This window comes from Kribbella lupini, from assembly GCF_039529595.1.
Taxonomy (GTDB): Bacteria; Actinomycetota; Actinomycetes; order Propionibacteriales; family Kribbellaceae; genus Kribbella; species Kribbella lupini.
In genome coordinates this window covers 780882-835945 of record NZ_BAAANC010000003.1, presented here as the reverse complement: position 1 = coordinate 835945, position 55064 = coordinate 780882, and the positions used below count along the sequence as shown (strand labels likewise).

Below are 55064 nucleotides of genomic sequence, written 5' to 3'. Positions count from 1 at the left end.
TCGGTCCTGCTCAGCGACCCGCACGCGATGGAGCGGTTCGACGAGCACGAGGTGATCATCCCGGTCGTCGTCGTCACCGAACTGGAGGGCAAACGGCATCACCCCGAACTCGGCTACTTCGCCCGCACCGCGCTGCGCATGCTGGACGAGTTCAGGATTCTGCACGGACGTCTGGACGCACCCCTGCCAGTGGGGGAGAAGGGTGGAACCCTCAGGGTCGAGCTGAACCACACCGACCCCGAGAGCCTGCCGGCCGGTTTCCGGCTCGGCGACAACGACAGCCGCATCCTCGCGGTGGCCTGCAACTTCAAGGCCGAGGGCCGCGACGTCACGCTGGTCTCCAAGGACCTGCCGATGCGGGTCAAGGCCTCGGCCTGCGGCCTGGTCGCGGAGGAGTACCGCGCCGAGCTCGCCCTGGAGTCCGGCTGGACCGGGATGAGCGAGCTCGAGGTCGAGACCGCCGACGTCGACAGCCTGTACGAGGACGGCGTCCTGGAACTGCCGCAGGCCGGTGAGTTCCCGACCCACACGGGTCTGGTGCTGCTGTCGGAGCGCGGCAGCGCGCTCGGCCGGGTGATGCCCGACAAGCGGGTCCGCCTGGTTCGCGGCGACCGCGAGGCGTTCGGCATCCGCGGCCGGTCCGCGGAGCAGCGGGTCGCGCTCGACCTCCTGCTCGACCCGGACGTCGGCATCATCTCGCTCGGTGGCCGGGCCGGCACCGGCAAGTCGGCGCTGGCACTGTGCGCCGGTCTGGAGGCGGTGATGGAACGGCGGCAGCACAAGCGGGTGGTCGTCTTCCGCCCGCTGTTCGCGGTCGGCGGCCAGGAGCTGGGCTACCTGCCCGGTTCGGAGTCGGAGAAGATGCAGCCGTGGGCGCAGGCCGTGTACGACACGCTGGGCGCGCTGACCAGTGCGGACGTGATCGACGAGGTGATGGACCGCGGCATGCTCGAGGTGTTGCCGTTGACCCACATCCGCGGCCGCTCGCTGCACGACGCGTTCGTGATCGTCGACGAGGCCCAGTCGCTGGAGCGCAACGTGCTGCTCACGGTGCTGTCCCGGATCGGCGCGAACTCGCGCGTCGTGCTCACCCACGACGTCGCACAGCGTGACAACCTGCGGGTCGGCCGGCACGACGGCGTCGTCGCGGTGGTCGAGAAGCTGAAGGGGCACCCGCTGTTCGCCCACGTCACGCTGACCCGGTCGGAGCGGTCGCCGATCGCCGCGCTGGTGACCGAGATGCTCGAGGACGTGCAGCTCTGAGGGGCGTTCGAACCGTCGTACGGCGGTAGTTCTGTAAAGCCAATTTAAAACTTCTGCGGTACCCGGTGCGGCCACACGCCATGTGGCCGCACCGTGTGTTGTGACCTGCTTGTGATCACGGTCTGTTTAGGTCAGAGTATGTTCCTGTTGCAGCCGACGGGGGTCGGGTATCTCGGAAGGACAGATGAAAGCGAAGCGCTCCGTCGCGGTCCTCGCGGTCACTGGAATCGCCGTCGTGTCGATCGTCGCGAGTATCGATCTCTTCAGCTCCCCCACGACGACCGCGGCCTCCGACCCGGTCTCCGGGCGGGCCGAGCTCGCCGCCCTGAACAGTGAGAAGAGCCGGGACGCGAAGAAGCCGTCCACCAAGCCGCAGAGCGCCGAGGAGCAGGCCGCGGAGGTGACCCGGCTGCGGAACCAGATCGAGGCCGTCGAGACCGCCCGCAAGGCCATGCAGGACCAGGCCCAGCTGCGCCGCAAGGCCAAGAACGCCGCCCTCGCCCGGTACCAGGCGCTGCAGAAGACGAACAACGACTCCCGCAAGGAGCGCGCCAGCCGCGACGCCGCCCGCAAGGAGCTCGAGGGCACGCCGAAGGAGATCGCGCTCAACCTGCTCGACAACCACGGCTGGAAGGAGAGCCAGTTCTCCTGCCTCGACAAGCTGTGGACCAAGGAGTCCCGCTGGAAGGTCGACGCGGACAACCCGACCTCCAGCGCCTACGGCATCCCGCAGGCCCTCCCCGGCCGCCGGATGGCCGAGTACGGCTCCGACTGGCGCACCAACCCGGTCACCCAGATCAAGTGGGGCCTCGACTACATCGAGGACGCCTACGGCTCGCCGTGCGAAGCCTGGGCCCACTCGAAGCTGAAGAACTGGTACTGAGCCGGCTGTAGGTTTCACCTGTGGGATTTGGCGAGGTGGCTCGTGCGGTGAGCGAGCGGGGTGAACTGGTGCTGCGGCGGCGTGCGGACGACGGGGCGCTGGAGCTGCGGGTGAACGGCGTGTTCGTGATGGACGACCGGGAGACCTCCAGCGAGGAGTTGCTGGCCGAGGTTGCCTTGGTGGGTTCGCCGTCGCGGGTGCTGGTGGGCGGGCTGGGGCTGGGCTACACCGTCCGGGCGTTGCTGGCTTCGGCTTCGGTGCGGGAGATCGTCGTGGCCGAGATCGAGCCGGCGCTGGTGGAGTGGATGCGCGACGGGTTGGTGCCTTCGGTGCTGGACGACCCGCGGGTGGTGGTTGCCGTCGGCGACGTTCGTGACGTGGTCGCCGGGCCTGCGTCGTACGACGCGATCCTGCTGGACGTCGACAACGGGCCCGACTTCCTCGTGTACGACGGGAACGCCGCGATCTACACCGACGGGTTCCTCGGCGTCTGCCGGTCGCGGTTGCGGCCCGGTGGCGTGCTGACGGTCTGGTCGTCGTCCGCGTCGGCCGCGCTGGAAGGGGCTATCGGCAACGTCTTCGGGGGGTGCGTCGTCTCGCCCGTCCCGGTGTCGCTGCAGGGACGGGACGAGACGTACTACGTCTACCAGGGGACCGTTCAGCCCTCGTAATCGACTGTCAGGCGCGGGCCCTTGTCGTCGTGCTCGAAGACGACGGTGCCGGTCAGGCCGGTGAGATCGCCGGTCGCGGCGACGATCTTGCCGCGCGACACGGTCTCGTCGGCGGTCGCGCCGTGCACCATCACGAACGAGCCGTCCCGGCCCGCGAGGGTGCCGGTGAAGCGCTCGACCGCGGTGTACGCCGCGGGGCCGGCCGGCGTACCGGCCATCAGCAGCTCGGCCGAGCTGGTGCCGACCAGCTCGCCGTCCGCGAAGGACTTCGTCACCGTCGCGCGGCCGAGCTCGACACCGTCGGCCTCGTCGTAGGTGGACTGGTCCCACTTGGTGATCTCGAACGACTGGGTGAACGGCATCGGTGCTCCTCGGTGCGCGTCGTGGAATGGCGTGTGGCGTTGTCCACAGACGTTCTACCAGCTCCGGCCGACAGGCCGGATCGACGTACTCTGCAGGTATGGGAGACAACGCGGAATTCAGGATCGAGCACGACACGATGGGCGAGGTCAAGGTGCCTCGGGACGCGTTGTGGCGGGCGCAGACCCAGCGTGCGGTGGAGAACTTCCCGATCTCCGGCCGGCCGCTGGCGCCGGCGCTCGTGCACGCGCTGGCCCAGATCAAGGCCTCGGCCGCGGTGGTGAACGCCGAGCTGGGGGTGGTGGACGCGAAGCTGGCCGAGGGGATCGTCGCGGCCGCCGACCGGGTCAGCGCGGGGGAGTACGACGCGGAGTTCCCGATCGACGTCTTCCAGACCGGTTCCGGTACGTCGACGAACATGAACGTCAACGAGGTGCTCGCGACGCTGGCGACCCGGGCGCTCGAGGCCGACGTGCACCCGAACGACCACGTGAACGCGAGCCAGTCGAGCAACGACACCTTCCCGTCGGCGATCCACGTCGCCGCCACGGCGGGCGTCGTCCAGGACCTGCTGCCGGCGCTGGACCACCTGGCCGAGTCGCTGGCCCGCAAGGGCGCCGAGTTCGCCGAGGTGGTGAAGTCCGGGCGGACCCACTTGATGGACGCGACACCGGTCACCCTCGGGCAGGAGTTCGACGGGTACGCCGCGCAGATCCGCCGCGGCGCCGACCGGGTGCGGGCCACGCTCCCGCGCGTCACCGAGCTGCCGCTCGGCGGTACGGCGGTCGGCACCGGGATCAACACGCCGCCCGGCTTCGCCGCGAAGGTGATCACCGAGCTGAACCGGCGCACCGGCCTGGAGCTGAGCGAGGCCGCCGACCACTTCGAGGCCCAGGGCGCGCGTGATGCCCTGGTCGAGTTGTCCGGCCAGCTGAAGACGATCGCGGTCAGCCTCACCAAGATCTGTAACGACCTGCGCTGGATGGGCTCCGGGCCGCGAGCCGGACTCGGCGAGATCGCGCTGCCGGACCTGCAGCCGGGCTCGAGCATCATGCCCGGCAAGGTGAACCCGGTGATCTGCGAGGCGACGCTGATGGTCGCCGCGCAGGTGATCGGCAACGACACCACGATCACCGTGGCCGGTGCCGGCGGCAACTTCGAGCTGAACGTGATGCTCCCGGTGATCGCCCGCAACCTGCTGGAGTCGATCGAGCTGCTGACCAACTCGTCGCGCCTGCTGGCCGACCGCTGCGTCGACGGCATCACCGCGAACGTCGAGCACGCCCGCGCCCTGGCCGAGTCGTCGCCGTCGATCGTCACCCCGCTGAACCGCTACATCGGGTACGAGAACGCCGCCGCGGTCGCGAAGAGCGCGCTGAAGCAGGGCAAGACGATCCGCGAGGTCGTGATCGAGAACGGCCACGTCGAGAACGGCGACCTCACCGAGGCCCAGCTCGACGCGGCCCTGGACGTCCTGTCGATGACCAGACCAGGCAAGCCGTGACGGCGGCCGCCGTACCGGAGCCGGAGACGTACTGGGCGCCGGGGACGACCATCGAGTGGGTGTACCAGGGGGCCGGGCTGCATCCCGACCTGCCGAACGTTCGGCCGATGACGGTGGTGCGGGACGACGCCGACGGGCTGGTCGCGTGGCTGGCGCCGGGGACGCCGTTGATCAAGCCGGTGCTGACCGACGGCCGCGAGCTGCGGCACGCGGGGCCGACCGGGATGTTCACCGAGCCGCGCGTGCTCAAGCTCGACATCTGGCACGGCACGGGCATCCTCAAGGTCGCGCCGACCGGCAAGCGGTGGTCGCTGTGGCACTTCTGGAACGAGGACGGCTCGTTCAGCGGCTGGTACGTGAACCTGGAGGCCGAGCACCGCCGGGACGCGTCCGCCCGCCGTACGACGACGACGGACTACGTGCTCGACCTGTGGATCACGCCCGACCGTGTGATCGAGTGGAAGGACGAGGACGAGCTGGAAGGTGCCGTCCAGGCCGGCCGCTACACGCCGGAGGAAGCCGACCGCATCACCAGGGACGCCCACGCCGCCGTCGAGGACATCAAGGCCTGGACGGCGCCGTTCTCCGACAACTGGCACGAGTGGACCGCCCCGCCGCACTGGCGACTCCCTGACGCTCCCACCGGCTACGAGGTCGCCCACATCACCGAGGAACTGTTGAGCTGAGGGGCCGACTTGCCTTGGGAGATGGTCCTCGGCAAGTCGGCCCCACCGCTTACGTTCTACGCCGCCGGCAGGTGACGGCCGAAGAAGGCGACCGCGCTCTCGAACTCGAACCGGGGGACCGCCTTGTGCGCTCCCGCATTGGCGTGCAGCGACTTCTCCGGCGAGGCGAACGCGTCGAACAGGGCGAGGCTCGACGCCCGCGGGATGTGCTCGTCGTCCCACTGCAGCAGGAACTCCAGCGGCACGGTGATCTGACCGGCGAGCTTCGCCAGCACCTCGTCGTACCAGAAGATGCCGAGGACTGCCGCGGTGATCCTCGGTTCGGCGGCCAGGAGCGGTACGCCGATCGCGGTGCCCATGTTGAGGCCGAAGTAGCCGACCGGTACGCCGGCCAGATCCGGTAGTTCCTGCAAGGCGTCGAGCGTCGCGATCCACTCGGGGACGGCGCGGTCGGCCAGGTGGAGGTTGTAGCGGACGACGATCGGCCCGACCGGTTCGCCGGTCGCCATCGCCTGCTGCATCGCGGCGATCTCCTGATCGTCGGTCGCCGTCCGCGGCCGGCCGCCGTGGCCCGGCGCGTCGATGCAGGCCACGGAGTAGCCGGACGCGACCAGGCGATGCGCGCGCCCAACCATCGGTGCGGCCTTGCTGTCCCGGCCGCCGCCGTGGCCGAGCAGGATCAGGGGAGTGGGGCCGGATGCGGTGACCGGCGACCAGAGGACGCCGGTGATGTCACCAAGGGCGAACGGACGCGTCAGTACGCCGTCCGCCGAGGTCTGTGCGGTGAACTGGAAATTCACAGGTGGTGCCTTTCGGGAGTGCCTACGGATTCCTGGCGCTCCCGGCGAGACCTACGTCAATCGCCCGACCGTGACGAAGCGGGGAGCACCCACGCGCAAAGCGTTCACAGGGCTCACCTCCTCGATCCGAACGGTCACCAGCGACACTAGCCCCGAGCTGTTCCATCGGCCACCGATTTAATCCCCGGCGATCCAGCCGGCCCGTACGCCGACTGCCGGCATCCGGACCCGAGTTCAACTCCGCGGGCGGACCGTCAGGGGGACCGGCTTGGCGGTTTCGGTGAAGAAGTCGTTGCCCTTGTCGTCGACCACGACGAAGGCCGGGAAGTCCTCGACCTCGATCTTCCAGACCGCTTCCATCCCGAGCTCGGCGTACTCGATCACGTCGACGGACTTGATGCAGTCCTGCGCGAGCCGGGCCGCGGGGCCGCCGATCGAGCCGAGGTAGAACCCGCCGTGCTCCTTGCAGGCAGCGGTGACCTTCGCCGACCGGTTGCCCTTGGCAAGCATCACGAACGATCCGCCGGCCGCCTGGAACTGGTCGACGTACGCGTCCATCCGCCCCGCCGTCGTCGGCCCGAACGACCCCGACGCGTAGCCCTCCGGCGTCTTGGCCGGCCCGGCGTAGTACACGGCGTGGTCCCGCAGGTACGACGGCATCGGCTCGCCCGCGTCCAGGCGCTCCTTGATCTTCGCGTGCGCGATGTCGCGCGCCACGACGAGCGGCCCGTTCAGCGACAACCGCGTCTTCACCGGCAGCTTCGACAGCTCGGCGCGGATCTCGCTCATCGGCCGGTTCAGGTCGATCCGTACGACGTCCGCGGTGTCGTCCAGGTGCTCGTCGGTGGTGTCCGGCAGGAACCGCGCCGGGTCCCGCTCGAGCTGCTCCAAGAACACGCCTTCCGGCGTGATCTTGGCCAGCGCCTGCCGGTCGGCCGAGCAGGAGACGGCGATCGCGACGGGGCAGGACGCGCCGTGCCGCGGCAGCCGGATCACCCGGACGTCGTGGCAGAAGTACTTGCCGCCGAACTGCGCGCCGATCCCGAACTGCTGGGTGAGCTCGAAGACCTTCTCCTCCAGCTCGACGTCGCGGAACCCGTGCCCGAGCGGCGATCCGGTCGTCGGCAGCGCGTCCAGGTAGTGCGCCGAGGCGTACTTCGCGGTCTTCAGCGCGTACTCGGCCGAGGTCCCGCCGACGACGATCGCCAGGTGGTACGGCGGGCAGGCCGCGGTCCCGAGCGAGCGGATCTTCTCGTCCAGGAACTTCATCATCCCGTCCGGGTTGAGCACCGCCTTGGTCTCCTGGAACAGGAACGACTTGTTCGCCGAGCCGCCGCCCTTGGCCATGAACAAGAACTTGTACGCCGGGTCCGTCGTGCCCGGCGTCGAGTACAGCTCGATCTGCGCGGGCAGGTTCGAGCCGGTGTTCTTCTCGTCCCACATGGTCAGCGGCGCCATCTGCGAGTAGCGCAGGTTGAGCTTGGTGTAGGCGTCGTACACGCCCCGGCTGATCCACTCCTCGTCGACCGCGCCGGTCAGCACACCTTCGGACTTCTTGCCCATCACGATCGCCGTACCGGTGTCCTGGCACATCGGCAGCACGCCGCCGGCCGAGATGTTCGCGTTCTTCAGCAGGTCGAGCGCGACGAACCGGTCGTTGCCGGACGCCTCCGGGTCGTCGATGATCCGGCGCAGCTGGCTGAGGTGCGCGGTGCGCAGGTAGTGCGAGATGTCGTGCATCGCCTCGGCGGTGAGCTGTTGCAGCACCGCCGGGTCGACCTGCAGGAAGGTGCGGTCGCCGGCGGTGAAGGTGCTGACTCCGTCGGTGGTGAGAAGCCGGTACTCCGTGTCGTCCTGGCCGAGCGGGAGCAGGTCGGAGTAGCTGAAATCGGCGGACACGCGGGCGTACCTCCTGGCAGGTGGTCTGAGATCCCACCAAGCCTAGAGCCGTCGGTCGTGCCCTGCAGCGCCGGGCTCGACCACGTGGGGCCGCGGGTGGGGCCGAAAGCACAGCTCAGGGGTCGGGTCAGGGTTGGATCGGGGATGTAACTCCTGTCCGCGCGAACTGGTCCGCGCGTAATCTTTTCCTGTGGCTGAGCAAGAGGGACCCCAGGACCGCCCGCAGGACACGCCGGCGCCGGTGCAGCCGACCGGGGACGAGTTGGCGTTGCGCCGCCGGGTGTCCGATCTGGAGCGTGAGAACGTCGCCGAGCTGCTCCGCGAGTCGGCCGGCGAGGGGCGCTTGAGCTACGCCGAGCTGGAGGACCGGCTCGAGGGCGTGTACGGCGCGAAGACGTACGGCGAGCTGGTGCAGCTGACCACCGACCTGCCGAACGGGCTGGTCCCGCCGCAGGCGCAGTCGGCGACACCGCAGTACGCCGCGCAGCCGTCGTACACCCCGCAGCACAACGGCGAGACCGTGCCGGTGATCAACGTCTTCCTGTCGGACTCGAAGAGGACCGGCGCCTGGATCGCGCCGCAGCGTCAGGAGGTCAACGCGGTCCTCGGCGACGTCACGCTCGACTTCACCGAGGCGCAGATGGCGCACGACGTGATGTACATCGACGTGAAGTCGATCCTGGCCGACGTGAAGATCCGCGTCCCGCAGAACGCGATCGTGCACCTGGACAGCAACCCGATCCTCGGCTCGGTCAGCGAGCAGGAGGCCGGCTTCGGCGGCGTCGTCGAGCCGAGCACCGCGCCCCCGAAGACCTTCCACATCCGCGGCACCGCGATCCTCGGCGAGATCAAGATCAAGCGCGGGCCGCGCCTCAGCAAGCGGCTACGCCTGCACTAATCGGCCGGAGTGAGCCGCCCAGCGGTCGCCGGTCCGGTGGATCTGGATCGGATGATCGAAGCACTCCGACACCAGCTCCGACGTCAGTACGTCGGACGCCAGGCCGGCGGCCTGAACCCGGCCGCCGCGGAGCAGGGCCGCGTGGGTGGTGGAGGACGGCAGCTCCTCCAGGTGGTGCGTCACCAGGACCGACGACAGCGTCGGCTGTGAACCGTGGACGACGTCGATCGTGTCCAGCAGCTGCTCGCGGGCCGCGACGTCCAGGCCGGTCGACGGCTCGTCCAGCAGGAGCAGGCGAGGATCGGCGACCATCGCCCGGGCGATCAGGGCGCGACCGCGTTCGCCCTGCGACAAAGTGGTCCACGGGTCGCGGGCACGGCCCGCGATGCCCAGCAGCTCGACCAACTCGTCCACCCGCGCCTGCTGCTCGGCGGTCGGCAGCCAGCGTGGCATCAGCTCGATCGTCCCGGTGATGCCGGTCAGGACGACCTGCTCGATGGTCAGCGGCGACCGCAACGGGTGCCGCGGATCCACGTGCCCGATCGACTCGCGCAGCTCCCGGATGTCGACCGTCCCCAGCCGGCGGCCGAGCACCTCGACGGTCCCGCGCGTCGGATGAGCCGTCGCGCCGGCCAGCTTGAGCAACGTGCTCTTCCCCGCGCCGTTCGCCCCGAGCAGCGCCCACCGCTCACCTTCCCGCACGGTCAGCGAAACGTCCTGCAGCAACGGTTTCCCGTCCCGCATCAGCGTCACGTCGCGGAGGTCGAGCACGGGCAACGGCAGGCGATCAGTGGGCACGCTCCCGACCGTACCAACCCCAACTCCTCAGACAAGCTGAGGGGTTCACCTGCTGGGACGTGAGCGTCAGGGCGTCAGCTTGTCGGCGTGGACGTCGCGGAGCCAGGTGGAGAGCTCGGTCAGGTTCTCGACGTTGTCCTGCGGGATGCCGATGGCGCCGGATCGGGTGCCGGAGGCATGGATCTGGACCGTGCGCAGGCCGGGGATGCCGGTCGGGTCGTTGATGCGGCTGATCTGGTGCCAGGGAATCAGCCCACGGTCCGAGCGGCCGAGCTGGACGCCGCGGGAGTCGACGGTGACTTCCGGACGCCCGGTCACGAGCTGCCAGGCCGTCAGGCCCACGCCGTACACGAAGGCCAGCAGCGCGGTGACGCGCAGGATGCCGAGGGTCCCGGAGACGTCGTCCTCGCGCAGGTGGTCGATGTTCGACCAAAGCGAGCTCAGCATCAGCAGCGCGAACAGCGCCAGCCGGAGCAGCAACCGCCTGCGCCGGGGCGGGAAGACCACGCGCCCGGCCGCAGCCAGCTCAGCCGACCAACCGGCCGCCGCTGCCCCCAGGTCAGCCGCCATGTCAGCTCCAGTACGACGTGTGCTCGGCCGCAGTGGGCGGGTCGGCGCCGTGCCGGGTGCAGGTGATGGCAGCGGCCTTCACCGCGTAGTCGACGACCGCGTGCAGCGCCTCCTCGTCCAGCCCTTCCAGCCGGGTCGCACCGAGCAGACCGCGCGCCTGCAGCCCGGCGATCAGCGCGGACATGAACGAGTCGCCGGCACCGACCGTGTCGACCACGTCGATCGCCGGCGCGGCCACCTCGACGCGGCCGGTCCGGGTGACGCCGATCGCGCCGTCGCCGCCGCGGGTGATCACCACGCACTTGGTCCGGTCCACCGACAGCAGCTCGGCGGCGATCTCGTCCGGCGTCGACCCGGCCCGCAGGAACTCGCAGTCCTCGTCGCTCAGCTTCACCAGGTCCGACATCCCGGCCAGCGCCCGTACGGCGGCCCAGGTGGACACGGGGTCGGGTGTGATCGTCGGGCGCGCGTTCGGGTCGAGGGTAACCGTGACGGGCTTGTCCGCCAGCTCGGACAGGAACTTCCGGATCGCGTCGGCGCCCGGTTCCAGCACGGTCGCGATCGAGCCGGTGTGCACGGCCGGGCAGCCCCGGTTGAGGGTCAGCGCCGGCGGCTCCCAGCTGATGTCGAACTGGTACTTCGCGACGCCCGCCGCGTCGAGCGTCGCCGTCGCCGTACTGGTCCGGAAGCCCGGCTCCACCGAGCCCGGCGCCAGCTGCACGCCGTTCCCGAACAGGTGCGCGCCGAGCTGATCGCCGTACGGGTCGGTTCCGAAGCGCGTCACCAACTCGGTCGACACCCCGAGACGAGCCAGGCCGACGGCCACGTTCGCGGGCGACCCGCCGGGCGTGGCCTTGCTGCCGTTCTTGCCGTTCCGGGGCTTGCCGTTGCTGACGATGTCGACAAGTGCCTCGCCGATGACGAGAACCGGTGCGGTCATCGGGCGTGCTCGAAGTCGATGGCGCTGTAGGCGCGCAGCTTCTCGAGCTGGTGCACGCTCTCGATGCTGCGGATCGTGCCGCTGCGGGAGCGCATCACCAGCGAGTGCGTGCGGGCGGTCGAGCCGCCGTACCGGACGCCGCGCAGCAGCTCGCCGTCGGTGATGCCGGTCGCGACGAAGAAGCAGTCGTCGCCGCCGACCAGGTCGTCGGTGCTCAGCACGCGGTCGAGGTCGTGCCCGGCGTCGAGCGCCTTCTGCCGCTCGGCGTCGTCGCGCGGCCAGAGCCGGCCCTGGATCAGACCGCCGAGGCACTTCATCGCGCAGGCCGCGATGATGCCCTCCGGCGTACCGCCGATGCCGATCAGCATGTCCAGACCGGTGTCCGGACGGGCCGCCTCGACCGCGCCGGCCACGTCGCCGTCGCTGATGAACTTGATCCGGGCGCCGGTGGCGCGGATCTCGGCGGCCAGCTCCTCGTGCCGCGGCCGGTCGAGCAGTACGACGGTGACGTCGTCGACGCTGGAGCCCTTCGCCTTGGCGACCCGGCGGATGTTCTCCGCGACCGGGAGCCGGATGTCGACGTGGTCGGCCGCCTCCGGGCCGACCACCAGCTTCTCCATGTAGAAGACCGCGGACGGGTCGTACATGGTGTTGCGCGGCGAGACCGCCATCACGGCGATGCCGTTGGCCATGCCCTTGGCGACCAGCGTCGTACCGTCGACCGGGTCGACGGCAACGTCGCACTCGGGCCCGTCGCCGGCGCCGACCTGCTCGCCGTTGTAGAGCATCGGGGCGTTGTCCTTCTCGCCCTCGCCGATCACCACGACGCCGTTCATCCCGACGGTGCCGATCAGCGTGCGCATCGCGTTCACCGCGGCGCCGTCGGCGCCGTTCTTGTCGCCCCGGCCGACCCACCGGCCGGCCGCCATCGCGGCGGCCTCGGTGACGCGGACCAGCTCCAGAGCCAGGTTCCGGTCGGGGGCGTGCTCGTCGACCTCGAGATGGGCGGGTGGTGTGCTGGGGTCGCTCATGCCACGGATCGTAGCCAACGCCCGATGGGGGTGATCGGGCGAGATCGGCCGCGCGAGACACTGGTGCCATGAGCCCGACAGGTCACGAGCCGACGCACCCCGCGACGAACGCGGAGGAGAACGCTTCCCAGCAGCCGATCGACGCCCCGGCCGACCCGGCGGACCGGCGTACGACGGAGGCCGGAGACCTGAGCCCGGCGGACCGCGAGCGTGCCCGGGCACGGGCCGAGGCGATCGCGTTCCGGACCCAGGACCGGGCGAACCGCGCCAAGGCCCGGACGCTGACCAACATGTTCTGGGCGTTGCTGGCGACGTTCGTCGTGGTCGCGTTCCTGATGATCGTGACCTGGCGGCCGAAGGAGGAGAAGGTTCGCGCGGTCGAGTACACCGCGCAGCTGGCGGACGCCCGCAAGGTCGCCTCCTGGATCCGCGGACCCGAACCGATGCCGGCCGGCTGGACGGCGACCAACGTCGAGTTCCGCGCGCCGGAGCAGAGCCCGATCACCTGGCACCTCGGCACGGTCACCACCGAGAAGAAGTACGTCGGCCTGGAGCAGTCCAACCAGACCAGCCCGCGGTACCAGAACGACGAGCTCGGCAAGACCGAGGACGACGGCACCTCGACGATCGGTGGCGTGGTCTGGCAGCGCAAGACGCTGCTCGACCGCAAGGACGAGCACGCGCTGGTGCTGATCGGTTCCGGCGTCACCACGATCGTGACGGGCAACGCCGGATACCCCGCGCTTGAAACGTTCGCTGCAACGCTGCGCTGACGCGGTGTGCTCAGGTGAGCACGAAAACCCTTGCAGGGTTGGAAGTTGTGCAGCTGTTGACAGGATGTTCGCCTTCGCGGTTCGATCGTGGATCGGGATTCGGCGAAGGAGCCTGGTGTGAACCTCACGGTCCAGGTCGGGGGTTGATGCCGCATGTTCGTCACCGGACTCGTGCTGGCTGCCGAAGGATCGCCACGGCTCGGCGTTCCCCGGCAGCTGCTGGCCTACCGCGGTGAAACGCTGCTCGGTGCCGCACTCGACACCGCGCGGGACTGCGGGTTCGACCAGCTCGTGGTGACGCTCGGTACGGCGGCCGACCAGATCCGCGACCGCATCGACCTGGACGGCGTCCGCGTTGTGGACACTCCTCACGCCGACACCGGAAGCTCGTCCATCGTGCCCGCGCTGGATGCGGTAGACCGCCGTACCGACGGGCTGGTGGTCCTGCGCGGCGACCAGCCGGGCGTGACCGCGGCCGCCGTCTGGTCGCTGGTCGCCGAGGCCGCCACGCCGATCGGCGTCACCCGGTACGACGACGGCCGCGGGTACCCGTGCTGGTTCGGCCGCGAGACCTTCGGCTCGCTCCGGTCCCTGCGCAGCGACCAGGACCTGTGGCCGCTGATCGAGACCGGGCCGCACCCGGTCACCGATGTGGATGCCCTGGGCAACGTTCCGCGGCCGGTCGACACCTGGGACGACTACCAGTCCCTGGTCGGTCACTACACCGCGGCCTCGGCCGAGCCGCTGATTCCGCCGGCCGCCGTCCCCACGCGTTCGCGGCGCCCGAGTCACACCCGCACGAACAACTAGCGGGGGTTGCGTCCTTCGCTGCTTCGGCCGGCGAGAGCGAGCCCGGCGAGGCGCCGTACGCGACGCTGAAGCTCGAGCCTGGTCAGTGGCTGCCGGACAGGCGCAGGCCGAGGACGCCCGCGACGATCAGCGCGATGCAGGCCAGGCGGACCGGGGTGAGCGGCTCGTGGAACAGGACGATGCCGAGCGTCACCACGCCGACCGAGCCGATCCCGGTCCACACCGCGTACGCCGTACCGACCGGGAGGCGGTCGAGGGTCTTGGCCAGCAGGACCACCGACGTGATGCCGAAGACCAGGACGGCGAGCGTCGGCCAGAGGCGGCTGAAGCCCTCGCTGGGTTTGAGGCTGAGGGCGAACGCGATCTCGAAGGCCGCCGCGGCCAGCAGGATGATCCACGCCATCACGCGGCCAGCGAGCCACGCAGGTGGCGAAGGGTGACGGTCGCGACCCGGCTGCCCAGCGCGGCGGCGGTCCGGAGATCGGTCTCCGGCGGGGCCTTCTCGGCGGACAGATCGGCGTCGGACTGCGCCATCGCACCGAGCCAGCTGCCGAGCCGGTTGAGGTCCTCGATGCTGGCGGTCGACTCGGCCCAGCCGGGGTAGATGTCGAGGCCGACCCAGATCATGCCGTGCTGAGCGGCCAGTACGGCGAAGTCGACCAGGCTGTTGAGCTTGTCGCCGGACATCGCCTTGGAGTTGGTGAAACCTGCGGCGATCTTGTCGCGCCAGCCGAGATTGTCGGCCCAGACATCGGCGCTGGCCTCGGCGAACGCCTTGAAGACGGCGCTCGGGCTGCCCATGTAGGTGGGCGCGCCGAAGATGATCGCGTCCGCGGCTTTGAGGCGAGCCCAGACGTCGTCGGTGAGCTCGTCGAGGGAGACGAGGTCGGCGGTCGCGCCTGGTACGGCGTCGGCGCCGGCTGCGACGGCTTCGGCCTGGCGTGCGGTGTGGCCGTAGCCGGAGTGGTACGCGATGGCGATCCGGGCGGTGCCGGAGGAGTCGGGCTGGGGCTGGGGTGCGCGTGTGGGCACGGGCTGGCCGGGCTGAAGTTCGGCGGCGCTGGGCTGGCCGGCGGGGACCTGCTCGGGCTCGTGGGCGGTGGGTGTTGCGGGCATGGGTGCTACCTCCTGGCGGATAATCGGACTACAGTCCGTCTTATGGACGACAGTAGCGGACCACGGTCCGTTTCACAACGAGATCTTCCGGTCCTCGGCGAACCACGCCCGGAACGCGCCGATGCACGCCGCAACCGGCTGAAGGTGCTGGAGGCCGCCGACCGCTTGTTCGCCGAGCAGGGTGTGACGAACGTGTCGCTCGACGCGATCGCCGCCGAGGCCGGCGTCGGCAAGGGCACCGTCTTCCGCCGCTTCGGCGACCGCGCGGGTTTGGCGGTCGCACTCCTCGACGAGCGCGAACGCGAACTGCAGGAGCGGATCCTCACCGGCCCGCCGCCGCTGGGCCCGGGCGCGCCGGCGGCCGACCGGCTGACCGCGTTCGTCGACGCCTACCTGGAGCTGCTCGACCGGCACGTCGAGCTGTTCATCGACAGCGAGAACGCCTCCGACGGCGCCCGCTACCGCATCGGTTCGTACTGGCTGTGGCACCGGCACGTGGTGGTGCTGGTGGAGGAAGCGCGGCCGGAGCTGGACGCCGCGTACGTCGCGCACGCCGTACTGGCCCCGCTGGCGGCAGACCTCCACCAGGCCTTACGCACCGAAGGATTCGACCTCGACCGAATGCGCGCCGGCCTGACGTCGGTCGTGCAACTGCTCTTCAGGCGCGCGTGAAGAACAGAACCTCAGGCCCAAGCCGATCGGCGATGCGAGCTTCCGCAGCACCCAGCAGGTCACCTGGACCTGCCGCGCGAACCTGCATCTGTCAGTCGGACTTCTTCTTGTCGTCCGTCGTCGTGTGGGCGGCCTGCGCCTCGGCCAGGCGGGTGCGGGCACCCTCGAGCCACTGGTGACACGTAGTCGCCAGTTCTTCGCCGCGCTCCCACAGCGCGAGGGACTCCTCGAGCGTCGTGCCGCCGGCTTCGAGTTTGCGGACGACCTCGACCAGTTCCTCGCGGGCCTGCTCGTAGGAGATGTCCGGTCGGGGGTCGCTCACTTGCTGGTCTCCTTGCTGGTGACTTCGACGTCGAATCGCCCGTCGGTCACGCGGGCGTGCAGGGTGTCGCCCGGGGTGACCTGGTCGAGCTGGCGGACTGCGGTGCCGTCGGCGAGCTGGAGCACGGAGTACCCGCGCTCGAGCGTCGCCTTCGGGGACAGGGCGCGCACGCTCGCCAGGCGATGCGCCAGGTCGTCGCTCGCCCGGTCCAGCCGGTGCAGCAGCGTACGGCGGTTGCGATCGACCAACGCGGCGATCTCCTCCGAGCGCCGCTGGAGATCGGTCGCGGGGGAGGCCAATGCGGGCCGGCTCCGGATCGCCGCGAGCGCGTGCGCCTCACGATCGAGCCAGCTCGTGATCGCTCGCAGCCCGCGATCACGAAGCAGCCGTACGCCGTCCAGCTCTTCCCGTACGTCGGGAACGATGCGCTTCGCCGCATCGGTCGGCGTCGACGCGCGCAGGTCGGCGACCAGGTCGAGCAGCGGCGAATCCGGCTCGTGCCCGATCGCGCTGACCACCGGCGTCTTCGCCTGGGAGACCGCGCGGATCAGGCCCTCGTCGGAGAACGGCAGCAGGTCCTCCAGCGAACCGCCGCCGCGCGCGATCACGATCACCTCGACCGACTCGTCCGCGTCGAGCTTGCGCAGCGCCGTCATCACCTCCCCGGCCGCGGCCGGCCCTTGCACCGAGGCGTGCTCGACCCGGAACGCGACGGCCGGCCAGCGGCGCTTCGCGTTCTCCAGGACGTCACGCTCGGCGGCCGAGTCGCGCCCGCAGATCAGCCCGATGGTGTGCGGCAGGAACGGCAACCGCTTCTTGCGGTGCGCCGCGAACAAGCCTTCCGCGCCAAGTAGTTGCTTGAGGCGCTCGATCCGCGCCAGCAGCTCGCCGATGCCGACGTGCCGGATCTCGCTGACCGCCAGCGCGAGCGTGCCACGCCGGGCGAAGAAGTTCGGCTTGGCGTTCACGACCACCCGCGAACCGTCGGTGACCGGCGGGTCGACAGCCTCGAAAACCCTGCGGTTGCAGGTGAAACGCAACGAGATGTCCGCGTCGGTGTCGCGCAGCGTGCCGAACACGGTCGTCGTCCCGCGCCCGATCGAGACGTCCGTCAGCTGCCCTTCGACCCAAACGGCGCCGAGCTGGTTGATCCAGCTCGCGATGCCGTTCGCGATCGTCCGCACAGCAGCCGGCGCGTCCGGCGAGGTCTCCAATGCCATTCCCAGACCCTACGGCCCACCGCCGACAATCCCACGCACCCCGTCCACAGGCAGCCCGTACGCCGTACCGTTCACGGATGCGCGACCGCCCGTACCTGCTGCTCGACGTCGACGGTCCCCTCAACCCGTACCGCGCGAAGACGATCCCGCCGGGCTACGCGCTGCACGACATCCACGAGGGCGAGAAGACGTGGACCTTGCTGCTCAGTCAGCAGCACGGCGTCGAGCTGAACGCCCTCGCCACGTCGTACGAGCTGGTCTGGGCCACCACCTGGGAACACGGCGCCAACCGCCTGATCGCACCCCGCCTGGGCCTGCCGGACCTCCCGGTGATCAGCTGGCCCGCCGACGCCCGCTCGGCGCCCCGCCGGAAGCCCAGCTCGTGGAAGACCCGGTACGTCGCCGAGTGGGTCGGCGCGCGACCGTTCGTCTGGATGGACGACGAGGTCAACCGGTTCGACCGGGCTCACCTGCGGGCGATCGGCGGCCTCGGGCGGCATCTGGTGCACCGCGTCGACGCGAGCCACGGACTCGGTGCGGAAGACTTCGCCGTACTACGTGCGTGGGTTGAGTAGACCGCGTACGACGTGCTCCAGCGCTCCGTCGGACAGCACGCCCGGGAGCGTCAACTGCTCGAGCATCAGCCCGCCGACCGCGCAGTAGAGCACCAGCGGATCGCCGGGAAGTCCATGTGCTTCGTGGAGTGCCATGTTCTCCTCCAGGTTCGCGCGCACCCGCTCGGTGAGGGCTTGCTGGAGAGCCGGCCGGCGGGTGGCTTCCAGGCGGAGCTCCAGCAGCGCCAGGTAGCCGGTCCGGTCGGCGTTCAGTCGGTGGCGGAGCAGTTGGAGCAGCGCGGTCAGGAACTCGGCTGACGGCGGCTGATCCAAGTCGGCCGGGTCCGGGCCCAGTCGATCGTGGATGCGAAGCCCGGCCTGGGTGAGCAGGTCGTCGCGGTTGGCGAAGTAGTTGGACGCCGTGCCGTTCGGTACGGCGGCCGCGGTGTCGACCGCACGGAAGGTCAGGCCGCGGGCTCCTTCGGCGGCCAGGACCTCGATCGCGGCGTCGATCAGCGCGGTACGGCGTTCAGGGTTGCTGCGCATTCCGGTTGTCTCCTTCGAACCACTATGCCTAGAGTACTACGACTGGAGTGGTAAGGAGCAGAACATGCGAGAACTGACCTATTTCGTGGCGTCCACGCTGGACGGATTCGTGGCGGACCCGTCAGGCGGCGACCCGACTGACGTGAGCCCAGGCGGGTTCTTCCTGTCGCAGGGGGGACCACTCGGAGCCGCTGCTCACGGCGTACCCGGAGACCGTGCCGGGCGCCGTACGGGAGCTGCTCGGGCTCGACGGCGAGAACAGGGTGTTCGACACCGTGCTGATGGGCCGGCGGACGTGGGAGCTCGGGCGAGACACCGGTGCGCCGGACCCTTACCCGCGCCTACGGAGCTACGTGTTCTCGCGGTCGATCACGCAAAGCCCTGTGCCGACGGTAAATTTCGTCTCCGGCGACCCGCTGGAGAAGGTCCGGGAACTCAAGCAGGAGGACGGTCTGGGCATCTGGCTGTGCGGCGGCGGGGTGCTTGCCGAGACGCTCTGGCCGGAGATCGACCGCCTAGTGGTGAAGGTGAATCCGGTCGTGATCGGTGCCGGCATCAAGCTTTTCCACAGCGATGAATTCGCCCTCCGGAAGCTGCGCCTGGCCGGGCACCATGTCTACGAGAGCGGCGTGGCCGTGCTGACCTACCGGAAGGAGTGAAAATGCCTTTGCGCAAACGGTTTTCGCATCCGCATCCTTTAGGACGTGAAGCACCTCCTAGGGGGAGCCGCCCGGACAGGGCGGGCGGCTCCCTTGCTTCGCCGGTGCGAGGTGAGCTGCGCCACGGCCGTCGGGCCCGCCGTGCCTCGCCCCGTACGATGGGGGACGTGACTGCCCAGCCTGAGACCAGTGGTTCGACAGCCGTGAAGACCAAGCGGGTGCTGCTCGCCGCGCCGCGGGGGTACTGCGCCGGCGTGGACCGGGCGGTGGTCGCGGTCGAGAAGGCACTGGATCTGTACGGTCCGCCGGTCTACGTGCGCAAGGAGATCGTGCACAACAAGCACGTCGTGCAGACCCTGCAGGCGCGCGGCGCGATCTTCGTCGACGAGACCGACGAGGTGCCCGAGGGCGAGACGGTGATCTTCTCCGCGCACGGCGTCGCCCCGGTGGTGCACCAGGAGGCGGCCGCGCGGCAGCTCAAGACGATCGACGCGACCTGCCCGCTGGTGACCAAGGTGCACCACGAGGCGAAGCGGTTCGCCGCGACCGACTACGACATCCTCCTGATCGGTCACGAGGGCCACGAAGAGGTCATCGGCACCAGCGGCGAGGCGCCGGAGCACATCCACTTGGTGGACGGTCCGGGCGACGTGCCGAACGTCGAGGTCCGCGACCCGGAGAAGGTCGTCTGGCTGTCCCAGACCACGCTCTCGGTCGACGAGACGATGGAGACCGTACGCCGGCTGCGCGAGCGCTTCCCGAAGCTGCAGGACCCGCCGAGCGACGACATCTGCTACGCCACCCAGAACCGCCAGGCCGCGGTGAAGAAGCTCGCCCCGGACGCGGACCTGATGATCGTCGTCGGCTCCCGCAACTCGTCGAACTCGGTCCGCCTGGTCGAGGTCGCCGTCGAGCACGGCGCCAAGGCCGGGTACCTGGTCGACTACGCCGACGAGATCGACGAGGCCTGGCTGGACGGCGTCGACGCGGTCGGCGTCACCAGCGGCGCCAGCGTCCCCGAGATCCTCGTCCGCGACGTCATCGACTGGCTGGCCGCCCGTGGCTACGGCGAGGTCCAGGAAATCAGCACCGCGGAGGAGACCCTCGTGTTCTCCCTTCCCCGCGAACTCCGCACCGACCTCAAAGCCGCCGGCATGGCGACGACAGGCACCTCCGACCACGCCTGAGCTCGCGTCGCACGTCCGACCACGGACCACGCCTGAGGTCGCGTCGCCAAGTCCGGCGTACTCCTGATCAGGCCTGATCAGGAGTACTTTCCGGTCCACGGCCGACTACGGCGTGGCGGAGCTGGTCGGGCCGTCGATCTTGACCTTCAGGGTCTTCTTCATCGGGACCTCACCGTTCGGTCCGCAGTAGGTGATCACGTAGCTGAACGTGTAGGTCCCCGGCTTGAGGTATGTGTGCGTCTGGGTCTGCCCGGTCGACGTTCCTGACACCCGCTCGTTCGCACCCTCACAGGTCAGTCCACCACCGAGCTTGCCGGTCGGTGGGTCGTAGCGGCCGTCGCCGAAGTCGTAGTCCCAGTTGAACGAGTTGTCCGGGAGACTGCTGCCGGTCGTCGCCGTCTTGCCGGAGAAGCTGTCGATCGGCGTCAGCAGCGAGCCGGTCCAGCGGTACGTCACCGTGAGTTTCAGCCCTTGCACCTTCGGGGTGAGCGACAGACTGATCTTCACCGGCCCGGGGGCTTCCGGTGTCTCGGTCTTCGGGGACGACGGCGAGGTCGGGGGTGGGGTGCCGGTCCCTTCGCCGGTGTCGGTCTCCTGATTGCCCGGCTCGAGGGTCTCAGCGGTGACGGCAATCGAGGACTTCGGGCCCGTCGGAGTGCTGGTCGGGGTCGAGGTGGGGACCATCGCGGTCGGGGTCGGGCCGTCGGGAGTTTCGGTGACCGGGGGAGCGGAGTCGATGCCGGTCAGGTTGCCTGCGGCCAGGGCGATCGTGGCGACCGCCGCCGTGGCCAGGCCGGCGACGAGGCCGGTGGTGCGGCGACGGCGTACGGTCTTGATCCGCGCGAACACGGCGTCGCTCGGCAGGCCGGTCGGTTCGGGGGCGTCCTTGACGAGGGCCTGGAACTTGGCCTTCAGCTCATCGGTCATAGGTCAGCCCTCCAGTCGGGCGGGGGCGGAGGTCAGGGGATCGGACTCGGCGAGCAGATGGTGCTCGCGGAGCTTGGCGAGACCGCGGGACACGGTGCTCTTCACCGTGCCGACCGAGCAGCCCATGATCTTCGCGACCTCGGCGTCGGGCAGGTCCTCGAAGAATCGCAGCGCCAGGGCCGCTCGAGTACGGCGGGGGAGCGTGGCCAGCGCGCGGAGCAGCCGGTCACGCTCGTCGATGGTGCCGAACTCCGACGGCGCGGCCGATTCGGGCAGCGTCTCGGTCGGGGTCTCGCCCTTCCACTTGCGGCGCCACCACTGCGTACTGGTGTTCACCATCACTGTGCGGGTGTAGCTCTCCAGGGCGTTGCCGCTGCGCAGCGACTTGCGGTGGAACCACACCTTGGTCAACGAGGTCTGCACCAGATCCTCGGCCAGGTGCCACTCACCGGTGAGCAGGTACCCGAACCGCTGCAGCGCGGTGAACCGCCCGTTCACGAACTCGGCGAACTCCTCGTCAAGCCCTGGATCCATCCCGGTGTCCCCTGCCCCAGCCTCGGTGCCGGCTGTCGGGCCGACCTTGTCAGCACTGTGACGACCGAGGCGGGTCAGAAGGTTGAGTTACGGCCGGAATTGCTCGAACCGGCGAAGAACGAAGGCCCAGCCGGTGTCGTAGTTCGCCCGCACCTGAGCGCCGTCCGGCACGCGTTCCCAGCCGGTGTGCGTCAACTCGACCAGCGTGCTGCCGGCCCAGCTCCCGCTCCCGCCGCCGCTGCTCCCGCCGCTCCCGCTCCCGGCGCTGACGCCGCTGCCCCCGGCGCCGCTCCCGCTCGCGCCGCTCCCGCCACTGTCGCTGCCGCCCCCGGCGCCGCTCCCGCTCGCGCCGCTCTCGCCGCCGCCGCTCCCGCTCGCGCCGCTCCCGCCACTGTCGCTGCCGCCCCCGGCGCCGCTCCCGCTCGCGCCGCTCTCGCCGCCGCCCTGGCTCCCGCCGCCTGCGCCGTCGTCAATCGCCGTGAAGCGGATCGTGACGTGGCCGGCCTGCTTCGGATCACTGCCCGGGTGCCAGCTGAAGCTGACCGTGTGCGGCGGATCCCAGTCGGACACCGTGCCCCACGAACCGACCGGCCCGCCGGCGTCGTACTCGACGATCTGCCCACCCACCGCACCCTCGAGCCGTACGTCGGTCGCCTGCTCGCCGCGCACCGAGTGCGTCGCGAGCGGCCACCACTTGCCCAGTTCCTCCGTGAACAACTTGAACGCCCGCTCCGGCGTCGTCGGCACCACCACGGTCTTCACCAGCGGCGCCAGACCTTGCTCGATGCTCATGACTTCCCCTCGCCTTCAGTACGCCGTACGTGCTCCGCGAACGCACCCAGCGCCTCGTCCCAGAACTGGTCCAACCACCGCCGCACGGCCTCCAGCCCTGCCGGATCGACCCGATAGATGTTCCGGGTCCCACGCGCCTCGTGCTCGACCAGCCCAACCCGACCAAGCACCTTCAGATGCTGCGAAATCGCCGGCCGACTCACCGGCACGCGCCCAGCCAACGCCCCCACCGAACTGGGTCCACCCCGCCGCAACGTCTCCAAGATCACCCGCCGCGTCGGATCCCCCAACGCATCCAGAACGGGCGAAGCCGCATCCAGTACTCCGTAAGTCCCCACGAACGGTAAGCTCCCACTAACCAATCAGCTAGTCAAGAGCCAACGCCGGCCGCCGGCCGTCCGCCATCGCTGATCAACGTGTCCGGCTGAGCGCGGCTGGGGTGATCCAGGCTTGGGGTGGGCGTGGGCGTCAGAGGGGGCGAGCGACGGATCTCCACCACTCACCAAGGTGCTCGGCTCGGGCTGGCGTGGGCGTGGGCACGCTGCAGGTGGGCCGCTGGGTTCGTGGTGTGGGAGTTGGTGAGTGGTGGGTGTCCGCTCTGCCCGCCGACCCGAGGCCGGCCGACGGCCATCACTGATCAACCTGGCCGGCTGAGCGGCGGCTGGGGATGATCCAGACGTGGAACAGGAAGTGCAGACGGCCAACTGAGGGCTTGATCAGTGGTGGGCGTCGGCAATCCCGCGCAACAAGAACCCGGGCCCCACCGCGGCAGCTGCGGGGGACCCGGGGGTCGGAGAAGCGCCGGACGGCGGCGCCTCAGGTCAGTTGAAGGGGTCGAGCGTGATGCTCGTCTGAGTCGGGTTGCCGTCGTGGACGAGGGACTCGTGGGCGCCGACGTCGTCGAAGGCGAAGCCGTAGGCCTTGCCGTCGGCCATTTGGGCGTGGACGAGGCGGGAGTAGTGGTTGGTGACGCCGTCCTGGTAGAAGTTCGCGTTGCTGGCGTCCGGCTGGTTGGGGTTGGTCAGCAGCGTCGAGCGGTTGAAGCCGGCGCAGAGGGTGCGGGAGATCGGGCCGCGGACGAGGTCGTTCGGGGCGTCGAGCAGGCCGGCGCAGCCGAAGATGCTGGCCGAGTTCGGCTTCTGGAACGACGTCACCACCTGGCCGGAGGTGTTGGTGAAGTTCATGGTGTTGCCCGACACCCGGCCGAAGTACTTGATGTTCGGCTGGTCGGTGAACGGTGTGACGGTCAGCGTCTCGTTGGTGTACTTCGACCAGACCCGGTTCACGTAGTCGTCCATCACCGAACCAGGCAGCGCGCCGGTCTCCACGCCGTACGACGGCGCGAGCGCCCGCAGTACCGATCCGTCGGGCGCGGTCTTGATCAGGTTCGACCAGCCGCCGGACTGGCCGCGCAGCGCGTTGAAGAACGCGTTGTACCCGCCGGGCTTCAGGTGCCCGGTCGTCTTCGTGCCGGCCGCGGACTGCACGCCGACGGCGTACGGCGCCGAGAACATGTCGACCTGGGTGCTGTTGATCCACACGCCGGAGTCGTTCAGCGTGTACTCGGTCCAGTTGAACAGGATGTTGGCGTTGGGGTCGCTCGGGTTCTGCACCGCGGGCTGGACCAGGCCGCCGGTGGTCAGTTTGAAGACCAGCTTCTGGCCGTACGAGAAGTACACCCGGCCGGAGAACTTCGGCATCTGGATCGTGATCGACTGGCGGTTGCCGGGCCCGGGGATCGAGGCGTCCGGCGCCGGGGTCGGCGGGTTGCCGCCGGCCGGCCAGGCGTGGAACGTTCCGTTCGCGTCGGCCCAGCCCTGCTGACCGGTCGCGAGGTTCGTGCCCAGGTTGTAGATGTAGACCGCGTCGCCGCGGCCCGAGTTGTTGGTGATCTTCAGCGGCACGGTCGCCGGCACCGCTTGGGCGGGGGCCGAGATGACGGCGGTGAGCCCGGCCGCGACGGTGGCCGCGGCGGCGAGCACTGCGAACAGCTTCGTTTTGATGCGCACAACTCCTCCTCAGGTCTGTCCCAGTGCGAGAGAAGGTGGGGGCACCGGCCGGTCCAACGGCAGTTGCGTTACCAGGGCGCAGCCGCGCCGGACCACGGTGGAAACACCGGTGCTCCCGGCCCATCCGATGAGGGACGGTAGACCATCGAATGGGGGGTGAGAGCGCTCTCATCGTTGGACAGCGTTCCAACGATGTCAATGCCGAACCGCAGACAGCTTTCGTTAATTCGGTACGGAGTGCTGGCCGACCGTCACTGTCCGTAGAGAGATCAGCCGGTTTGCGAGTCGAGGCCCGGCAGCGGTGGCGGAGTGTCGCGACGGGTGCGGTCGACGGGCGGCGTCGGGACCCAGCGGCGGGTCGGGTCGTCGGAGGGCGGCTCGTCGAGGGCGAGGAGCTCGGGGGCGGCCAGTGGGCGGACCGAGGCCTCGATGGTTTCCATCGCCTCGAGCTCGGCCTCGGTGACGTGCAGGTCGCGGAGTTTGCGGGCGGTCGTGAAGACGCGGCTCTCGAACGAGCCGACCGTCCGGTTGTACGCGTCGACCGCCGAGGTGAGCGAGCGGCCGACCCGGCCGAGATGGTCGCCCATCGTGCTGAGGCGTTCGTACAGTTCACGGCCGAGCTCGAACACCTGCTGCGCCGACTCGGTCAGCGCCGACTGGTTCCACGCGTACGCCGCGGCGCGCAGCGTCGCGATCAGCGTGGTCGGCGTCGCCAGGATGACGCGGCGCTCGGCGGCGTACTCGAGCAGGCTGGGCTCGACGTCGAGCGCGGCGGACAGGAACGACTCGCCGGGCACGAACAGGATCACGAACTCCGGTGTCGACGGCAGGCGGGACCAGTACGCTTTGGCGGAGAGCTGGTCGACGTGCGTCCGCAGGTGTCGCGCGTGCGCGCGCAGCCGCTCCTCGCGGAAGTCGGCGTCGTCGCTCTCGGCCGCCTCCAGGAACGCGGCCAGCGGGACCTTCGAGTCGACGACGAGATTCTTGCCCTCGGCAAGCCTCACGACGAGGTCCGGCCGGAGCAGCCCGTCGTCGGTGACGGTCGAGGTCTGCTCGGTGAAGTCGCAGTGCGCCACCATGCCGGCGAGCTCGACCGTACGACGAAGGTGCAGCTCGCCCCAGCGGCCGCGGACCTGCGGCTTCCGCAGTGCGGTCGACAGCGACGCCGTCTCCCGCCGGAGCGCCTCACCGCTCATGCGGACTTCGTTGACCTGCTGGTGGAGCTGGGACTGCCAGGCCGCGCGGCCCTTCTCCAGTTGGCTGAGCTCGACGTGCAGCCGGTCCAGCGCCTCCTTGACGACCGCCTGGCCGGACATCTGCTGCCCGACCGACGTCCGCTCCTGTACCAGCTCGACCACCCGGTCCTCGGCCGCGTCGCGCTCGGCGGTGATCCGCGCCAGCTCGGCGCCGTCGCGCCCGCGCGACCAGAGCACGCCGAAACCTGCCCCGAGCAACAACCCGATGACGAGGAACAGCAGCACCAACAACAGCGTCGTACCGGTCATGGCACAGACAGTGACACAGGCCTCCGACAATTTCCGTCAGGCGGGTCAGCAGTCCATCGCGGGGAAGCTGTAGCCCTGGGCCTTGAGCAGCGGGAGGACCTTGTCCAGGGCCGCGACGGTCTGCGCGCGGTCGCCGCCGCCGTCGTGCATCAGGACGATGTTGTGCCGGTGGGCGTGGGTCAGGATGTTGTGCGCGATCGCGTTCGTGCCCGGCCTGGCCCAGTCCCGCGGGTCGACGTCCCAGAGCACCTGCGCCATCCCGGCGGCCCTGATGTCGGCGCGCACCTTCGGGTTCGAGGCGCCGTACGGCGGCCGGAAGCACTTCGACTGCGGGCCGTCGAAGATCTCGTGGTGCCGCCGGGCGGCCGAGATCGCGGTCAGCTGCGGGTGATCGATCGAGTGGCTGCCGATGGTGTTGCCGTCGGCAAGGATCTGGTCACGCAGGCCCGGGTACAGGGCCTGGTTGCGGCCGAGCTGGAAGAACGTGGCGTGGGCGCCGTACTTCTTCAGCACCTGGAGGACCTTCGGCGTCCAGATCGGGTCCGGGCCGTCGTCGAAGCTGAAGAAGATCACCTTCTGGTTGCCGGCCACGAGAGCCGCGGTCGGGTCGGCGACCGGCGTGCCCGGCGTGTGGTCCGGGGTCTTCGGCGGAGTGCTCGTCGGAGTCGTGGTCGGCGTCGACGGCGGCGGTACGGAGCCCGCCGTACTGCCGGCCGCGGCCGTGGGGTTGGGAGGTGTGGAATGTCCCAGTGCGGCGGCGAAGAGCCCGCCGAGAACGAGTGCGGCGGCCGCGGCGGTGCCGATGACGGCAGCAAGCTTTCGGGACATGATGCTCCCTTGCAGATCAGGCGGATGGTCCCCAGTTCGCTCCCCCTCAGGAGCTGTCACACCATGGAGACGCGGCGGGCCTTGACCTGGTTGGCAACGCCGTGTTGCAAGGAGATCTCGGTCGCTTCCGTGTCAGCCAACAACGGTGTGGTCACGCTTGCCCGAATCGCTTGCCGGTCGGCCGCCGGGCCCGGTAGATCAACGGGACAGGGCGAGGGGAGAACGCGATGGACGCCAAGGTGGTCTTCGAGACCGAGCGGCTGGTGGTCCGTGACTGGTCCGAAGCCGACGGCGATCGGGTGTACGACATCTACCGGCGCTGGGAGGTGTCGCGCTGGCTGGGCGCGACGCCGCGGGCGATGACGGACCGGGACGCCGCGTCGCGGGTCATCGAGCGGTGGAACCTGCGCAACGCCGATCCCGTGCATGGGGTGTGGGCGGTGGAGGAGAAGGCCAACGGGACGGTCGCCGGAACGGTGCTGCTCGTGCCTTTGCCGGAGCCGTCGGACCCGGTGCCGTCGCGGGGTGAGGTCGAGGTGGGATGGCACTTCCATCCCGACGCGTGGGGGCGCGGGCTGGCGACCGAGGCGGCGCGGGGCGCGATCGGCCGTGGGTTCAAGGCCGGGTTGCCGGAGATCTACGCGGTGGTGCGACCGGACAACCAGGCGTCGCTCGCGGTCTGCCGGCGGCTGGGGATGCGGCCGCTCGGGCCGACCAAGCGCTGGTACGACGCGGAGCTGGAGTCCTTCGTGATCTGAGGCACGCGGCAGTACGGCGTACGGGCGTGAGCGGTACGTCGTACCGGCTGTGGATTGGGGTCAGGCGGGACGGACGCGTACGCTTGGCGCCCGTGGCACTCACCATCGGAATCGTCGGGCTCCCCAACGCGGGCAAGTCCACGCTCTTCAACGCGCTGACCAAGAACAACGTGCTCGCGGCGAACTACCCGTTCGCGACGATCGAGCCCAACGTCGGCGTGGTGGGGGTGCCGGACGCGCGGCTGGGCAAGCTGGCCGAGATCTTCGGGTCGGCCAAGCAGCTGCCGGCGACCGTGCAGTTCGTCGACATCGCCGGGATCGTGCGCGGCGCGTCGGAGGGCGAGGGGCTCGGGAACAAGTTCCTCAGCCACATCCGCGAGTCCGACGCGATCTGCCAGGTGACCCGGGTGTTTCGCGACGACGACGTCACCCACGTCGACGGCAAGGTCTCGCCGGCCGACGACATCTCCACGATCCAGACCGAGCTGATCCTGGCCGACCTGCAGACCGTCGAGAAGGCGATCCCGCGGCTGGAGAAGGAGTCCCGGCTGAAGAAGGAGAGCGTCGCCGTCCTCGAAGCGGTGCGCGAGGCGCAGAAGCACCTCGAGGCCGGTACGCCGATCATCGCGACGAACGTCGACCGCGACGCGATCCGCGAGCTGATGCTGATGACCGCCAAGCCGTACCTGTTCGTCTTCAACTGCGACGCCGACGAGCTCGCCGACGAGGCGCTCAAGCAGCAGATGCGCGACCTGGTCGCGCCGGCCGAGGCGATCTTCCTCGACGCCAAGTTCGAGGCCGAGCTGGTCGAGCTCGGCGACGAGGACGAGGCCCGCGAGATGCTCGCCGAGATGGGCGTCGAGGAGCCCGGCCTGGACGTCCTGGCCCGCGTCGGCTTCGAGACCCTCGGCCTGCAGACCTACCTGACGGCCGGCCCGAAGGAATCCCGCGCCTGGACCATCAAGAAGGGCGCCACCGCCCCCGAGGCCGCCGGCGTCATCCACACCGACTTCCAGCGCGGCTTCATCAAGGCCGAGATCGTCTCGTACGACGACCTGGTCGAGGCCGGCTCGATGGCGGCGGCGAAGTCCGCGGGCAAGGTCCGCATGGAGGGCAAGGACTACGTCATGGCCGACGGCGACGTGGTCGAGTTCCGCTTCAACGTCTAGGTCTCCGGTCCGTTCGTCCGAAGGACACAGATGGCTCGCGCGTACAGCCCCGGCCCGAAGGAGTTCGTCTTCGGGGCCGGTGACGGCAACGACCAGCGGGTCGTCGTCGCCGATCCTCAGGAAGCCTACGTGGCGTTCTCGGAGTTCTTCCGGGGCCAGAACGGCGGCACCTGCACCATCGACGACGAGCCGGCGGGCCAGCCGTTGGTACTGATGCCCGGTCAAGGGGTGATCGTCCGGCGTACGGGGGCGAACGTCGAGTACCTCAAGGTCGACCGGCCCAATCGGTACACGCCGAGCGCGATGCTGTTCTTCGAGAACGGGTACGCCGGGCTCGATCACTTCGGCCAGTGGCTCTCGAACCTCGCGGACCTCGACGCGTCACCGGAGGCGCGCGGTGCGACTCGCGCCGCCACGATCACGACCGAAGCCGCGGCGCTCGAGGAAGTCGGCCGGATCTGGGGAGATTCGGGCATCGTCGACCCGAGCGACCAGTGGTACGTCTTCTTCGACTCGCACGGCGCCGACGACGACCGAGCTGAACGAGCCGCGCTGCTCGTGCTGATCGAGTTCCTCGGGCTCGAACGAGTCGATGCTCCGGCCGAGGCTGCCGACGGCGAAGTCTGGGTGCGCAGGGAGCCGCGCCTCGACGCCGAGCTCGAACGGTGGTCATGAGAGACGTCGTGTTCGCCCGTGCGAACGGGTGGATCCCGAAGGTGGTCCGCGACCACGGCGTACTGCGGATCGAACTCGGTGCCGGGGCCGACGCCAATCACGACCCTCGGACTTTCACATTCCCGATCGAGGACGCGCATCTTGCGGTGATCCGGGGCGATCTGACGAGGCACCTGCTGCTGTGGAGTGCGGTCCTGCCGCTGTGCGACGCGGCCGGGACTCGGGGCGCGATGGACGAGGATGCTGCCGTTGCGCTCCTGGAGCCGATCCTGTTCTCCGCGCCCGCTGACATCGACGCGCTGTTCCGGCGTATCCGGTGGGACAGGCGCCGGCTCATCTCGTACGGCGCCGACATCGACCTGCTCGATCGGGGGCAGGTCTGGGCCGCGATGGGCTCGGCGACGGAGACGGCTGACTGGGCTCGCGTTCAGGAGTACGAGGCGAGCCGCCGACGCACCCAACGCGGCGTGACACTGGCTCCGCTGGACGCCGCGATTCTGAAGTTCACGGGCCAGTACCTCCATGGCGCGACGATCCCGAAACGTCGTCCCGAGGCGGTCGATCCGGCGCTGCTGCCCGGCGTACTGCGGGTGATCGCGACCGCGGAGCGTGCGTGCGCCGCGATGAGGATCAATCGTGATCCGCGCCGGGGTGGCCGTGCCACGGACAAGCGTGACTGGGACCGGATGGCGGCGGCGGTCGACGCGGCCGTGCGGAGCGCACACCCCGAGCTCGTCGACGACGCGGTGGCGACGGCGAGTTTCCTGATGTGCTCGGAGGCCGCGGGCCGCGCCAGGAACCTGCCGATCGAGGACGACGGCGTTGCCGGGAGTTCGAAGCTGATCTTCACCGACGACAAGGGCGGCGAGGAGACGTGGTTCCCGGGCGGTTCTGGCTTCGCCAGTACGGCGTTCTGGGAGTTCGTCCACGGTCGTTCCGCGGCGGACAACGAGGTGTTCACGATCGAGGACGAGGCGAAGGGGGAGGGACTCCAACTCCACTTCTACGCGGACTCGATCGCGCGGATCACGACGGTGGTGGCTGGTGAAGGCGGGGCGGATCCGGAGTACCGGGTCGAGTACAGCCTGGTGGACGGGATGGACGGATACCGGGCTCTGATCCGTGCCTTCGTCAGCGGCGGTTGCGCCGCGCTCGACCAGCACGGGCCGTGGCTGACGGATGTCGCCGAGTTCGAGCGTGCTCGCCGGGAGCGCGACGCCGCACAGCGCTGACGGGCGCTGGACGCGGCGCGACACATCTGAGCGCGATCCGCCCGGCTGTGAGAATGTCGGGCGTGGACGACTTGTATCCCTGCCCGTGCTGCGGACATCTGGCGTTCGCCGAGCTGCCTGGGTCGTACGAGATCTGTTCGATCTGCTTCTGGGAGGACGACCTCGTCCAACTCCGTTGGCCGGACTGGACCGGTGGCGCCAATCGACCGTCGCTCCGGGAGTCCCAGCTGAACGTGGTGCGGTTCGGCGCGATGGAGCAGCGTTTCGTCGGCAAGGTGCAGGCGCCCGCGGCGGACGACCGAGTCGACGACGGCTGGCGCCTGATCGACGACCGGGATCTGTTCGAGCCGCGCGGCGTCGAGGAACGGCCGTGGCCTGCCGACCGTACGGAGCTGTACTGGTGGCGCCCGACCTTCTGGCGACGCGACGGGATGTCGACAATCGAGCGGTGACGTCGATTCCTGCCTTCCGCTACCACCCGGATCCGATCGCCACCGGTTCTGCAGTTGCCGACGAAGGCGCTTGCGAGCTCTGCGGTGAAGTGACTGGCTACCGCTACGCCGGCCCCACCGTCGGTCGGCAGTCGGAGCGGTCTGCCTCGGGTGCATCGCCGACGGAACCGCCGCCGAGCGGCTCGCGCGACCTGACGGGCCGGCCGAGTTCAGCGATGGGCTGTGGAGACAGTCCGACAGCGTTCCGACCGCGGCACTGGAGGAGATCCTGCATCGCACGCCCGGGTACTTCTCCTGGCAGGAGTCGTACTGGCTCACGCATTGCGGCGACGGCGCTGCTTACCTCGGCCGGGTCGGCTGGGATCAGATCCAGCACGACGTCGATGCCCTGGAAGCCCTCCGGCTTGAAGCTCACGAGCTTGGGATAGACCCTGCCGCGGCACAGGACTGGATCAGCCGCCTCTCGCCGGAAGGCGACATGACGGCCTATCTCTTCGCGTGTCTGCACTGCGGCGTGCACCTGGCTACTCCGACGCGAACTGAGGATTCGTGTCGTCGTGGCGTGGTCGGGAAGCAGGTTGGCGGGAATCGTCAATGTGGGGCGGGGTTGGCGTTTGTCGACGTACGGCGACATTGTGGAGATGTCGGCGTACGTCGACATCGGCTGCCCGGACGGAGGCGCCGGGGCGTCGGCGTCGGACTGGTGGAGGGTAGGAGTTTTCGGTGGAGGACGCCGTGGTCGGCGGCCGGGAGGGCCCGGACCGGAGACGGCGCAACTTGGTGTTCGTGGGGCGGAAGGTGTGACCCGCTGATATTGGCTGGCGCTGGGGCGGTCACACTTGGTTGGCTAGAGGTGTATGCCCTGACGGTTTGTTAAGGAGACGGTATGAGCGACAAGTCCAGCAAGCCGGCGAAGGACGATCTGCAGGAGAAGTTCCGCGAGGCGCTCGCGAAGAAGAACGCGCACCACGAGTCGCACCCGGGGAGTGGGCCGCGGCACGAGGGTGTCGGCGAGGCGCACAACGACAAGCAGAAGCGCCAGTTCAGGCGCAAGTCCGGCAGCTGAATCACGCCGCCCATCCATCCGTTCCGAGCCCCGGGTTGCCGCCCGGGGCTCTAGCTTTTCCTGGGCCTGTATGACGTGCGCCCGCACGTGAAGAGGAGCCGCGACCCCGCCGTCCAGAGGGGTCGCGGCTCCGGGATCCGGGGGACGGCTGATGCCCCCATCGGCGTACCCCGGACCGGTCAGAGGGTGGTGCTGAGGTTGGCTTCGATCTCGCCGGAGCCGGAGCCGGAGCCCGAGCCGAAGGAGCTCGAGGCGGAGCGGGAGAGCGGGGTCACGGAGTCCTCCAGGGGCCACCTGCACCCGAGGTGGTCCGACGTGGGCGGGTCGGTGGGGTGCAGCATCCATTGAGGCTGACTTTTTTCACGTCGTAAACCGTTGAGGCCGAGCTGTGACGAGACCTGGAAATTTAGCGCTATAAATGACAATCGGTATCGACTACCACTTTTCGCGGGACTAAGACCATAGTGTGAAAGAAGTTCAGGTTTAGAGGAGTTCGGCAAGGAGACGGCCTGCTCGGTCGGCGCCGTCGGTGGTGACGGGCAGGTAGTCGACCGGGTCCGTGAGGGCCTTGGCGACGGCTTCGGCGAGGCGGTCGGGGCTCGCGGCTTCGGCGTACTCGAGACGGTGGCCGGCTCGGTAGCGGTCGAGGCGGGCGGCGACGTGGAAGTTCTGCTCGAAGTGGTGCTGCAGCGGGACGTAGACGAACGGGACGCGTTGCGCGGTGAGTTCCATGCAAGTGGTGAGGCCGCCTTGGGTGATGACCACGTCTGCCTTTCCGAGTTCCAGGTGGAGGTTGGGGAGATAGCCGTGCAGACGGACGCCGGGGACAACGCGCAACGAGGAAGGATCGATCCTGGGCCCGGTGACGATGTCGAAGGTGAGGCCGGGGACGAGACGTTGGATGGCCGGTACGGCGTCCAGAACCCTGTGCAGCAAGGAGGAACCGGCGCCGGAACCGCCGACGGTGACCAGGCAGCGCGGCGGCCCGGACAGCTGACGTGGCGCCGGGGCGAAGCCGGTGATGTAGCCGGTGAAGGTGTAGTTCTGCTCGGTCCACTCGCGGATCACCGGCAGACCCGGGCCGAAGCTGTCCCCGACGATGTCTTCCGGGTCGCCGACGAACAGCGAGTGGTCCCGGAGACGCCGGTAGCGGGCCCGTTGGGTGAGCATCTCGAGGTTGTAGTCGGTGGTGAGCCCAGCCTCGGAGACGTCCATGGGCAGCCAGCCGACGAAATCCGTGAGCCAGGCGTAGGCGAAGCGTTTGAGCTCCGGGTTCTCGTGCAGGAAGTAGTCGACCTCCCAGGCCTCGTCGCCGATCACCAGGTCGTAGTGGCGGTCCTCGACCACGTCGCTGAAGGTCAGGAAGTTGGCGACCAGGATCTCGTCCATCCGCCGCAGCGTCTGGAAGGCGTGCAGGTCGTGCTCGGCGAAGCCGGCCTCGAAGTCCACGTGGTCGGACTCGCTGAGCAGCCAGGACGACGCCGGATGCACGACCTCGCCCGCATCGGCGAGCACCCGCGTCACGGGATCCTGCGCGAGCCACTCGATCTCCAGATCACCACTCAAAGACCGCAACGACCGCGCGATCGCCAGGTCTCGTCGCGCGTGCCCGAGCCCGATGGGCGACGACAGGTAGAGCACCCGCCGGGGCCGGGACGCGGCGCGCTCCCACGTACGCCGTACCGCCCGAGGAATCAGCCGGGACGCGAAGTCCTTGAGCAGGTGGTTGACCACCACCGGATCGCGCGCGTGCGGCGCGTGCCCGCCGCCGACGACCGTGACCAAGGAGCCATCGGTCAGCGACGCGAGCCGCAAACCCTCGGCCGGCGGCCGGATCCCGTCCTCCGAGCCGTGCACGACCAGCACCGGGCAGCTCACCTCGGCGAACCGCAAGGGATCGAGATGACCCGAGCGCCCGTCCTCGGTGTCGACCAGCAGCTCAGGCGTGATCTCGTGCCCCCACCCGATGCCGTCCTCGATCTGCTTGGTCGAGTGCGGCTCCGGGAACATCCGGGCGAAGAAGAACTCCAGGAAGTCGTCGTACCCGCCCTCGAGCCAGTAGTGCCGGTTGTACTTGGCCCAGCCCTCGGTCGACTCGTGCCGCTCGTCCCAGGTCCAGCGGGTGCGGTCCTCCAGCATAGGCGTCAGCCTGGTCGCCGAGCCGATGCAGACCACGCCGAGCACCCGCGACGGCTGCTGGAGCGCGACCTCCAGCGCCCACGGGCAGCCGCGGGAGAACCCCACGAGCACGCACGACGCCACACCGGCCGCGTCCAGCACCGCGATCGTGTCCGCGACCATCTCGGCATCGGCGTACGCCGATGCGCCCGTCGGGCGGTCCGAGGACCCGGAGCCGCGCCCGTCGAAGGTGATCACCCGGAAGTGCCGCGCGAGGTACGGGACCTGCGCCTTCCAGACCCGCGAGGGCACCAGCGACCAGGTCGGCAGCAGCACGAGCGCCGGGCCGTCGCCCTCGCCGTACACCCGGTAGTGAATGTTCACGCCGTCGCGGGCGACCGAACCCTCCCGGTCGGCCGCCCGCGCGGGTCGTTGCGCCATGTCGCTCACTGTGTCAGGGGCGGACTTCGTAGACCAGGTTGAACGGCGTCTGCGCCGCGACCCGGAACCGGGTGAAACCGGCCGCCGTCGTCACATCACGGATCCGCGCCGGACCGGCCTGGGTGCCGAGCCCCAGCCCGACCTCCTGGGACAGCGATGCCGGCGTGCACAGCAGCGTCGAGAACCCGTAGTACGCGCGGCCGACCGGGTTCAGGTTGTCCTCGACCTTGTCGCCGGCCATCGGCTCGACGACCATCCACGTGCCGTCCGGCGCGAGCGACTCCCGCACCCGGCGCGCGGCGCCGACCGGGTCGCCCATGTCGTGCAGGGCGTCGAAAGTCGTCACCAGGTCGTAGTTCTCACCGCCGTACGACGTGGAGCCGGCGACCTCGAACCTGACGTCGGCACCCGCGTCCGTCGCGCGCTCACGAGCCGTCGCGATCGACTCGGGGTGGTAGTCGGACCCGGTGAAGCTCGACCGTGGGAAGGCCTGCGCCATCAGGATCGTCGAGGCGCCGTGGCCGCAGCCGATGTCGGCGACCTTCGCGCCGTTGGTCAGCTTGTCGACGACGCCGTCGAGCGCCGGCAGCCAGCTGTCGACCAGGTTGGCGTGGTAGCTGGGCCGGAAGAACCGCTCGCAGCCGTCGTGGACGTCGGTGTCGTGCTCGTGCCAGCCGATGCCCGCGCCGCTGCGGGCCGCGTCGACCATCCGGTTGGTGTCCTGGACGGTGCCGAGCGCGATCTGGAAGAAGCCGGGCAGGAACGCCGGGCTGTTCTCGTCGGTCAGCGCCACGGTCTGCTCGGGCGGCAGCGTGTAGAGGCCGGTGGACGGGTCGTAGGTGACGAATCCGCCGGCTGCCTGGGCGTTCAGCCACTCGCGCACGTAGCGCTCGTGGGTGCCGGTGCGGTCGGCCAGCTCGGCCGGCGTGAGGCCGCCGGCGCCGGCCATCGTCTGGTAGAGGCCGAGCTTGTCGCCCAGCACGACGAGCGCCGCGTTGAGCGTCGCGCCGACCTCGCCGACGGCCTGGAACACGAACTGCATCAGCTTGTCGCCGTCGACGGTGACGGGTTGGTCGATGGTGGTCATGGGTCCCCTCCCTGGGATCGCTTACCCGGGTGACGCTAGGAGCGGACAGTCATTCATCGCATCAGGTGGGGCACCTGGTCCTAGACTCCAGAGATGCTGATCGGGCGGGAGGCCGAACGGCGGGCGATCGAGCGGTTGGTCGCGGGGGCGAGGGTGGGATCCAGCGGGGTGCTGCTGATCACGGGAGAACCGGGGATCGGCAAGACCACCCTTCTCGACCAGGCGGCCGCACCGTCCGCCGGCCTTCGCCTGCTCCGGGCCCGGGGGACGGAGACCGAGCACGAAGTGCCGTTCGGTGGGTTGCTGCAGTTGCTTCGCCCGGCTTTGGGTGAGTTGGACAGGATTCCCCCACCGCAGAAGGCCGCTCTGGAAGCTGCCCTCGCGCTGACCACGCCAGGTGATTCCACAGGGCGGTTCGCCGTCGGCGCCGCGACGCTCAGCCTGCTGTGCCGGTACGCCGAACAAGCGCCGCTCGCGGTCCTCGTCGACGACGCGCAGTGGATCGACCGACCGTCCGCGGAAGCCTTGGTGTTCGCGGCCCGGCGGTTGGTGGCGGACCCGATCGTGCTCCTGATCGCCGCTCGGGAGGGTGAGTCGCACCCGTTGGCCGAGGCGGACCTTCCCGTACTGCGGCTCGACGGCCTCGGGTTGGACGACGCCCGCGAGCTGGTCGGACGCCGTACGGCGGACGTCGCGCAGGTGCACCGGATGGTCGGCGGCAACCCGCTCGCGCTGCTCGAGCTGAATCCCCAGAGCCTGCACCGGATCCGGCCGGGAGCGCCGGTGCCCGTACCGCGGCTGCTGGCGGAAGCGTTCTCGGCGCAGGCGGATCGGCTGAGCCCCGAGGCCCGGATCGCCTTGCTGGTGGCGGCTTCCGACGACGGAGAGCTCCAGTTGGTCGCCGCCGTCTGCGACAAGCTGAAGGTCGACATCGCCGTACTGGCCGAGGCCGAGGACGCGGGCCTGATCCGGATCGGCGACGGACGGGTGGAGTTTCGGCATCCGTTGGTGCGCTCGTCCGTGTACGCCGGGGCCGCGGCCGCCACTCGTCGATCCGTCCACCAGGCGATCGCCGGCGTACTGGCCGACTCGGACCGCCAGGTCTGGCACCTGTCCGAAGCCGCGCTGGGATCGGATGACGAGGTCGCGCGCAGGCTGGAGATCGTCGCCGGGCACGCGGTCGAGCGCGGCGCCCACGCGGTCGCGGCGACAGCGCTCGAACGGGCCGCGCGGCTCACGGACGACGCGGCGGAGCAAGCGCGCCGGCTGGTCGCCGCGGGCGAGGCCGCCTGGTTCGCCGGGTTGCCCGAGCGAGCCGAGGAGCTGCTGGTCGAAGCCCTGGGCCGGAATCCCGCGCAAGCGGCGGCCTCGGCGGGCAGCGCAAACTCTGCCGCATCCCGCCGCAGCGCGAGTTCCGCGGCGTCCCGCCGCAGCGCGAGCTCTGCCGTTCCTCGCCGCGTGGCGGGTGACGCCGTCGCGATCCACGCCCAGGAGCTGCGCGGCGACATCGCCGTACGCTGCGGATCACCCGGCCAGGCCCGCGACATCCTGCTCGCCGCCGCTGACGCGGCCGACGACCTGCCGACCCGGATCAGGTTGCTGGGTGACATCGTCAACGCCTGCTTCTACCTCGGTGACACCAACACCGCGCTGCGCGTCGCCGAGGAGCTCGACGCGATCCTGCCGAGCATCGACCAGCCCGAGAGCCGCCTGCTCGGTCTGCTCGCGAGCGGCGTCGCGCGGGTGTTCGCGGGCAGCGGTGGCAGCGAGCAGATCCGTACGGCGGTCACGCTGTCCAGCACGGTGAAGCTGGACCGGCGTCACCAGGTGTGGGTGGTGCTGGCGCCGATGTTCCTGCGCGAACGCGAAGGCGGTCGCGACATGATCCAGCAGGTCCTGCGCGACAGCCGCGACGGAGTCGCCCTCGGCATGCTGCCCGGCGTCCTGTTCCACCTGGCCCGCGATCAGGCGACCACCGATCGCTGGGCCGACGCGGCGGCGTCGTACGACGAAGGGATCCGGCTGTCGCGCGAGACCGGCCAGACGACCGAGCTGGCGATCAACCTCGCGGGACAGGCGTGGCTGTCCGCGCGTCGCGGGCGGGTCGACGAGTGCCGGGCCCAGGCGGCCGAGGCGATCGGGATCTGCACGGCGCGCGAGATCCGGCTCGGGCTCGCTTGGTCGTCGTACGCGCTGGGCGATCTCGAGCTCGGCCTCGGTGACGTGGCGGCGGCGCTCGCGGCGTACGACCGGTTGGTCGGCATCCTCACGACCGGCGGGATGCACGACCCCGACCTGTCGCCCGCGCCCGAGCTGGTCGAGGTGTACCTACGACTCGGCCGGCCGGAAGACGCCGCGCGGACGGCTCGGGACTTCGCCGAGCAGGCCACCCGCAAGGGCCTGCCGTGGTCGCTGGCTCGCGCCGCGCGAGCGCAGGGGCTGGTGAACGACGACGAGCACGCCTTCGAGACCGCGCTCCGGCTGCACGAGCGGACGCTCGACCTCTTCGAGACGGCTCGCACGCACTTGGCGTACGGATCCTGGCTTCGGCGCGTACGACGGCGCGTGGACGCGCGGGTGCAGCTGCGAGCGGCCGTCGGGATCTTCGACCACCTGGGGGCCGGGACCTGGGCCGATCAGGCGGCGGGGGAGTTGAAGGCGACCGGCGAGACGGCCCGACGGCGCGAGCACAGCAGCGCCGACGACCTCACGCCGCAGGAACGCCAGGTCGCGCAACTCCTCGCCGACGGCCACAGCACGCGCGAGGCCGCGGCGAAGCTCTTCCTCAGTCCGAAGACAGTCGAGTACCACCTGCGCAAGGTCTACACGAAGCTCGGCATCCACAGCCGCGCCGAGCTGGCCGAGCAACTCACCGAGACGTGAGCAGCTGCTCCAGCCGGTCGAGCTCCGGCTCCCAGCCTTGCAGGTGGTTGGCCGCGTCGTCCGGACCGGTGAAACCCGTGTGCAGCAACAGCATCCGTGTTCCCTCGTCGGCCTTGCTCAGCTCGACCCGCACGGTCGACGGCTCGTCGGCGTCCTCGTCCCACTTCCACGTGAACGCGAGCAGGTGCGGCGGGTCGACCTCCAGGTAGCTGCCGCGGACGACGTACGGTCCCATCTCGACGACGTACGCGCCTCCGACCCGGACGTCGGCGTCGACCTTCAGCTCCAGCGCCGGGTTCGGGCAGTACCACTGCGCGAGCAGCTCGGCCCGCGTCCACGCGGCGTACACGTCCTCGAGCCCGGCCTTCAGCACGCGCTCGATCCGGATGTCACTCACCATCGCCGTTCCCCTCCAGAAGGTCCGCCAGCCGGTCGACCGTGCGGTTCCAGTACGTCGTGAGGTCGCCGAGCCAGACCTCCACCTCGGACAACGCCTCCGGCCGGATCGCGCAGACCACCGTCCGGCCGACCTTGCGCCGGGTCACCAGCCCGGCGTCGACCAGGACGTGCACGTGCTTGGTGATCGCCGGCGGACTGATCGCGTGCGGCGTCGCCAGCTCGCCCATCGTCGCCTCACCGCGACTGAGCCGGGTCACGATCGCCAGCCGGGTCGGGTCGGCGAGCGCCGCGAAGGTCGTGGTCAGCACCCGAACACTTCACCATCTGGTGAAGTGTTGAGTCAACCCCCGCGCACGTACGGTGGTGAGGTGACGTCGCCCTTCACCGAAACCAGTGGCCAGGCTCGTCTGCGGGGGTTCGCGGAGATGGCGGCGGAAGGGCCGCTGCAGTACGTGACGCTCTTCACCGGCGTACCGGTCTGGCTGGTGACCGGGTACGCCGAGGCGCGGCAGCTGCTCGCGCACCCGGACGTCGTCCGGTCGTCGCTCGACGGGCCGCACCGCGACCAGGTCTGGGACGACCTGGTCAACTCGATGGAACGGCACATGCTGAGCGCCAATCCGCCGGACCACACCCGGATGCGCAAGCTCGTGTCGGCCGCTTTCACCCGGCGGCGGATCGAGCGGCTGGAGCCGCGGATCCGCGAGATCGCCGGCGAGCTGCTCGACGAGATGGCGGCCGCCGACGGGCCGATCGACCTGGTCGGCGCCTACAGCTACCCGTTGCCGATCACGGTCATCTCCGAGCTGCTCGGCATCCCCGCGATCCGCCGCGACGACTTCCGCCGTTGGTCGTCGGTCGTCGTGAACGCGGCCGTGCACACGCCCGAGGAGTACATCGAGGCCGCGCTCGCGATGGTCGAGTTCATCCGGGAGATGATCGAGGACCGCCGGGTGGCCGCACCGTCCGACGACCTGCTGTCCGCGCTGATCGCGGCCCGCGACGGCGGCGACCGGCTGACCACGGACGAGCTGACCTCGATGGTCTACCTGCTGCTCGCCGCCGGCCACGAGACCACGGTCAGCCTGATCAGCAACGGCGTGCACGCGCTGCTCACCCACCCCGACCAACTCGCGCTGCTCAAGGCCGAACCCGAACGTCTCCCGGCCGCCGTCGAGGAACTCATCCGGTACGACGGTCCGCTGCAGGCCGCGATCCCGTACGTCGCTCGCGCGCCGATCGAGATCGCCGGGCGGACGATCCTGCCCGGCGCGGTGATCGTGTTCGCGCTGGTCGCGGCCAACCGCGACGACGCGAAGTTCGGCGCCGGCGGCGAGCTCGACATCAGGCGGACGGACAACCAGCACCTCGGCTTCGGTCACGGCATCCACCACTGCCTGGGCGCGCCGCTGGCCAGGCTCGAGGGCCGGGTCGCGCTCGGCATGCTGTTCGACCGTTTCCCGGGCCTGCGGCTGACCGAACCTGACGGTGATCCGCGCCGCACCCCGGGCCTGCTGATGAACGGAATCGCGGAGCTTTCCGTCCGGCTGTGAACACTGGGTGAATTCCGTCCCAGGCGCCCCGAACCGCAGCGTCGGGATTGGGAGGACCTTGACACCGGATGGCATGCTCGGGGTCGTGACAGAGTTGATGGACGCCGCCCGGGAGCTGCTCAGCATCGCGATGGCGTCGCATTGGCTGCTGCTGGTGCTGTTTCTCGCTGCCGCGATCGACGCCGTGTTCCCGGTGATCCCGAGCGAGGGGCTGGTCGTCACCGCCGGGATGGCGGCCGCGGCCGGCCACCAGAACCTGCTGCTCGTGATCGTGCTGGCGATGGTCGGCTCGGTGATCGGCGAGTGCGTCTGCTACTTCATGGGTCGCGGCTCCGGTCCCGCGCTGCGGCGCTGGATGCGCCGGCGCGAGGCCCGGCAGGCGATGTACGACAAGGTCAGCCGAGCGCTGCACACGCGCGGCGGGCTGATCCTGATGACCGTGCGCTACATCCCTGGCGCGCGGATGGTCGCGACGCTGACGGCGGGCGCGACGGCGTACTCGTTCCGCAAGTTCGTGCTGTTCACCGCGGCCGGCGTGACCGTGGCCTACACCTACGTCGCCCTGCTCGGGTACCTGGGCGGCGACGCCTTCGCGCACGACTCGCTGAAGGCGCTCGCGTTCAGCCTGGGCCTGGCCTTCACGATCGGGCTGGTGCTCGAGACGACCCGGCGGATCGTCGGTCGCCGCAAGGCGGCCAGGGTCGCGGCCGAGTAACGACTGACCGGACGGTTTCGGGCCGGTCGCGTGTCCCGGGCCAACTCAATCGTTTGTTCGTGCGTCTCTAGAGGTATGACGGGGGTACGAGGCACACCGGTCCAGGTCGTGGTCGAGGCATGCTGAGGCGGCAACGACTGGTCGCAGCGACGGCGCTCGTGGCGGCGCTGGCCACCGGATGCGCGGACACCGCGCCGGAAGGCTCGTCGGGTCCGCCCGGCAAACCACCGTCCAGTACGCCGACGCCGAGCGAGCCGGACCCTTCGGCCACGCTGACGCCGGGCGTGAAGCCGCCGGCCGCGGCGCCCGTGACCAGGTCCTTCCCGGCCAAGCTGCCGAACGGCAAGCCGCCGTTGTTCGTCGTCGTCTCCTTCGACGGCGCCGGCGACCTCGCGCTGTGGTCGCACTGGCGCACGGTCGCCAAGCAGGTCGACGCACGGATGACGTTCTTCCTGTCCGGCCCGTACCTGTACCCCGAGGCGCGCAGGACCGACTACAAGCCGCCGTACCAGAAGCCCGGTGCCTCCGACATCGGCTGGGCCGACGCGCCCAAGGCGATCGCGCGGGCGACCGTGCTGCGGCAGGCGATCGCCGAGGGCCACGAGATCGGCACCCACGCGAACGGGCACTTCTGCGGCAAGAACGGGATCGACCGCTGGTCGGCCACGCAGTGGAAGGCCGAGCTCGACGCGTTCGACACGATGGTCGAGACCGGGCCGACGCTGGCCGCGGGCAGGACGTTGGCGGCGCCGTTCGACCCGACGACGGTGAAGGGCATGCGGACGCCGTGCCTGGAGGGCAACCGGCCGGCGTACCGGCAGGTGATGCGGCAGCGCGGGATGCTGTACGACGCCTCCGAGCCGGGCTACATCGCGTGGCCGAAGAAGGAGGACGGCGTCTGGGACTTCCCGCTGCAGTCCGTCGATCTGGCCGGGACGCGCAAGAGCACGCTGACGATGGACTACAACCTCTGGTACGCGCAGACCAAGGCCCGCAAGGCGCCGATCGCGCACGCGCCGAAGCTGAAGGCCCAGGTGCTGGCGACGTACCGGCAGGCGCTGGCGCGGTCGCGCGCCGGGAACAACCCGCCGCTGTTCCTCGGCAACCACTTCAACCGGTGGAACAACAGCGTCTACTCCGACGCGCTGACCACGTTCGTCCAGGAGACGTGCACGCAGCCGGACGTGAAGTGCGTCAGCAACGTCGAGCTGATCGCCTGGCTGACCAAGTACGGCGTACCGAAAGGCTGAGCGTCACAGCCTGAGGTAGCCGAACGCGGTCTGCCAGGTGCCGCCGGCCTTGATCCGCTCGACGATCAGCCGCTGCAGCGCGGTGTCCTGCGGGAACTCGTCGAGCTTGCCGAGGTCGTGGCTGCGGAAGGTGAAGAAGATCGCGCTGCCCTGGGAGTCGTGCGGTTCGCCGTACGGCGTGAAGCGGCGGCCGAAGCGCACCATGTTCGAGTCCTGCGGCAGGTGGTCGAGCAGGTACGGGTCGATCAGCCAGGAGCCGAGCGTCGCCGTCTTCACCGGCTGGTCCGGGAAGTGCTCGGCGAAGAACGCCCGTGCCTGGTCGAAGCTGTCGTCGACGGACTCGGGCGTCAGCGGGCCGGTCTCCGGGATGTGCACGCCGATCACCCACTCGCCGGGCTCGACGCCGGGCACCGGGTGCTCGTCGGGGACCCGGTGGATCATGAACTGCAGCCGGCCGAGCGCGTACAGCATGCCGGTCCAGTACGTGCTCACCCACCAGTGCGTCTCGAGGCCGAACTTGCCGTGCGTCCGCCGGTTCACCTTCAGCTGCTGACCGAGGTCGGCCAGCGTGGCCCAGCTGATCTCGTCGCTGACCCCGAGCTCCTGGTGGTAGCGGCGGATGTCCGGCAGGGTCTCCAGGTACGCCGCGAGCGACACCATCGGATCCTTGGGCACCTCCAGCTCCGCCTCGGCCGGTGCCTGGCCGATCGTCTTGCGCAGGTACGCGGCGAACTCGGCCACCGGCACCGGGTCGACGTCGAGCTTCTCGGCGTCGGCCTGGTCCTCGGCACTGAAACCCAGCAGGCGGTACTCCTCAGCGGTCGTCACGGATCAAGGATGTCAGATCCTCACCGTTCTTCGCCGCTGCCGGTCAACGTTCTTCGGCCAGGCCCGGGACCTATCGTGGGGAGGTGGTTGCCTACCTGCGATTTCCGCCGCCGGCCGGCCAAGTGGGGCTGGTCGAGCACTACTGGATGGTCGAGGGCGGCGGAGCGGCGGACCAGATCCTGGTCCCCAACGGCCGTCCGGCGCTGGCGGTCGCGCTGGGGACGCCGGGGCGGCGGCACGATCCGGTGACCGGCAGTTCGTGGGTGAACGACGGGTCGTTGTTCGGGGTGATGACAAGACCGCACGTCCTCGGTCAGTCGGGTCCGTCGAGCTACGCCGGCGCCGAGCTGAAGCCGTGGGGGATCGCGGCGCTGACCTCACGGCGGCTGGTCGATCAGGTGCTGCCGCTCGACGCCTGGCTCGGACCTGGGACCACCGAAGGGCTGGCGGCTCGCTTGCGGGGCTGCGAGTTCGGTCCGTCGCGGGCTGCGGCGCTGGCCGACTGGTTGGCTCCCCGGCTGCGGCCGGTCGACGTCGCCGTCGCCGAGCGCGCAGTGCGGTTGATCGAGGAGTCCCGCGGAACGTTGCCGGTCGCGGAGCTCGCGCGGGCGCTGGACGTTCCGTACAGCACGCTGCACCGGCGGTTCCGCGAGCTGGTCGGGGTCGGGCCGAAGCAGTTCGGGGAGATCGTCCGGTTCTTCCACTTCACCGGCGGGCTGCTCGACGGGCCGGCGGACGGGACCGCGATGCTGGCCGCGCTGCACGGCTACTACGACCAGGCGCACGCCGCGCGGGACTTCAAGCGGTACACGGGGGTCAGCGCCTCGTCGTTCCGGGCGGTGAGCAACGGAATCGCCGCGCTGATGCATGAGAGATCCGTCCAAGACCTGTCCGCCGGGGAGCAGGCACGCTGACGGCATGGGACGAATCGTTCACGTGGAGCTGACCTCGGCCGATCCCGAGCGGGCGGTGGACTTCTACCGCGCGGCCTTCGGCTGGGAGAGCGCAGCCTCGCCGTACGTCGACGGGTACTTGCTGACAGCAACCGGTTCGGGCGACGGGATCGACGGCGCGATCATGAGCCGGGAGCATCAGTCGCAGGCGGCGATCGTGTGGTTGCAGGTCGAAGATCTGGAAGCAACCCGTACGGCGGTCGTTGCGGCCGGCGGGTCGGTGGTGGGGGAGCCGCAGGAGATCCCGGGGCAGGGGTCGGTCGGCTACGTGCGCGACCCCGAAGGAACACTGCTCGGACTGCGCCAACCTGTCTGAGGCCGGCGCAGTCCGCCTGGATCAGTTCGCGTACTTGGAGTCGACGTACACGAGCGCGTCGCCGACCGGGCGTTCGGCGCCGGCCGGGTGGTTGACGAGGGTGCCGTTGACGGCCATCGACGTGGAGCCGCCGCCGTCGAGGTTCATCGCGTCGCGGAGGCCGAGGGCCTTGGCGAGGGCGGCGGACTCGGCCATCGTGGTGCCGACGCTGGTGGTCTGGCGGCCGTCGACGGTGACGAAGACGATCTTGCCGTCCTTGGTGGTGCCGGCCAGCGTGCGCGGGTTGCGGTCGTTGAAGCTGCCGCCGGTGGGCTGCTCGACGACCTTGCCGTCGCGGACCAGCAGGCCGCGCCCGGTCACGCCGTACAGGCTGTTCTTCAGCGCGACCTTCTTGCCGTTCTCCTCCTTCACGGCCAGCGCGGTGGTGACGCACCCGCCGGCAAGGGCCTGGAACAGGCTGATCGTGTCCTGGCCGGTGGCCTGGATCGAGGTCTGGCCAGCGGCGAGCGCCGTACCGCGGGTGGTGGCGGTGCGGACGACGCAGCCCTTTCGGTCGAGCACGACCTCGACACCGGCGCCAGCCGGCGTCGCGGCGGCGAACTCGGGCGTGAACAGCGACACGTCACCCGGTACGGCGCAGTCGGTCTGCGCGGTCAGCGTCGCGCAGGCAGCGGGGACGACCGGCGGGTGGTTGACGAACTCCAGCGGCAGCGTGGCCGCGGTCTTCTTGTTCGTCACCGTGCCGGTCCAGCTCAGGTGGCCGATCAGCGCCTTGCTGGTCTTGGCGTCGATGAGGAAGTTCGTCTCGGCCGGGTCGGCCAGCGGCTCGCTCAGCAGCTTGCCGCCGAACAGGCCGAGGCCGACCTGCTCGCCCGGGTACAGCTGGCTCGCGGTGAAGGTGAAGAACGACGCGTTCACGCCGGCCAGCGCGCCGGCGCCGGTGACCAGGGCGGTGGTCGGCTCGGTCTTGGCCAGGTCCGGGCCGTACGTCGCCTTGACGTAACCCTTCGCCGTGGCCGGGTCGATCGTGAGCACCTTGATCGAGTACGGGCCCCGCGTGGTCGTGTTGATCTGGTCAGCCGGCGCCGGCTCGGTGCCGCGCACGATGCTGGTCAGCGTGACGCCGTCGGTCAGCGTCTGGGCGCTGCGGGTCTCGGTGAGGTCCTGGTCGCCCAGCGGGAGAGTGAGGCTGCCCGCGGCGTTGGCGCCGGCCGGGACGAGGCCGAGACCGGCGAGCGCCAGCAGGACGGCTCCGGCCACCGCGGCGCGCGGTCGTCGTACGGAAGAAGTCATGCCTGGACCCAACGCGACCGGACGGAAACTTTCGCGCGATCTAGTTAACAGGTAAGCAACTTCCGGATGATGCTTTCGGTCAGGTCAGCCCGCGGCGGTGTCGATGTGCCGGGCCAGCACCAGGTCGTCGTCGGTGATCCCGCCGGCGTCGTGGCTGGAGACGCGGAAGGTGATCGTGGTGTAGCGGATGTCGATGTCCGGGTGGTGGTTCATCGACTCGGCCAGCTGCGCGACCGTCGCGACCAGCCGGATCCCGTCCAGGAAGGTCTCCTTCTTGACGCTGCGGACGAGGGCGTTGTCGGCGACCTTCCACTCCGGGAGGTGGTCGCGGATCGCCTGGTCGATCTGGTCGTCGGTCAGCAGCTCAGCCATGGCGCACACTCTAGCGCTGCACGCGCGGAACCTTTGCCGAGGTGAGCAGGGCGAGCAGGGCCAGTACGGCGGACGTCGTGATGATGGCGCCGAAGACCCAGCCGGTGGGGTGGTCGGCGTTGACGGCGAGCAGGGTGCCGAAGAGGGCGAAGACGGCGGCGATGCTGATCGTGCCGGCCATCTGGGCGCTGCTGCTGTTGCGGCCGGAGTTGGTGGCGTCGGACAGGTCGAGGGTGAGGACGGAGACGCTGGAGGAGTTGAGGCCCATGCCGATGCCGGCGATCGACCAGCTGATCAGGCCGAGCCAGGTGTGGTTGGTCCAGGCAAGCAACGACGTCCCGGCGATGCCGACGGTCATCAGGGCCAGGCCGGTACGGAGGACAGTGAGGCGGTCGAATCCGTGGTCACGGCCCTGCAGCCACGAGCCGAGCGCCCAGCTGACGCCGGTGATCGACAAGGTGACGCCGGCGCGGGACGGGCTGAAGTCGTGCAGAACCGTGAGCAGCAAGGGAAGGTAGGCGCCTGCTCCGGCGAAGGCGGCGCCGCCGAGACCTCGGACGGCGACGACCGCGGGGAAGCCGCGGCGGGCGGTGAAGGTCCCGGCCGGCATGATGCGTACGGCGGCGACGCCGAGGACCACGAGGCTGATCGGGACAGCGATCCAGGCGATCGCCGGATGGGTCTCGAGCTGGTCGCCGGCCCAGGTCAGCGCGAAGAGTGCGACCGACGCAGTGAGTGCCCAAGGCAACAAGGTGCGCTGGGCCGCCAGGGCATCGACATCCTTGGCGGTGGGCTGCTCGGTGGTGGCCGGCATCCGGAGCGCCGGGCGCAGGCAGAGCCAGGTCGGGACCAGCAGCAGCAACGCGCCGAGGAACACCCAGCGCCAGCCGACCTGCTCGGTGACCAGGCCGGTCACCACCGGGCCGACCACCGACGGCAGGATCCACATCGCCGCGAACAGCGAGAACATCCGCGGCCGCAGGACGGCGGGCAGCGCTCGCGCGACCAGGACCATCAGCGCGACGTCCAGCAGCCCTTCGGCGAAGCCGCTCAGCAGCCGGCCGCCGATCACCATCGGCATCGACTGCGCCGTACCGACCAGCAGTTGCGCGGCCACGAAGGTGATCGCGCCCGCCCGCAAAGCGGCGACCGGTCCTCGCCGGTCCGCCCACAGGCCGGCGAGCGCGAGCGACACCAGGTACGACGCGTTGGGGGCGGCGTTGGCCAGGCCGAAGCTGCCGAGCGCGTCGAACTCCCGGACCATCGTCGGCAGCGCCGTACCGACCGCGCGGTTCTCGAACGCGGCCAGGGTGACCAGGCCGACGACGCCGAGCACGAGCGCGAGGTGCTCGCGGCCGAACAGGCGGGGCGGGGCGTGGACTGCTTGTTCCTGGGACATGCGGCTCATCCTCAAGGTTCAAGCTCGCTTGAAGTCAACTGCCGCGGCGGGCGTCGGGGAGACGGAAGATCAGGACCAGGACGCGCAGCACGAGCACGGCGCAGATCACCAGCAGGTTGTAGCCGAACAGCTGGAACAGCGTCATCGTGGCGGTGACCTGCGGGCCGCCCGGCGTACCGAGCAGGAGGACGGCCATCACACCGGCCGTGGCGCCGAGGATCGCGAGCAGGGCCTGGTGCAGCATCGACGTGAAGTGCCGCCGGTCGCGCTCGTCGGCGAAGAGCCGGACGTTGAGGCCGAGCCGGCCGGACTCGGCCGCGGCGGCGATCCGGTCGATCCGGCGCGGGAGGCGCCGCAGCATCGGCAGGAGCGTGGCGAGCTCCTCGGTCGCCGTACGGCGTAAGGCGTCCGGGGCGAGCCGGTCGGTCACGTGCGCGGAGGCGAACTGCCGGGACGCGGCGATCAGGTCGAAGCCGGGCGACAGCCGCGAGATGGTGCCCTCGATCGTCGCGAGCGCGCGGAAGACCGCGGCGACCTCGGGCGGGACGCCGAGACCGTGCGCGGTGATGATCCGGAACAGGTCGTTGAACATCGCCGGGCCGAGCGCGGCGCCGGCCCCGAGGTGGCGGGCCATGAACTGGCCGACCGCGCGTTCCAGGGCCTGCTCGTCGACGACGTCGGGGCGGTCGACGATCTCGAGCAACGCGTCGGTCGCGGTGACCGGGTCGCCGTGGTCGACACCGAGCAGGAAGCGCTGCAGGGCCTCGCGGGTGGACGGATCGAGCCGGCCGACCGAGCCGAGGTCGAGCATGCCGAGCCGGCCGTCGGTGAGCAGCAGGAAGTTGCCCGGGTGCGGATCGGCGTGGAAGACGCCGTCGATCGCGACCTGGCTCAGCAGGCAGTCGAAGAGGATCCGCGCGAGCCGCGCGCCGTCCTGCCCGCGCTCGGCCAGGACGGCGGCCGCGTTGCCGAGGCCGACGCCGTCGAGGTGTTGCATGGTGAGGACGCGGCGGGTGGACAGACGCGGGTAGAGCTCCGGTACGACGACGTCGGCGTTGGCCGCGACGGACCGGCCGGCGGCGACGGTGGTCATGTTGCCGGCCTCGACGGTGAAGTCGAGCTCCTCCAGCATCGCGTCGGCGAACCCCTCGGCCAGCGCGCGGACGCCCATCGCGCGGCCCCAGTCGGTGTTGCGCTCGAGCATCCGGGCCAGGCGGCGGACGATGTCGAGGTCGCGCTGGACCAGGGCGGTGATGCCTGGCCGCTGCACCTTCACGACGACCGGCGTACCGGTGTCCGCGAGGCGGGCCGCGTAGACCTGGGCGACCGAGGCGGCGGCGAGTGGTTCGGTGCCGAAGTCCTGGAAGATCTGCTGCGGATGGGCGCCGAGCTCGTCGGTGAGCGCCTGCTCGATCTCGGGCCAGGGGGCGGGGGAGACCTGGTCCTGCAAGCGGCTGAGCTCGGTGGCGACCGACGCGGGGATGACGTCGCTGCGGGTGGAGAGGACCTGGCCGAGCTTGACGAACGTGACACCGGCTTCGTCCAGGGCCAGACGGAGCGAACGGGCCAGGTCGGCCTGGCCGGCGGCGTCCTCGCGGCCGGGACGGCGGCGGCCGCGGAGGTACGGGCCGAGCCCACGGCGTACGGCGATCCGGAGGATCTGCAGGTACCGACGGGTGCGGGCGATCCGGCCGCCGACGTCGCGGCGCAGGTCGCGCACGCGGGGGAGCGAGCCGGTCGGGACGAGGGCTTCGGACAGGACGAGGAAGATCAGGCCGGTCAGCATCGAGCAGAGCGCCGTGAGACCGAGGTACGCCGCGGCGGCACCGTTGGAACCGGTCCAGGGCAGTGGACCGACCAGGGCGTTCATCACCGGGCTGAAGATCAACAGGGTGAGCAGGGCGCCGATCGCCATCCGCACCAGCCCGAACCGCACCCCGAGCAACCGCTGCGACACCGGCACGAAGATCACCATGAAGATGACGAGATTGACCAGCCCGATCACCAGAACGTCCATGCCGAGCACCCTAGAAGACCCAACGTGGCGAATGTCTCACCCACACAGGTGAGCCGGTTCCCCCACAGGAGTGAACCGACCCTGGTCCGGAGTCGCCACCCCAGCCCCGACCTGATCCGAGAACGGGGACCGTGACCAGCAAAGCGGGACCGTGAACACGAAATAACGTGTTCACGGTCCCGCGATGGTGTTCACGGTCCCGAAAGGTGGTTCAGGTGCGGCGGCGGATCTTGTTGCCGAGCCAGACGATCGGGTCGTACTTGCGGTCGGCGACGCGTTCCTTCATCGGGATGAGGGCGTTGTCGGTGATCTTGATGTGCTCGGGGCACACCTCGGTGCAGCACTTGGTGATGTTGCAGAAGCCGAGACCGTGCTGGTCCTGCGCCTCGTGCTGCCGGTCGGCCGCGTCCAGCGGGTGCATGTCCAGCTCGGCGATCCGCATCAGGAAGCGCGGGCCCGAGAAGGACTCCTTGTTCTCCTCGTGGTCGCGGATCACGTGGCAGGTGTCCTGGCACAGGAAGCACTCGATGCACTTGCGGAACTCTTGCGACCGCTCGACGTCGACCTGCTGCATCCGGTACTCACCGGGCTTGAGGTCGGCCGGCGGTGTGAAGGCCGGGATCTCCCGCGCCTTCTGATAGTTGAACGACACGTCGGTGACCAGGTCGCGGATCACCGGGAAGGTGCGCATCGGCGTGACCGTGACGGTCTCGCCCTCCTCGAACGTGTTCATCCGGCACATGCACATCAGCTTCGGCATGCCGTTGATCTCGGCCGAGCACGAGCCGCACTTGCCGGCCTTGCAGTTCCACCGGACCGCGAGATCCGGCGTCTGCGTGGCCTGCAGACGGTGGATGACGTCGAGCACGACCTCACCCTCGTTGACGTCGACCTCGTAGTCCTCCAGGCCACCGCCTTCAGCATCTCCGCGCCAGACCCGGAACTTGCCCTTGTAGGTCATGCCGGCAGTTCCTCCTCGGTCATGTACTTCTTCAGCTCGTCCAGCTCGAACAGTTCGAGCAGGTCGTCCCGCATCGGGATCTGGTCCTTCTTCGACACGTCGACGCTGCCGTCGGCGTTCAGCCGGCAGACCAGTAGCAGCTTGCGCCACTCGGCGTTCATGCCCGGGAAGTCGTCGCGGGTGTGACCGCCGCGGGACTCCTCACGCTCCAGCGCCGCCTTCGCGACGCACTCCGACACCGTCAGCATGTTGCGCAGGTCCAGCGCGAGGTGCCAGCCGGGGTTGAACTGCCGGTGCCCCTCGACGGTCATCTTCGCGATCCGGCCGCGGAACTCGGCCAGCCGCGACAGCGCCTGCTCCATCTCCTCGGCCTTGCGGATGATGCCGACCAGGTCGTTCATCGACTGCTGCAGTTCCTGGTGGATGGTGTACGGGTTCTCGCCACCCTCCAGCTCGAACGGCGCCAGCGCCTCGGCCGCCGCCGCGTCGATGTCGGCCTCGGCGATCCGCGGCCGGTTGTCCCCGAGCGAGTCGAGGTACATCGCGGCGCCCATCCCGGCCCGCCGACCGAACACCAGCAGGTCGGACAGCGAGTTGCCACCCAGCCGGTTCGAGCCGTGCATGCCTCCGGCAACCTCACCGGCCGCGAACAGGCCCGGTACGACGGACGACGCGGTGTCCGGGTCGACCTCGACGCCACCCATCACGTAGTGGCAGGTCGGACCGACCTCCATCGGCTCGGCGGTGATGTCGACGTCGGCCAGTTCCTTGAACTGGTGGTGCATCGACGGCAGCCGCCGGGTGATCTCCTCGGCCGGCAGCCGGGTCGACACGTCCAGGAAGACCCCGCCGTGCGGCGTACCGCGACCGGCCTTGACCTCGGAGTTGATCGCCCGGGCGACCTCGTCGCGGGGCAGCAGCTCCGGTGGGCGCCGGTTGTTGTCGGCGTCCTTGTACCAGCGGTCGGCCTCTTCCTCGGTGTCCGCGTACTGCGCCCGGAACACGTCCGGCACGTAGTCGAACATGAACCGCTTGCCCTCGGAGTTGCGCAGCACCCCGCCGTCACCACGGACCGACTCGGTGACCAGGATGCCCTTCACCGACGGCGGCCAGACCATGCCGGTCGGGTGGAACTGGATGAACTCCATGTTGATCAGCGTCGCACCGGCCCGCATCGCCAGGGCGTGCCCGTCACCGGTGTACTCCCAGGAGTTCGAGGTGACCTTGAACGACTTGCCGACACCACCGGTGGCCAGGATGACGGCCGGTGCGTCGAACAGGATGAACCGGCCCGACTCACGCCAGTAGCCGAAGGCACCGGAAATCGCGTCGCCGTCCTTCAGCAGCTCGGTGACCGTGCACTCGGCGTACACCTTGAGGTTGGCCTCGTAGTCGCCGGTGGCCTGGAAGTCCTCCTGCTGCAGGGAGACGATCTTCTGCTGCAGGGTGCGGATCAGCTCCAGCCCGGTGCGGTCGCCGACGTGCGCGAGCCGCGGGTAGGAGTGGCCGCCGAAGTTGCGCTGGCTGATCCGGCCGTCCGGCGTCCGGTCGAACAGCGCGCCGTAGGTCTCCAGTTCCCAGACCCGGTCAGGGGCTTCCTGCGCGTGCAGCTCGGCCATCCGCCAGTTGTTCAGGAACTTCCCGCCGCGCATCGTGTCGCGGTAGTGGACCTGCCAGTTGTCGTTGGAGTTCGCGTTGCCCATCGCCGCCGCGCAGCCGCCCTCGGCCATCACGGTGTGCGCCTTGCCGAACAGGGACTTGCACACGATCGCGGTGCGCTTGCCCTGCTCGCGGGCCTCGATCGCCGCGCGCAGACCGGCGCCGCCGGCCCCGATCACGACGACGTCGTACTGGTGTCGTTCCAGCTCAGTCATAAGTTGTCAGACGTCCGAATCTCAGTTGATGAAGCGCAGGTCGGAGAACCAGCCGGCCGACAGCGCCATGATGTAGAAGTCGGTGAGGATCACGGTGAACAACGAGATCATCGCGAACGTGCCGTGCTTGGGGTTCAGCTTCGACACGAAGGTCCAGTACCGGTAGCGCAGCGGGTGCTTGGAGAAGTTCTTCAGCCGGCCGCCGACGATGTGGCGGCAGGCGTGGCAGGACAACGTGTAGAGCCACAGGAAGACCAGGTTGACCCAGATGATCAGCGTGCCCAGCCCGATCCCGAAGCCGCCGCCCTCGCCGTGGAAGGCGAGCACACCGTCGTACACGTTGAGGATTCCGAAGACCAGCGCGCCGTAGAAGAAGTAGCGGTGCAGGTTCAGCGCGACCAGCGGGAACTTGCGCTCACCGGTGTAGCTCTTGTGCGGCTCCGGGACGGCGCAGGCCGACGGCGCGAAGAACAGCGAGCGGTAGCCGGCCTTGCGGTAGTAGTAACAGGTGCCCCGGAAGCCGGCCAGCACCGCGAAGGTGATGATGCTGAACGGGATCACCCGCGGGAACTCGCCGAACCAGGTGCCCAGGTGGCTCGACCCGGGGACGCAGGACTCGGTCACGCACGGCGAGTACAGGGGAGTGAGGTAGTGGTGCGCGTCGACCCAGTACCACTTGTTCATGAAGATCCGGACCGTCGCGTAGACGACGAAGAAGCCCAGGATCACGCCGATCCGCAGCGGCGCCAGCCACCAGCGGTCGGTCCGCAACGTCTTCTGCCCGATCGACGCGCGACCGGGACTGTTCACACCAATGGCCATCAGGGCGCGCGCCGGTCCGGTGCTCCGAAGCCTTCGTGCTCTGCTTCTGTCCACATGGACGCGTCATACTCCACGTCGGGAATCTCCTCGAGTTCCTCCGGAACAGGTCCGGGTCTGTGCCGCGGGTCGGGCGGGCCCAGCTCGGCCAGGTCGTCGCTCAACCGGGCCACGTCGGAGACCAGCCGGCGTACGCCGAGGGTGTCGCCGTACTCCTGGCTGAGTCTCCCGACGCATCCGTGCAGCGCCTCGAGTGCGCGTTGCACAGCTGCCACACTGCTGCTGCCATCGCCCATACCGACTCCAGTAATGGTTTTGTCGCTGTAAGTATGGGCACACTTTGCCTTCGCGCGGCGCACAACGGAAGACCCTTCGGTACGGCGTGTTTTTACTTAGGTTCCCCTTTGTTGCCGAGCGCGCTTTCGTGGAGTAATGGGGCGTATCCGGCCTTCAGGACAACGAGATTCGCGGATGGGGTCAGGACCGTCACCTCGTCGTCGGGCGATCGTTGAACCGGCGTGGTGTAGCCGGACCACGACCAGGGACGCACCTGTCCGCCGACGACGAGAGCCGGGCCGTCGGCGTCCGCGATCATCGCGCCGTCAGGCAGTCCTCCCAGTACGGCGCGGGTCGTGCGTTGCCGGCGGCTACGGGATTCGACGCGTTGGCTGTGCAGCAGGGCGTCCATCGCCGCGGCCCGCGGCCGCTCGTCCAGGTCGTGCCCACCGGCCCACGCGTCGGCGTACCGGACGAAGTCCGTACGACGGCAGTACGCGCACGGCCGATGGCCGGCGGCCAGCGCGACGGCCTCGTCGAAGAAGAACAGTGCGGTCCACCGGCCGGGCGGCATCGGGTCGCGGCTGACGCCCTTGTAGTCGAGCACGCAGCACAGCCAGGCCTTCGACCGCCAGCGCGTCGTACCGAGCCGGCGGTCGGCGTCGTGCAACGAGCCGCGGTTGCCCATCAGCAGACCGCGGCCGGGTACGGCGACGATCTCCTGACTCGGCAGGACTCTGTTCTGCAGCGGCATGAGGACATCCTGCGTGCCGGGACCGACAGTTCGGGAGTCGGTGGCACAGTCGGCGCATGGACAGAAGGGTGGTCGTCGGCGTGGCGATCGTCGACGAGGGCCGGGTGCTGGCGGCGCTGCGGCCGGGACCGGACGGTGGATGGGAGTTTCCCGGCGGCAAGGTCGAGCCGGGTGAATCCGACGAAGTGGCGGCCGCCCGGGAAATCGAGGAGGAACTGGGCCTGCGGATCACCGTCGGGGCGGCTTTGCCGGGCGAAGAATTGATCGGTGACAAATATGTTTTACGCGTTTACCTGGCCGAACCGGCCGGTCACGACTGGTTACCGGTGCTGCGCGAGCACACCGAGATCCGCTGGGTGCAGGCCGCTGACCTGGGAAGTCTCAGCTGGCTCCCGGCGGACCGGCCATTTCTGAACACTCTGCGTCACCATCTGGTCGCTGATGGGTGATCAGTCACGATTCAGCGACGAGGTGGCTCGTCCCGTGGCGTCCACACTGCGAGATTTGTAGGGTTCCCGCCAGGCCGCGAAAGACATTTCGCTCGACCGGGAAGGCTTGGGGGAAAACAATGACTCTGGGAGCGACCGAAGCTTCCCCGCCCGACGGCGGACTCCCCGCTGAACACATCGCCGAGACCGCCGAGGCGA

Annotated in this window: 59 protein-coding genes and 2 pseudogenes (2 of these 61 cut by a window edge); 28 read left to right on the top strand and 33 right to left on the bottom strand. The window is 69.7% G+C overall.

Annotation, left to right across the window (positions count from 1 at the left end; translation table 11 throughout):
* The 3 genes from phoH2 to ABD235_RS30110 form a co-directional block, all read left to right on the top strand.
* Positions 1-1263: the 3' portion of an RNA 5'-3' helicase PhoH2 gene (phoH2, locus tag ABD235_RS30120; protein WP_344180283.1), read on the top strand. 72 nt of this gene lie to the left of the window's left edge; the window shows 1263 of its 1335 coding nt (coding positions 73-1335); the start codon falls outside the window, past its left edge; the stop codon is at positions 1261-1263.
* A gap of 184 nt (positions 1264-1447) precedes the next feature.
* Positions 1448-2146 (top strand): aggregation-promoting factor C-terminal-like domain-containing protein, encoded by a 699-nt coding sequence (locus ABD235_RS30115; protein WP_344180281.1) that lies wholly within the window; start codon positions 1448-1450, stop codon positions 2144-2146.
* A gap of 47 nt (positions 2147-2193) precedes the next feature.
* Positions 2194-2817 carry a spermidine synthase gene (locus ABD235_RS30110; RefSeq protein WP_344180279.1) on the top strand — a complete coding sequence of 208 codons (624 nt, stop codon included), beginning with the start codon at positions 2194-2196 and terminating at the stop codon, positions 2815-2817.
* Here ABD235_RS30110 and ABD235_RS30105 read toward each other — a convergent pair.
* Positions 2805-3179, bottom strand: coding sequence for a DUF3224 domain-containing protein (locus tag ABD235_RS30105; protein WP_344180277.1), 375 nt, complete (start codon positions 3177-3179; stop codon positions 2805-2807). The genes ABD235_RS30110 and ABD235_RS30105 overlap by 13 nt on opposite strands.
* Positions 3180-3277: 98 nt before the next feature.
* Here ABD235_RS30105 and ABD235_RS30100 point away from each other — a divergent pair, with 98 nt between their 5' ends.
* Both ABD235_RS30100 and ABD235_RS30095 read left to right on the top strand, forming a co-directional pair.
* Positions 3278-4681, top strand: coding sequence for a class II fumarate hydratase (locus tag ABD235_RS30100; protein WP_344180276.1), 1404 nt, complete (start codon positions 3278-3280; stop codon positions 4679-4681).
* Positions 4678-5367 carry a DUF402 domain-containing protein gene (locus ABD235_RS30095; protein ID WP_344180274.1) on the top strand — a complete coding sequence of 230 codons (690 nt, stop codon included), beginning with the start codon at positions 4678-4680 and terminating at the stop codon, positions 5365-5367. Before ABD235_RS30100 ends, ABD235_RS30095 begins: the two co-directional genes overlap by 4 nt.
* 56 nt (positions 5368-5423) lie before the next feature.
* Here ABD235_RS30095 and ABD235_RS30090 read toward each other — a convergent pair whose 3' ends face one another.
* Both ABD235_RS30090 and ABD235_RS30085 read right to left on the bottom strand, forming a co-directional pair.
* The gene (locus tag ABD235_RS30090) at positions 5424-6167 is read right to left on the bottom strand and encodes an alpha/beta hydrolase (protein ID WP_344180272.1); all 744 of its coding nucleotides are present in this window, start codon (positions 6165-6167) and stop codon (positions 5424-5426) included.
* Positions 6168-6401: 234 nt separating this feature from the next.
* Positions 6402-8066, bottom strand: a complete 1665-nt coding sequence (locus tag ABD235_RS30085) for a fumarate hydratase (RefSeq protein WP_344180270.1) — start codon at positions 8064-8066, stop codon at positions 6402-6404.
* A 190-nt stretch (positions 8067-8256) separates the two neighbouring features.
* On the opposite strand from ABD235_RS30085, the gene ABD235_RS30080 reads away from it, so the two are divergent.
* The gene (locus tag ABD235_RS30080) at positions 8257-8964 is read left to right on the top strand and encodes a DUF1707 SHOCT-like domain-containing protein (protein ID WP_344180268.1); all 708 of its coding nucleotides are present in this window, start codon (positions 8257-8259) and stop codon (positions 8962-8964) included.
* Here ABD235_RS30080 and ABD235_RS30075 read toward each other — a convergent pair.
* From ABD235_RS30075 to glpX, 4 genes are all read right to left on the bottom strand, one after another.
* Positions 8950-9762 (bottom strand): ABC transporter ATP-binding protein, encoded by an 813-nt coding sequence (locus ABD235_RS30075; RefSeq protein ID WP_344180266.1) that lies wholly within the window; start codon positions 9760-9762, stop codon positions 8950-8952. The genes ABD235_RS30080 and ABD235_RS30075 overlap by 15 nt on opposite strands.
* A 66-nt stretch (positions 9763-9828) precedes the next feature.
* Positions 9829-10332: a hypothetical protein gene (locus ABD235_RS30070; protein WP_344180264.1), complete on the bottom strand. Its 504-nt coding sequence runs from the start codon at positions 10330-10332 to the stop codon at positions 9829-9831.
* Position 10333: 1 nt separating this feature from the next.
* On the bottom strand, positions 10334-11272 hold the full coding sequence (locus tag ABD235_RS30065) for a carbohydrate kinase family protein (protein WP_344180262.1): 939 nt from the start codon (positions 11270-11272) through the stop codon (positions 10334-10336).
* Positions 11269-12303, bottom strand: a complete 1035-nt coding sequence (gene glpX / locus ABD235_RS30060) for a class II fructose-bisphosphatase (protein ID WP_344180260.1) — start codon at positions 12301-12303, stop codon at positions 11269-11271. Before glpX ends, ABD235_RS30065 begins: the two co-directional genes overlap by 4 nt.
* A gap of 68 nt (positions 12304-12371) precedes the next feature.
* On the opposite strand from glpX, the gene ABD235_RS30055 reads away from it, so the two are divergent.
* Entirely contained in the window at positions 12372-13076 is a 705-nt protein-coding gene (locus ABD235_RS30055; RefSeq protein WP_344180259.1) for a DUF4245 domain-containing protein, read from the top strand.
* Positions 13077-13229: 153 nt separating this feature from the next.
* Positions 13230-13886: a nucleotidyltransferase family protein gene (locus tag ABD235_RS30050; protein ID WP_344180258.1), complete on the top strand. Its 657-nt coding sequence runs from the start codon at positions 13230-13232 to the stop codon at positions 13884-13886.
* 82 nt (positions 13887-13968) lie between these two features.
* Here ABD235_RS30050 and ABD235_RS30045 read toward each other — a convergent pair whose 3' ends face one another.
* Positions 13969-14289 carry a DMT family transporter gene (locus tag ABD235_RS30045; protein ID WP_344180256.1) on the bottom strand — a complete coding sequence of 107 codons (321 nt, stop codon included), beginning with the start codon at positions 14287-14289 and terminating at the stop codon, positions 13969-13971.
* Positions 14289-15002, bottom strand: a complete 714-nt coding sequence (locus tag ABD235_RS30040) for a flavodoxin family protein (protein WP_344180254.1) — start codon at positions 15000-15002, stop codon at positions 14289-14291. The genes ABD235_RS30045 and ABD235_RS30040 overlap by 1 nt, the downstream gene beginning before the upstream one ends.
* Before the next feature lie 42 nt (positions 15003-15044).
* Between ABD235_RS30040 and ABD235_RS30035 the strand changes: the two genes are divergently transcribed.
* The gene (locus ABD235_RS30035) at positions 15045-15674 is read left to right on the top strand and encodes a TetR/AcrR family transcriptional regulator (RefSeq protein ID WP_344180252.1); all 630 of its coding nucleotides are present in this window, start codon (positions 15045-15047) and stop codon (positions 15672-15674) included.
* Between the two features lie 91 nt (positions 15675-15765).
* Here ABD235_RS30035 and ABD235_RS30030 read toward each other — a convergent pair whose 3' ends face one another.
* Together ABD235_RS30030 and xseA are read right to left on the bottom strand one after the other, a co-directional pair.
* Positions 15766-15996: an exodeoxyribonuclease VII small subunit gene (locus ABD235_RS30030; RefSeq protein ID WP_344180250.1), complete on the bottom strand. Its 231-nt coding sequence runs from the start codon at positions 15994-15996 to the stop codon at positions 15766-15768.
* Positions 15993-17216: an exodeoxyribonuclease VII large subunit gene (gene xseA, locus ABD235_RS30025; RefSeq protein WP_344180248.1), complete on the bottom strand. Its 1224-nt coding sequence runs from the start codon at positions 17214-17216 to the stop codon at positions 15993-15995. Before xseA ends, ABD235_RS30030 begins: the two co-directional genes overlap by 4 nt.
* Positions 17217-17293: 77 nt before the next feature.
* Between xseA and ABD235_RS30020 the strand changes: the two genes are divergently transcribed.
* The gene (locus ABD235_RS30020) at positions 17294-17791 is read left to right on the top strand and encodes an HAD domain-containing protein (RefSeq protein WP_344180246.1); all 498 of its coding nucleotides are present in this window, start codon (positions 17294-17296) and stop codon (positions 17789-17791) included.
* Here the strand turns inward: ABD235_RS30020 and ABD235_RS30015 are convergent.
* Positions 17771-18316, bottom strand: coding sequence for a TetR/AcrR family transcriptional regulator (locus ABD235_RS30015; RefSeq protein WP_344180245.1), 546 nt, complete (start codon positions 18314-18316; stop codon positions 17771-17773). The genes ABD235_RS30020 and ABD235_RS30015 overlap by 21 nt on opposite strands.
* A gap of 263 nt (positions 18317-18579) precedes the next feature.
* On the opposite strand from ABD235_RS30015, the gene ABD235_RS30010 reads away from it, so the two are divergent.
* The gene (locus ABD235_RS30010; RefSeq protein WP_344180243.1) at positions 18580-18975 is read left to right on the top strand and encodes a dihydrofolate reductase family protein; all 396 of its coding nucleotides are present in this window, start codon (positions 18580-18582) and stop codon (positions 18973-18975) included.
* Between the two features lie 158 nt (positions 18976-19133).
* Positions 19134-20162: a 4-hydroxy-3-methylbut-2-enyl diphosphate reductase gene (locus ABD235_RS30005; RefSeq protein ID WP_344180241.1), complete on the top strand. Its 1029-nt coding sequence runs from the start codon at positions 19134-19136 to the stop codon at positions 20160-20162.
* A 105-nt stretch (positions 20163-20267) separates the two neighbouring features.
* Here ABD235_RS30005 and ABD235_RS30000 read toward each other — a convergent pair whose 3' ends face one another.
* The 7 genes from ABD235_RS30000 to ABD235_RS29970 form a co-directional block, all read right to left on the bottom strand.
* Positions 20268-21089, bottom strand: coding sequence for a hypothetical protein (locus ABD235_RS30000; protein WP_344180239.1), 822 nt, complete (start codon positions 21087-21089; stop codon positions 20268-20270).
* A gap of 3 nt (positions 21090-21092) precedes the next feature.
* Positions 21093-21623 (bottom strand): SigE family RNA polymerase sigma factor, encoded by a 531-nt coding sequence (locus ABD235_RS29995; RefSeq protein ID WP_344180237.1) that lies wholly within the window; start codon positions 21621-21623, stop codon positions 21093-21095.
* 87 nt (positions 21624-21710) lie between these two features.
* Entirely contained in the window at positions 21711-22415 is a 705-nt protein-coding gene (locus tag ABD235_RS29990) for an SRPBCC domain-containing protein (RefSeq protein WP_344180235.1), read from the bottom strand.
* On the bottom strand, positions 22412-22753 hold the full coding sequence (locus ABD235_RS29985; RefSeq protein ID WP_344180233.1) for an ArsR/SmtB family transcription factor: 342 nt from the start codon (positions 22751-22753) through the stop codon (positions 22412-22414). The genes ABD235_RS29990 and ABD235_RS29985 overlap by 4 nt, the downstream gene beginning before the upstream one ends.
* Before the next feature lie 483 nt (positions 22754-23236).
* Complete coding sequence (locus tag ABD235_RS29980; RefSeq protein WP_344180231.1) at positions 23237-24424, bottom strand: glycoside hydrolase family 64 protein; 1188 nt, start codon at positions 24422-24424, stop codon at positions 23237-23239.
* A 269-nt stretch (positions 24425-24693) separates the two neighbouring features.
* Positions 24694-25929, bottom strand: a complete 1236-nt coding sequence (locus tag ABD235_RS29975; RefSeq protein ID WP_344180229.1) for a DNA recombination protein RmuC — start codon at positions 25927-25929, stop codon at positions 24694-24696.
* Positions 25930-25974: 45 nt separating this feature from the next.
* Complete coding sequence (locus tag ABD235_RS29970; RefSeq protein ID WP_344180227.1) at positions 25975-26757, bottom strand: polysaccharide deacetylase family protein; 783 nt, start codon at positions 26755-26757, stop codon at positions 25975-25977.
* A 227-nt stretch (positions 26758-26984) separates the two neighbouring features.
* Here ABD235_RS29970 and ABD235_RS29965 point away from each other — a divergent pair, with 227 nt between their 5' ends.
* From ABD235_RS29965 to ABD235_RS29940, 8 genes and pseudogenes are all read left to right on the top strand, one after another.
* Complete coding sequence (locus ABD235_RS29965) at positions 26985-27515, top strand: GNAT family N-acetyltransferase (RefSeq protein WP_344180225.1); 531 nt, start codon at positions 26985-26987, stop codon at positions 27513-27515.
* A gap of 92 nt (positions 27516-27607) precedes the next feature.
* The gene (gene ychF, locus ABD235_RS29960) at positions 27608-28684 is read left to right on the top strand and encodes a redox-regulated ATPase YchF (protein ID WP_344180223.1); all 1077 of its coding nucleotides are present in this window, start codon (positions 27608-27610) and stop codon (positions 28682-28684) included.
* A gap of 30 nt (positions 28685-28714) precedes the next feature.
* Complete coding sequence (locus ABD235_RS29955) at positions 28715-29359, top strand: hypothetical protein (RefSeq protein WP_344180221.1); 645 nt, start codon at positions 28715-28717, stop codon at positions 29357-29359.
* On the top strand, positions 29356-30591 hold the full coding sequence (locus ABD235_RS29950; protein WP_344180219.1) for a DUF6357 family protein: 1236 nt from the start codon (positions 29356-29358) through the stop codon (positions 30589-30591). The genes ABD235_RS29955 and ABD235_RS29950 overlap by 4 nt, the downstream gene beginning before the upstream one ends.
* A 62-nt stretch (positions 30592-30653) precedes the next feature.
* Positions 30654-31043 carry a CPCC family cysteine-rich protein gene (locus tag ABD235_RS29945; RefSeq protein WP_344180217.1) on the top strand — a complete coding sequence of 130 codons (390 nt, stop codon included), beginning with the start codon at positions 30654-30656 and terminating at the stop codon, positions 31041-31043.
* Positions 30962-31150, top strand: a pseudogene (locus ABD235_RS39950) (CbrC family protein); the annotation flags it as partial. The gene ABD235_RS29945 and the pseudogene ABD235_RS39950, both read left to right, overlap by 82 nt.
* Before the next feature lie 29 nt (positions 31151-31179).
* Positions 31180-31920, top strand: a pseudogene (locus ABD235_RS39945) (CbrC family protein); the annotation flags it as partial.
* A 9-nt stretch (positions 31921-31929) separates the two neighbouring features.
* Positions 31930-32109, top strand: coding sequence for a DUF5302 domain-containing protein (locus tag ABD235_RS29940; protein ID WP_344180215.1), 180 nt, complete (start codon positions 31930-31932; stop codon positions 32107-32109).
* A 483-nt stretch (positions 32110-32592) separates the two neighbouring features.
* Here ABD235_RS29940 and ABD235_RS29935 read toward each other — a convergent pair whose 3' ends face one another.
* On the bottom strand, positions 32593-34668 hold the full coding sequence (locus tag ABD235_RS29935; RefSeq protein WP_344180213.1) for an alpha/beta fold hydrolase: 2076 nt from the start codon (positions 34666-34668) through the stop codon (positions 32593-32595).
* A 13-nt stretch (positions 34669-34681) separates the two neighbouring features.
* Positions 34682-35755, bottom strand: a complete 1074-nt coding sequence (locus tag ABD235_RS29930; protein WP_344180211.1) for a class I SAM-dependent methyltransferase — start codon at positions 35753-35755, stop codon at positions 34682-34684.
* Positions 35756-35848: 93 nt separating this feature from the next.
* Here ABD235_RS29930 and ABD235_RS29925 point away from each other — a divergent pair, with 93 nt between their 5' ends.
* Complete coding sequence (locus ABD235_RS29925; RefSeq protein WP_344180209.1) at positions 35849-38638, top strand: helix-turn-helix transcriptional regulator; 2790 nt, start codon at positions 35849-35851, stop codon at positions 38636-38638.
* Here ABD235_RS29925 and ABD235_RS29920 read toward each other — a convergent pair.
* Entirely contained in the window at positions 38625-39038 is a 414-nt protein-coding gene (locus ABD235_RS29920) for an SRPBCC family protein (RefSeq protein WP_344180207.1), read from the bottom strand. The two genes, ABD235_RS29925 and ABD235_RS29920, sit on opposite strands and share 14 nt — an antisense overlap.
* Positions 39028-39345: an ArsR/SmtB family transcription factor gene (locus ABD235_RS29915; protein WP_344180205.1), complete on the bottom strand. Its 318-nt coding sequence runs from the start codon at positions 39343-39345 to the stop codon at positions 39028-39030. The genes ABD235_RS29920 and ABD235_RS29915 overlap by 11 nt, the downstream gene beginning before the upstream one ends.
* Positions 39346-39405: 60 nt before the next feature.
* Here ABD235_RS29915 and ABD235_RS29910 point away from each other — a divergent pair, with 60 nt between their 5' ends.
* The 3 genes from ABD235_RS29910 (at position 39406) to ABD235_RS29900 (ending at position 42555) form a co-directional block, all read left to right on the top strand.
* Positions 39406-40590, top strand: coding sequence for a cytochrome P450 family protein (locus ABD235_RS29910; protein ID WP_344180203.1), 1185 nt, complete (start codon positions 39406-39408; stop codon positions 40588-40590).
* An 85-nt stretch (positions 40591-40675) separates the two neighbouring features.
* Positions 40676-41305, top strand: a complete 630-nt coding sequence (locus ABD235_RS29905) for a DedA family protein (protein WP_344180201.1) — start codon at positions 40676-40678, stop codon at positions 41303-41305.
* A gap of 119 nt (positions 41306-41424) precedes the next feature.
* Positions 41425-42555 carry a polysaccharide deacetylase family protein gene (locus tag ABD235_RS29900; protein ID WP_344180199.1) on the top strand — a complete coding sequence of 377 codons (1131 nt, stop codon included), beginning with the start codon at positions 41425-41427 and terminating at the stop codon, positions 42553-42555.
* A gap of 3 nt (positions 42556-42558) precedes the next feature.
* Here ABD235_RS29900 and ABD235_RS29895 read toward each other — a convergent pair whose 3' ends face one another.
* Positions 42559-43383 (bottom strand): acyltransferase domain-containing protein, encoded by an 825-nt coding sequence (locus ABD235_RS29895; RefSeq protein ID WP_344180198.1) that lies wholly within the window; start codon positions 43381-43383, stop codon positions 42559-42561.
* Between the two features lie 83 nt (positions 43384-43466).
* On the opposite strand from ABD235_RS29895, the gene ABD235_RS29890 reads away from it, so the two are divergent.
* Both ABD235_RS29890 and ABD235_RS29885 read left to right on the top strand, forming a co-directional pair.
* Positions 43467-44297 carry a helix-turn-helix domain-containing protein gene (locus ABD235_RS29890; protein ID WP_344180197.1) on the top strand — a complete coding sequence of 277 codons (831 nt, stop codon included), beginning with the start codon at positions 43467-43469 and terminating at the stop codon, positions 44295-44297.
* A gap of 4 nt (positions 44298-44301) precedes the next feature.
* The gene (locus tag ABD235_RS29885) at positions 44302-44652 is read left to right on the top strand and encodes a VOC family protein (protein WP_344180195.1); all 351 of its coding nucleotides are present in this window, start codon (positions 44302-44304) and stop codon (positions 44650-44652) included.
* 21 nt (positions 44653-44673) lie between these two features.
* Here the strand turns inward: ABD235_RS29885 and ABD235_RS29880 are convergent, their stop codons facing one another.
* From ABD235_RS29880 to ABD235_RS29840, 9 genes are all read right to left on the bottom strand, one after another.
* Positions 44674-45945, bottom strand: a complete 1272-nt coding sequence (locus ABD235_RS29880) for a phosphodiester glycosidase family protein (protein WP_344180193.1) — start codon at positions 45943-45945, stop codon at positions 44674-44676.
* Positions 45946-46029: 84 nt separating this feature from the next.
* A complete protein-coding gene (locus ABD235_RS29875) occupies positions 46030-46317 on the bottom strand; it encodes a 4a-hydroxytetrahydrobiopterin dehydratase (RefSeq protein WP_344180191.1) in 288 nt (95 codons plus the stop codon).
* Positions 46318-46327: 10 nt separating this feature from the next.
* Complete coding sequence (locus tag ABD235_RS29870; protein WP_344180189.1) at positions 46328-47716, bottom strand: MFS transporter; 1389 nt, start codon at positions 47714-47716, stop codon at positions 46328-46330.
* 34 nt (positions 47717-47750) lie between these two features.
* Positions 47751-49733: an ABC1 kinase family protein gene (locus ABD235_RS29865; RefSeq protein ID WP_344180187.1), complete on the bottom strand. Its 1983-nt coding sequence runs from the start codon at positions 49731-49733 to the stop codon at positions 47751-47753.
* Positions 49734-49944: 211 nt separating this feature from the next.
* Entirely contained in the window at positions 49945-50694 is a 750-nt protein-coding gene (locus tag ABD235_RS29860; RefSeq protein WP_344180185.1) for a succinate dehydrogenase/fumarate reductase iron-sulfur subunit, read from the bottom strand.
* Entirely contained in the window at positions 50691-52568 is a 1878-nt protein-coding gene (locus ABD235_RS29855) for a fumarate reductase/succinate dehydrogenase flavoprotein subunit (protein WP_344180183.1), read from the bottom strand. The genes ABD235_RS29860 and ABD235_RS29855 overlap by 4 nt, the downstream gene beginning before the upstream one ends.
* A gap of 21 nt (positions 52569-52589) precedes the next feature.
* On the bottom strand, positions 52590-53378 hold the full coding sequence (locus ABD235_RS29850; protein WP_344180181.1) for a hypothetical protein: 789 nt from the start codon (positions 53376-53378) through the stop codon (positions 52590-52592).
* 11 nt (positions 53379-53389) lie between these two features.
* Complete coding sequence (locus tag ABD235_RS29845; RefSeq protein WP_344180180.1) at positions 53390-53653, bottom strand: hypothetical protein; 264 nt, start codon at positions 53651-53653, stop codon at positions 53390-53392.
* A gap of 122 nt (positions 53654-53775) precedes the next feature.
* Positions 53776-54417 (bottom strand): hypothetical protein, encoded by a 642-nt coding sequence (locus ABD235_RS29840; RefSeq protein WP_344180178.1) that lies wholly within the window; start codon positions 54415-54417, stop codon positions 53776-53778.
* Positions 54418-54473: 56 nt separating this feature from the next.
* Between ABD235_RS29840 and ABD235_RS29835 the strand changes: the two genes are divergently transcribed.
* Positions 54474-54866 carry a (deoxy)nucleoside triphosphate pyrophosphohydrolase gene (locus ABD235_RS29835; RefSeq protein ID WP_344180176.1) on the top strand — a complete coding sequence of 131 codons (393 nt, stop codon included), beginning with the start codon at positions 54474-54476 and terminating at the stop codon, positions 54864-54866.
* Positions 54867-54985: 119 nt separating this feature from the next.
* On the top strand, positions 54986-55064 hold the start of the coding sequence (locus ABD235_RS29830; RefSeq protein ID WP_344180175.1) for an ABC transporter permease. It continues 968 nt past the right edge of the window; the window shows 79 of its 1047 coding nt (coding positions 1-79); it begins with the start codon at positions 54986-54988; the stop codon falls past the right edge of the window.

Coding starts and splice junctions, on each gene's coding strand:
- ABD235_RS29840 (WP_344180178.1), bottom strand. CDS start 54,417: ATGCCGCTGCAGAACAGAGTCCTGCCGAGTCAGGAGATCGTCGCCGTA.
- ABD235_RS29860 (WP_344180185.1), bottom strand. CDS start 50,694: ATGACCTACAAGGGCAAGTTCCGGGTCTGGCGCGGAGATGCTGAAGGC.
- ABD235_RS29970 (WP_344180227.1), bottom strand. CDS start 26,757: ATGTCCCGAAAGCTTGCTGCCGTCATCGGCACCGCCGCGGCCGCCGCA.
- ABD235_RS30045 (WP_344180256.1), bottom strand. CDS start 14,289: ATGGCGTGGATCATCCTGCTGGCCGCGGCGGCCTTCGAGATCGCGTTC.
- ABD235_RS30115 (WP_344180281.1), top strand. CDS start 1,448: ATGAAAGCGAAGCGCTCCGTCGCGGTCCTCGCGGTCACTGGAATCGCC.
- ABD235_RS30100 (WP_344180276.1), top strand. CDS start 3,278: ATGGGAGACAACGCGGAATTCAGGATCGAGCACGACACGATGGGCGAG.
- ABD235_RS30035 (WP_344180252.1), top strand. CDS start 15,045: ATGGACGACAGTAGCGGACCACGGTCCGTTTCACAACGAGATCTTCCG.
- ABD235_RS29875 (WP_344180191.1), bottom strand. CDS start 46,317: ATGGCTGAGCTGCTGACCGACGACCAGATCGACCAGGCGATCCGCGAC.
- ABD235_RS29855 (WP_344180183.1), bottom strand. CDS start 52,568: ATGACTGAGCTGGAACGACACCAGTACGACGTCGTCGTGATCGGGGCC.
- ABD235_RS29885 (WP_344180195.1), top strand. CDS start 44,302: ATGGGACGAATCGTTCACGTGGAGCTGACCTCGGCCGATCCCGAGCGG.
- ABD235_RS29950 (WP_344180219.1), top strand. CDS start 29,356: ATGAGAGACGTCGTGTTCGCCCGTGCGAACGGGTGGATCCCGAAGGTG.
- ABD235_RS29955 (WP_344180221.1), top strand. CDS start 28,715: ATGGCTCGCGCGTACAGCCCCGGCCCGAAGGAGTTCGTCTTCGGGGCC.
- ABD235_RS30015 (WP_344180245.1), bottom strand. CDS start 18,316: ATGCGCAGCAACCCTGAACGCCGTACCGCGCTGATCGACGCCGCGATC.
- ABD235_RS29930 (WP_344180211.1), bottom strand. CDS start 35,755: ATGACCACCATCGACCAACCCGTCACCGTCGACGGCGACAAGCTGATG.
- ABD235_RS29880 (WP_344180193.1), bottom strand. CDS start 45,945: ATGACTTCTTCCGTACGACGACCGCGCGCCGCGGTGGCCGGAGCCGTC.
- ABD235_RS30040 (WP_344180254.1), bottom strand. CDS start 15,002: ATGCCCGCAACACCCACCGCCCACGAGCCCGAGCAGGTCCCCGCCGGC.
- ABD235_RS29935 (WP_344180213.1), bottom strand. CDS start 34,668: ATGGCGCAACGACCCGCGCGGGCGGCCGACCGGGAGGGTTCGGTCGCC.
- ABD235_RS30065 (WP_344180262.1), bottom strand. CDS start 11,272: ATGACCGCACCGGTTCTCGTCATCGGCGAGGCACTTGTCGACATCGTC.
- ABD235_RS29990 (WP_344180235.1), bottom strand. CDS start 22,415: ATGAGCATCGAGCAAGGTCTGGCGCCGCTGGTGAAGACCGTGGTGGTG.
- ABD235_RS30050 (WP_344180258.1), top strand. CDS start 13,230: ATGTTCGTCACCGGACTCGTGCTGGCTGCCGAAGGATCGCCACGGCTC.
- ABD235_RS30020 (WP_344180246.1), top strand. CDS start 17,294: ATGCGCGACCGCCCGTACCTGCTGCTCGACGTCGACGGTCCCCTCAAC.
- ABD235_RS29975 (WP_344180229.1), bottom strand. CDS start 25,929: ATGACCGGTACGACGCTGTTGTTGGTGCTGCTGTTCCTCGTCATCGGG.
- ABD235_RS29865 (WP_344180187.1), bottom strand. CDS start 49,733: ATGGACGTTCTGGTGATCGGGCTGGTCAATCTCGTCATCTTCATGGTG.
- glpX (WP_344180260.1), bottom strand. CDS start 12,303: ATGAGCGACCCCAGCACACCACCCGCCCATCTCGAGGTCGACGAGCAC.
- ABD235_RS30070 (WP_344180264.1), bottom strand. CDS start 10,332: ATGGCGGCTGACCTGGGGGCAGCGGCGGCCGGTTGGTCGGCTGAGCTG.
- xseA (WP_344180248.1), bottom strand. CDS start 17,216: ATGGCATTGGAGACCTCGCCGGACGCGCCGGCTGCTGTGCGGACGATC.
- ABD235_RS30000 (WP_344180239.1), bottom strand. CDS start 21,089: ATGACCGATGAGCTGAAGGCCAAGTTCCAGGCCCTCGTCAAGGACGCC.
- ABD235_RS30105 (WP_344180277.1), bottom strand. CDS start 3,179: ATGCCGTTCACCCAGTCGTTCGAGATCACCAAGTGGGACCAGTCCACC.
- ABD235_RS30055 (WP_344180259.1), top strand. CDS start 12,372: ATGAGCCCGACAGGTCACGAGCCGACGCACCCCGCGACGAACGCGGAG.
- ABD235_RS29900 (WP_344180199.1), top strand. CDS start 41,425: ATGCTGAGGCGGCAACGACTGGTCGCAGCGACGGCGCTCGTGGCGGCG.
- ABD235_RS29920 (WP_344180207.1), bottom strand. CDS start 39,038: ATGGTGAGTGACATCCGGATCGAGCGCGTGCTGAAGGCCGGGCTCGAG.
- ABD235_RS29925 (WP_344180209.1), top strand. CDS start 35,849: ATGCTGATCGGGCGGGAGGCCGAACGGCGGGCGATCGAGCGGTTGGTC.
- ABD235_RS29870 (WP_344180189.1), bottom strand. CDS start 47,716: ATGTCCCAGGAACAAGCAGTCCACGCCCCGCCCCGCCTGTTCGGCCGC.
- ABD235_RS29835 (WP_344180176.1), top strand. CDS start 54,474: ATGGACAGAAGGGTGGTCGTCGGCGTGGCGATCGTCGACGAGGGCCGG.
- ABD235_RS29940 (WP_344180215.1), top strand. CDS start 31,930: ATGAGCGACAAGTCCAGCAAGCCGGCGAAGGACGATCTGCAGGAGAAG.
- ABD235_RS30005 (WP_344180241.1), top strand. CDS start 19,134: ATGGGGGACGTGACTGCCCAGCCTGAGACCAGTGGTTCGACAGCCGTG.
- ABD235_RS29965 (WP_344180225.1), top strand. CDS start 26,985: ATGGACGCCAAGGTGGTCTTCGAGACCGAGCGGCTGGTGGTCCGTGAC.
- ABD235_RS29995 (WP_344180237.1), bottom strand. CDS start 21,623: ATGGATCCAGGGCTTGACGAGGAGTTCGCCGAGTTCGTGAACGGGCGG.